The sequence below is a fragment of the Lacinutrix sp. MEBiC02404 genome, from assembly GCF_053601575.1.
On record NZ_JBSHNV010000146.1, the window covers coordinates 1 to 57,671 of the forward strand.

The 57,671-nt window shown below is 32.1% G+C and carries 54 protein-coding genes, 1 tRNA gene and 1 pseudogene (1 of these 56 running past the window's edge); 17 read left to right on the plus strand and 39 right to left on the minus strand.

All coding sequences use genetic code 11. The annotated features are described in order from the left end of the window. A pseudogene (locus ACVCXO_RS05330) lies at positions 1-732 on the minus strand (hypothetical protein); the annotation flags it as partial. A gap of 177 nt (positions 733-909) precedes the next feature. Between ACVCXO_RS05330 and ACVCXO_RS05335 the strand changes: the two are divergent. Continuing rightward, positions 910-982: transfer RNA gene (locus ACVCXO_RS05335), tRNA-Gly, on the plus strand. Positions 983-1,240: 258 nt separating this feature from the next. Here the strand turns inward: ACVCXO_RS05335 and pepE are convergent. After that, positions 1,241-1,948: a dipeptidase PepE gene (gene pepE, locus ACVCXO_RS05340; protein ID WP_452228564.1), complete on the minus strand. Its 708-nt coding sequence runs from the start codon at positions 1,946-1,948 to the stop codon at positions 1,241-1,243. 146 nt (positions 1,949-2,094) lie between these two features. Between pepE and ACVCXO_RS05345 the strand changes: the two genes are divergently transcribed. The 8 genes from ACVCXO_RS05345 to ACVCXO_RS05380 all read left to right on the plus strand — a co-directional run bounded on the left by ACVCXO_RS05345 (position 2,095) and on the right by ACVCXO_RS05380 (position 12,285). Continuing rightward, positions 2,095-2,898: a hypothetical protein gene (locus ACVCXO_RS05345; protein ID WP_452228565.1), complete on the plus strand. Its 804-nt coding sequence runs from the start codon at positions 2,095-2,097 to the stop codon at positions 2,896-2,898. Between the two features lie 181 nt (positions 2,899-3,079). Beyond that, positions 3,080-3,880, plus strand: a complete 801-nt coding sequence (locus tag ACVCXO_RS05350; protein ID WP_452228566.1) for a carboxypeptidase-like regulatory domain-containing protein — start codon at positions 3,080-3,082, stop codon at positions 3,878-3,880. Then, positions 3,867-4,640 (plus strand): carboxypeptidase-like regulatory domain-containing protein, encoded by a 774-nt coding sequence (locus ACVCXO_RS05355; RefSeq protein WP_452228567.1) that lies wholly within the window; start codon positions 3,867-3,869, stop codon positions 4,638-4,640. Before ACVCXO_RS05350 ends, ACVCXO_RS05355 begins: the two co-directional genes overlap by 14 nt. A 96-nt stretch (positions 4,641-4,736) precedes the next feature. Beyond that, positions 4,737-5,240, plus strand: coding sequence for a DUF6702 family protein (locus tag ACVCXO_RS05360; RefSeq protein ID WP_452228568.1), 504 nt, complete (start codon positions 4,737-4,739; stop codon positions 5,238-5,240). Positions 5,241-5,304: 64 nt separating this feature from the next. Next, the gene (locus tag ACVCXO_RS05365) at positions 5,305-7,611 is read left to right on the plus strand and encodes a M1 family metallopeptidase (RefSeq protein WP_452228569.1); all 2,307 of its coding nucleotides are present in this window, start codon (positions 5,305-5,307) and stop codon (positions 7,609-7,611) included. A gap of 82 nt (positions 7,612-7,693) precedes the next feature. Continuing rightward, entirely contained in the window at positions 7,694-7,981 is a 288-nt protein-coding gene (locus ACVCXO_RS05370; protein WP_452228570.1) for a Sec-independent protein translocase subunit TatA/TatB, read from the plus strand. Between the two features lie 251 nt (positions 7,982-8,232). Continuing rightward, complete coding sequence (locus tag ACVCXO_RS05375; RefSeq protein ID WP_452228571.1) at positions 8,233-9,747, plus strand: S8 family peptidase; 1,515 nt, start codon at positions 8,233-8,235, stop codon at positions 9,745-9,747. Positions 9,748-10,026: 279 nt separating this feature from the next. Next, positions 10,027-12,285: a response regulator gene (locus tag ACVCXO_RS05380; RefSeq protein ID WP_452228572.1), complete on the plus strand. Its 2,259-nt coding sequence runs from the start codon at positions 10,027-10,029 to the stop codon at positions 12,283-12,285. A 3-nt stretch (positions 12,286-12,288) separates the two neighbouring features. Here the strand turns inward: ACVCXO_RS05380 and ACVCXO_RS05385 are convergent, their stop codons facing one another. From ACVCXO_RS05385 to kynU, 9 genes are all read right to left on the minus strand, one after another. Next, positions 12,289-12,930 carry an O-methyltransferase gene (locus tag ACVCXO_RS05385; RefSeq protein WP_452228573.1) on the minus strand — a complete coding sequence of 214 codons (642 nt, stop codon included), beginning with the start codon at positions 12,928-12,930 and terminating at the stop codon, positions 12,289-12,291. A gap of 36 nt (positions 12,931-12,966) precedes the next feature. Next, a complete protein-coding gene (locus ACVCXO_RS05390; protein ID WP_452228574.1) occupies positions 12,967-13,443 on the minus strand; it encodes a hypothetical protein in 477 nt (158 codons plus the stop codon). Between the two features lie 34 nt (positions 13,444-13,477). Beyond that, positions 13,478-14,563, minus strand: a complete 1,086-nt coding sequence (locus tag ACVCXO_RS05395; RefSeq protein ID WP_055442963.1) for an amidohydrolase family protein — start codon at positions 14,561-14,563, stop codon at positions 13,478-13,480. Between the two features lie 103 nt (positions 14,564-14,666). Then, positions 14,667-15,194, minus strand: a complete 528-nt coding sequence (locus tag ACVCXO_RS05400) for a 3-hydroxyanthranilate 3,4-dioxygenase (protein WP_452228575.1) — start codon at positions 15,192-15,194, stop codon at positions 14,667-14,669. Positions 15,195-15,441: 247 nt separating this feature from the next. Next, entirely contained in the window at positions 15,442-16,224 is a 783-nt protein-coding gene (locus ACVCXO_RS05405; protein ID WP_452228576.1) for an SDR family oxidoreductase, read from the minus strand. A 113-nt stretch (positions 16,225-16,337) separates the two neighbouring features. After that, a complete protein-coding gene (locus tag ACVCXO_RS05410; protein ID WP_452228577.1) occupies positions 16,338-17,774 on the minus strand; it encodes an aldehyde dehydrogenase in 1,437 nt (478 codons plus the stop codon). A 79-nt stretch (positions 17,775-17,853) separates the two neighbouring features. Next, positions 17,854-18,285, minus strand: a complete 432-nt coding sequence (locus ACVCXO_RS05415) for a RidA family protein (RefSeq protein WP_452228578.1) — start codon at positions 18,283-18,285, stop codon at positions 17,854-17,856. Between the two features lie 321 nt (positions 18,286-18,606). Beyond that, complete coding sequence (locus ACVCXO_RS05420) at positions 18,607-20,007, minus strand: FAD-dependent oxidoreductase (RefSeq protein ID WP_452228579.1); 1,401 nt, start codon at positions 20,005-20,007, stop codon at positions 18,607-18,609. A 77-nt stretch (positions 20,008-20,084) separates the two neighbouring features. After that, a complete protein-coding gene (kynU, locus tag ACVCXO_RS05425; protein ID WP_452228580.1) occupies positions 20,085-21,344 on the minus strand; it encodes a kynureninase in 1,260 nt (419 codons plus the stop codon). A gap of 171 nt (positions 21,345-21,515) precedes the next feature. Between kynU and ACVCXO_RS05430 the strand changes: the two genes are divergently transcribed. Then, positions 21,516-22,277, plus strand: a complete 762-nt coding sequence (locus tag ACVCXO_RS05430) for an IclR family transcriptional regulator (protein WP_452228581.1) — start codon at positions 21,516-21,518, stop codon at positions 22,275-22,277. Between the two features lie 169 nt (positions 22,278-22,446). Here the strand turns inward: ACVCXO_RS05430 and ACVCXO_RS05435 are convergent, their stop codons facing one another. Further along, on the minus strand, positions 22,447-23,112 hold the full coding sequence (locus tag ACVCXO_RS05435) for a hypothetical protein (RefSeq protein ID WP_452228582.1): 666 nt from the start codon (positions 23,110-23,112) through the stop codon (positions 22,447-22,449). 71 nt (positions 23,113-23,183) lie between these two features. On the opposite strand from ACVCXO_RS05435, the gene ACVCXO_RS05440 reads away from it, so the two are divergent. Continuing rightward, positions 23,184-23,984 (plus strand): class I SAM-dependent methyltransferase, encoded by an 801-nt coding sequence (locus ACVCXO_RS05440; RefSeq protein ID WP_452228583.1) that lies wholly within the window; start codon positions 23,184-23,186, stop codon positions 23,982-23,984. A 47-nt stretch (positions 23,985-24,031) separates the two neighbouring features. On the opposite strand, the gene msrA is transcribed toward ACVCXO_RS05440, so the two are convergent. The 3 genes from msrA to ACVCXO_RS05455 all read right to left on the minus strand — a co-directional run bounded on the left by msrA (position 24,032) and on the right by ACVCXO_RS05455 (position 26,684). Continuing rightward, entirely contained in the window at positions 24,032-24,697 is a 666-nt protein-coding gene (gene msrA / locus ACVCXO_RS05445) for a peptide-methionine (S)-S-oxide reductase MsrA (protein ID WP_452228584.1), read from the minus strand. 109 nt (positions 24,698-24,806) lie between these two features. Further along, a complete protein-coding gene (locus tag ACVCXO_RS05450; protein ID WP_452228585.1) occupies positions 24,807-25,586 on the minus strand; it encodes a zinc ribbon domain-containing protein in 780 nt (259 codons plus the stop codon). 3 nt (positions 25,587-25,589) lie between these two features. After that, positions 25,590-26,684 (minus strand): Nif3-like dinuclear metal center hexameric protein, encoded by a 1,095-nt coding sequence (locus ACVCXO_RS05455; protein ID WP_452228586.1) that lies wholly within the window; start codon positions 26,682-26,684, stop codon positions 25,590-25,592. A 152-nt stretch (positions 26,685-26,836) separates the two neighbouring features. On the opposite strand from ACVCXO_RS05455, the gene lpxK reads away from it, so the two are divergent. After that, positions 26,837-27,841 (plus strand): tetraacyldisaccharide 4'-kinase, encoded by a 1,005-nt coding sequence (lpxK, locus tag ACVCXO_RS05460; protein ID WP_452228587.1) that lies wholly within the window; start codon positions 26,837-26,839, stop codon positions 27,839-27,841. Here the strand turns inward: lpxK and ACVCXO_RS05465 are convergent. The 11 genes from ACVCXO_RS05465 to ACVCXO_RS05515 all read right to left on the minus strand — a co-directional run bounded on the left by ACVCXO_RS05465 (position 27,834) and on the right by ACVCXO_RS05515 (position 38,834). Next, complete coding sequence (locus ACVCXO_RS05465) at positions 27,834-30,068, minus strand: ATP-binding protein (RefSeq protein ID WP_452228588.1); 2,235 nt, start codon at positions 30,066-30,068, stop codon at positions 27,834-27,836. The two genes, lpxK and ACVCXO_RS05465, sit on opposite strands and share 8 nt — an antisense overlap. Before the next feature lie 48 nt (positions 30,069-30,116). Further along, positions 30,117-31,115: a type I glyceraldehyde-3-phosphate dehydrogenase gene (gene gap, locus ACVCXO_RS05470; RefSeq protein ID WP_452228589.1), complete on the minus strand. Its 999-nt coding sequence runs from the start codon at positions 31,113-31,115 to the stop codon at positions 30,117-30,119. Then, positions 31,115-31,993 (minus strand): lipoyl synthase, encoded by an 879-nt coding sequence (gene lipA, locus ACVCXO_RS05475; RefSeq protein ID WP_452228590.1) that lies wholly within the window; start codon positions 31,991-31,993, stop codon positions 31,115-31,117. Before lipA ends, gap begins: the two co-directional genes overlap by 1 nt. Before the next feature lie 53 nt (positions 31,994-32,046). Further along, positions 32,047-33,261, minus strand: coding sequence for an Nramp family divalent metal transporter (locus ACVCXO_RS05480; RefSeq protein WP_452228591.1), 1,215 nt, complete (start codon positions 33,259-33,261; stop codon positions 32,047-32,049). Continuing rightward, complete coding sequence (locus ACVCXO_RS05485) at positions 33,261-33,809, minus strand: RNA polymerase sigma factor (RefSeq protein ID WP_452228592.1); 549 nt, start codon at positions 33,807-33,809, stop codon at positions 33,261-33,263. The genes ACVCXO_RS05480 and ACVCXO_RS05485 overlap by 1 nt, the downstream gene beginning before the upstream one ends. Then, positions 33,800-34,912 (minus strand): glycosyltransferase, encoded by a 1,113-nt coding sequence (locus ACVCXO_RS05490; RefSeq protein ID WP_452228593.1) that lies wholly within the window; start codon positions 34,910-34,912, stop codon positions 33,800-33,802. The genes ACVCXO_RS05485 and ACVCXO_RS05490 overlap by 10 nt, the downstream gene beginning before the upstream one ends. 6 nt (positions 34,913-34,918) lie before the next feature. Further along, positions 34,919-35,122: a membrane or secreted protein gene (locus ACVCXO_RS05495; RefSeq protein ID WP_452228594.1), complete on the minus strand. Its 204-nt coding sequence runs from the start codon at positions 35,120-35,122 to the stop codon at positions 34,919-34,921. 111 nt (positions 35,123-35,233) lie between these two features. Then, a complete protein-coding gene (locus tag ACVCXO_RS05500; RefSeq protein ID WP_452228595.1) occupies positions 35,234-36,025 on the minus strand; it encodes an anti-sigma factor in 792 nt (263 codons plus the stop codon). Then, complete coding sequence (locus tag ACVCXO_RS05505) at positions 36,018-36,566, minus strand: RNA polymerase sigma factor (RefSeq protein WP_452228596.1); 549 nt, start codon at positions 36,564-36,566, stop codon at positions 36,018-36,020. The genes ACVCXO_RS05500 and ACVCXO_RS05505 overlap by 8 nt, the downstream gene beginning before the upstream one ends. 64 nt (positions 36,567-36,630) lie before the next feature. Beyond that, positions 36,631-37,644, minus strand: coding sequence for a UDP-N-acetylmuramate dehydrogenase (murB, locus tag ACVCXO_RS05510; protein WP_452228597.1), 1,014 nt, complete (start codon positions 37,642-37,644; stop codon positions 36,631-36,633). After that, complete coding sequence (locus ACVCXO_RS05515) at positions 37,644-38,834, minus strand: pyridoxal phosphate-dependent aminotransferase (RefSeq protein WP_452228598.1); 1,191 nt, start codon at positions 38,832-38,834, stop codon at positions 37,644-37,646. Before ACVCXO_RS05515 ends, murB begins: the two co-directional genes overlap by 1 nt. A gap of 122 nt (positions 38,835-38,956) precedes the next feature. Between ACVCXO_RS05515 and ACVCXO_RS05520 the strand changes: the two genes are divergently transcribed. After that, positions 38,957-40,297, plus strand: coding sequence for an aspartyl protease family protein (locus ACVCXO_RS05520; RefSeq protein WP_452228599.1), 1,341 nt, complete (start codon positions 38,957-38,959; stop codon positions 40,295-40,297). 61 nt (positions 40,298-40,358) lie between these two features. Here the strand turns inward: ACVCXO_RS05520 and ACVCXO_RS05525 are convergent, their stop codons facing one another. After that, positions 40,359-40,784, minus strand: coding sequence for a DUF1573 domain-containing protein (locus ACVCXO_RS05525; RefSeq protein ID WP_452228757.1), 426 nt, complete (start codon positions 40,782-40,784; stop codon positions 40,359-40,361). A 248-nt stretch (positions 40,785-41,032) separates the two neighbouring features. Here ACVCXO_RS05525 and ACVCXO_RS05530 point away from each other — a divergent pair, with 248 nt between their 5' ends. Further along, positions 41,033-43,669, plus strand: coding sequence for a valine--tRNA ligase (locus tag ACVCXO_RS05530; protein WP_452228600.1), 2,637 nt, complete (start codon positions 41,033-41,035; stop codon positions 43,667-43,669). 211 nt (positions 43,670-43,880) lie between these two features. Here the strand turns inward: ACVCXO_RS05530 and ACVCXO_RS05535 are convergent, their stop codons facing one another. The 12 genes from ACVCXO_RS05535 to ACVCXO_RS05590 all read right to left on the minus strand — a co-directional run bounded on the left by ACVCXO_RS05535 (position 43,881) and on the right by ACVCXO_RS05590 (position 55,987). After that, positions 43,881-44,018 (minus strand): hypothetical protein, encoded by a 138-nt coding sequence (locus ACVCXO_RS05535; RefSeq protein ID WP_452228601.1) that lies wholly within the window; start codon positions 44,016-44,018, stop codon positions 43,881-43,883. Positions 44,019-44,165: 147 nt separating this feature from the next. After that, positions 44,166-45,629, minus strand: a complete 1,464-nt coding sequence (locus ACVCXO_RS05540) for a TlpA family protein disulfide reductase (protein WP_452228602.1) — start codon at positions 45,627-45,629, stop codon at positions 44,166-44,168. A gap of 112 nt (positions 45,630-45,741) precedes the next feature. After that, complete coding sequence (locus tag ACVCXO_RS05545) at positions 45,742-45,948, minus strand: hypothetical protein (protein WP_452228603.1); 207 nt, start codon at positions 45,946-45,948, stop codon at positions 45,742-45,744. An 83-nt stretch (positions 45,949-46,031) separates the two neighbouring features. Beyond that, positions 46,032-47,321 carry an HlyD family secretion protein gene (locus ACVCXO_RS05550; RefSeq protein WP_452228604.1) on the minus strand — a complete coding sequence of 430 codons (1,290 nt, stop codon included), beginning with the start codon at positions 47,319-47,321 and terminating at the stop codon, positions 46,032-46,034. 70 nt (positions 47,322-47,391) lie between these two features. Then, the gene (locus ACVCXO_RS05555) at positions 47,392-47,568 is read right to left on the minus strand and encodes a hypothetical protein (protein ID WP_452228605.1); all 177 of its coding nucleotides are present in this window, start codon (positions 47,566-47,568) and stop codon (positions 47,392-47,394) included. A gap of 139 nt (positions 47,569-47,707) precedes the next feature. Continuing rightward, positions 47,708-49,900 carry a peptidase domain-containing ABC transporter gene (locus ACVCXO_RS05560; RefSeq protein ID WP_452228606.1) on the minus strand — a complete coding sequence of 731 codons (2,193 nt, stop codon included), beginning with the start codon at positions 49,898-49,900 and terminating at the stop codon, positions 47,708-47,710. A gap of 109 nt (positions 49,901-50,009) precedes the next feature. Next, positions 50,010-50,213 (minus strand): hypothetical protein, encoded by a 204-nt coding sequence (locus ACVCXO_RS05565; RefSeq protein ID WP_452228607.1) that lies wholly within the window; start codon positions 50,211-50,213, stop codon positions 50,010-50,012. A 107-nt stretch (positions 50,214-50,320) separates the two neighbouring features. After that, a complete protein-coding gene (locus ACVCXO_RS05570; RefSeq protein WP_452228608.1) occupies positions 50,321-50,524 on the minus strand; it encodes a hypothetical protein in 204 nt (67 codons plus the stop codon). 311 nt (positions 50,525-50,835) lie between these two features. After that, the gene (locus tag ACVCXO_RS05575) at positions 50,836-51,018 is read right to left on the minus strand and encodes a hypothetical protein (protein WP_452228609.1); all 183 of its coding nucleotides are present in this window, start codon (positions 51,016-51,018) and stop codon (positions 50,836-50,838) included. A gap of 123 nt (positions 51,019-51,141) precedes the next feature. Beyond that, a complete protein-coding gene (locus tag ACVCXO_RS05580) occupies positions 51,142-52,752 on the minus strand; it encodes a vitamin K epoxide reductase family protein (protein WP_452228610.1) in 1,611 nt (536 codons plus the stop codon). Between the two features lie 41 nt (positions 52,753-52,793). Next, entirely contained in the window at positions 52,794-55,430 is a 2,637-nt protein-coding gene (locus tag ACVCXO_RS05585; protein WP_452228611.1) for a CHAT domain-containing protein, read from the minus strand. 20 nt (positions 55,431-55,450) lie between these two features. After that, positions 55,451-55,987: a hypothetical protein gene (locus ACVCXO_RS05590; RefSeq protein WP_452228612.1), complete on the minus strand. Its 537-nt coding sequence runs from the start codon at positions 55,985-55,987 to the stop codon at positions 55,451-55,453. Between the two features lie 83 nt (positions 55,988-56,070). Here ACVCXO_RS05590 and ACVCXO_RS05595 point away from each other — a divergent pair, with 83 nt between their 5' ends. From ACVCXO_RS05595 to ACVCXO_RS05605, 3 genes are all read left to right on the plus strand, one after another. Beyond that, complete coding sequence (locus ACVCXO_RS05595; RefSeq protein ID WP_452228613.1) at positions 56,071-56,634, plus strand: RNA polymerase sigma factor; 564 nt, start codon at positions 56,071-56,073, stop codon at positions 56,632-56,634. Next, the gene (locus ACVCXO_RS05600) at positions 56,631-57,431 is read left to right on the plus strand and encodes a tetratricopeptide repeat protein (protein ID WP_452228614.1); all 801 of its coding nucleotides are present in this window, start codon (positions 56,631-56,633) and stop codon (positions 57,429-57,431) included. Before ACVCXO_RS05595 ends, ACVCXO_RS05600 begins: the two co-directional genes overlap by 4 nt. Before the next feature lie 200 nt (positions 57,432-57,631). Next, positions 57,632-57,671 carry the start of a T9SS type A sorting domain-containing protein gene (locus ACVCXO_RS05605; RefSeq protein ID WP_452228615.1) on the plus strand. Its footprint extends 2,945 nt past the window's final position, so only the first 40 of its 2,985 coding nucleotides appear in the window; it begins with the start codon at positions 57,632-57,634; the stop codon falls past the right edge of the window.

Here is a 57,671-nt window from a genome sequence, read left to right on the forward strand (position 1 = left end):
GTTAGCAACATCTAAAATAGTTGGGTTTCCATCTTCATCGGTGTAAGTTAATGTTCCGTCATTATTATCCACCAATGTTGTTAAAGCTTCCAGGTTTGCTATGATTGCAGATAAATCTAATTGTGTAGTAACGCCATCTTCGTCTGTATAATTGATATTGGTGTTGTCGGCGTTTAATAATATTGTAGTTAATGTTTCGGCGCTATTTGTATCAATGGTTGTTACTGTCCCGTTTTCAGAAGTATAAGTGAAAGTCCCATCTGCATTATCTAAAAGGGAAGTAATCGTTTCCAATGTAGAGACGTCTAATGTTAGTGGTGCACCATTTCCATTATCAAATGTAAAAGTTCCATCTCCATTGTCTATAAATGCCGATTTAATAATTGTTGTAATGGTTCCTTCTTCGTTTGTATAACTTATAGAGCCATCATTATTGTCTATCAATGCAGTTATTGTCTCATTTGCCATTACATCAACGCACAAGCTTGTCCAAGAAGAATTATTGTATTGGTATAAGCAATCTTCTTCTGTATTATAAATGATTGCTCCATTTATAGGAGTAATTGCATTCATTTGCGCACTCGTTATTCTGGTAACCACGAAGACTTTTTCTGTGCTTTCTAATTCTAAAATAGAATTATTGTCTATCGCGCTAGGATTGTCTCCAATTTTAACTTGGGAAAACATACTAGAAGAAAGTAGGAAAGCAAATAGTAATAGGACATTTTTCATTTTATGGACTTTTTTATTCAGATAACAAAAGTACTTTATAAATGCCTATTTACATGATTCACAGGCTTAAAACAATATTACACCGACGAAAGGTTATTTATTCCCGATAAAAAACATAATATTTTTTTTGAAAAAGCTTTGTTATATGATAAAAATAGTTAATTTTGCCATCCGAATGCGAGAGTAGCTCAGTTGGTAGAGCGTCAGCCTTCCAAGCTGAATGTCGCCAGTTCGAACCTGGTCTCTCGCTCACAAAGCTTCATCTAACGATGGAGCTTTTTTGTTTTATAGAGTTGAAAGTATGGAAGATTTAAGGTGAGAAGTTTATGCAGTGCGTAGCCGAAGTAAACCTGGTCTCTCGCTCACAAAGCCTTATCTTAACTTATAAGGCTTTTTTGTTTTATAAAATTGGTGGTATGGAAGATTTAAGGTGAGAAGTTTATGTAGCGCGTAGCCGAAGTAAGCTTGGTCTCTCGCTCACAAAGCCTTATTTTATTGGATATTTTTTTTATTTTAAAAGACTAAGATCTGTATTTGTTTCCACCTCATAAGGGGTTTGGTTGTGTTCAAAAATTCTTGCAGATAATTTTCCTTTTAATGTAATCGTATTTCCTATTACTTCTAACCAACTTCCTTCTCTTAAGCCAACAACTGGTTGTGAGTTATACGCATGAAACTCTTTAATTCTAGTTTCTCGGGTTTCTCCTTTATGTGTAGAGTTTGGGTCTGGATCTAAATAATGCGGATTGATATTAAAAGGTACTAAACCAATAGTTTTAAAACTTGGAGGTTGCATTATTGGCATATCGTTGGTGGTATGCATCGTTAAACCACAAATATTACTTCCTGCACTTGTTCCTAAATATGGTGTACCTTTTTCTACAGCTTCTTTAATAACTGTAAGTAGCTTATTTCTGTATAGTTGACTAACTAATACAAAAGTGTTTCCACCACCAACAAAAATAGCTTCCGCATTTTCTATAGCTTCGGTTGGGTTTTCAAAAGTGTGAATTCCAATGACCTGTTTGTTGATTTTAGAAAAGGCTTCGCTTACTTTTTTAGTATACTCGTCATGCGAAATCCCACTTGGTCTTGCATAAGGAATAAATAAGATAGTAGATGCGTTTCTAAAAAAGACTGCTAGTTCTTCTAAAAGATATTCTAAATAATCACTTTCATGTATGGTAGAAGTACTGGCTATAATTATGTTTTTCATGTTTACTTTATATAGTTGAAAATCTCTTTTTAATGTAATTAATTTGTTGTAAATTTAAGTAATAAAGACTTTGAACAAAAATTAAATCGACTTTTGCTTCCTCTATAAGGTTGTAGTCGTTTTCTTAATCTAAAAAACCCAATATTATGAAACACCTATTACTATGCTTCACTTTTTTATTTTCTATTTCTTACGCATTTGGCCAAACCTCAGAAAGAGTGTCCATCCAAGGGAAAGTTATTTTTGAAACGAATGAGGTAGAAAATTTAGTGATTTATAATAAAACAGCAAATGATCGTACATTAACGGATGTTAATGGAGGATTTATAATAGATGTTGCTTTAGAGGATCATTTAGAAATTTCTGGTTTACGATTTAAAACCTTTCTAGTAACGATTACTCCAGATATTATGGCTTCTAAAGAGCTTACCGCTTTTTTAGTGGAGCGTGTAAATGATTTGGACGAAGTTGTTATTTTGCCATTCGGACTTTCAGGGAACTTAACTTCAGATTTAACCAAACTAAGAACTTTTGATTTAGATTTAGATGCCATTTATACCAATGTAGAAAATGAAGAGCAATTTAAATATACAGAGCCTCAATATCTCGAAGTGGAAAATATGATACTTAAAAAAGATCAGTTTTATAATGGTGTCGATTTTGTTAAAATCACAAATTGGTTAATTAAACCAAGATTAAAAACGCAACGTAATCTTAAAAAAGATCCAGCAACGTTTTCAAATTTTGATGATTTAAGGATGAAGCATAGACAAGATTTTATAAATGCAAATTTTGGTATTCCAAAAGATAGAGTAGAATCTTTTATTGTTTTTGCTGAAAATAATAATTCAGACATAACGCTTTTAGATGCAGGTAAAGACGTGGAACTTATAGAATATTTAGTGCAACAAAGTAAGTTGTTTTTAGCGTCCGAAGAAATCAAAAACTAAGCATATTCCTCTTAATTTGTTTTTTAAAACCTGCTAATTTTCCTAGTAGTAATTTTGAACGGCATAGTATTAAAGAGATAAAACCTTCTTCTTCCCGATTGCTTTTAACAAAAGTTTATATAGTCTTTTCATTTTCTTTAAGATTTGAAATACGTTCTTTAAGCTATTAAAAACTAACAACTTGAAAACTACATATTTTTTATTGCTAGTGATAAGTCTTTTTTGTGTGCAATTCTCTTGGTCACAAAGTATAGAAATCCAGGGTAAAATAGTTTCGGAAGCATCTGATTTAGAAAACATTACTATTTATAATAGTACTTCAAAAAAAGGAACCATTACAGATATAAATGGAACCTTTACTATGGAAGTAAAGCTAAAAGATGTTCTAAAAATTTCGGCACTGACTTTTAAAAAAGTAACCGTAATTATTAATGACGAAATAATTAAAAGTAGAGCGCTTACCATTTTGGTAAATGAAGAAGTAAATACGTTAGATGAGGTCGTAATTCTTACGCATAATTTAACTGGCGAATTATTAGTAGATGTTGAAAATGCCGAATATTTTAAACCAATTCCTATAGATATTGGAAACATGGATAAATTAGAATTTGAGGATATTAGAATGAATAAAGTAGATAATGTCTTAGTGAAAAAAGGACAGCTTTATAATGGTTTTGATCCGGTAGAAATGCTGAAGTTATTTGGCGTGACATTTAAAAAGAAAAAGAAACTTACCTATCAGGAACTTAAAGAAAGAGATAAAGATACGAAGGAAGTTTTGGATTTGGCCGATATCTATTCCGCAGCCTTTATTAGTGAGAATTTCAATATACCTATAAATCAAACCGAAGCTTTTCACGCTTTTGTGGAAGCAAGTCCGTTAGATTATACCTTACTTAAAAAAGAAAATGAAGTAGTATTACTTGAATTTTTACTTACACAAAGTAAGTTGTTTCTAAAAAAAATAAATGGGGAAGATTAAGGGTATAATTTTCTTGCTGATTTGCTTGGCTTGTTTTCAAATATCTTGGACACAAACCGTAGATATTCTAGGAGAAGTAAAAAGTGGGGATGATGTGGAAAACATTCATGTCATTAATAAAACTTCGCAAAAGTTCACCATTACAAATGCCAAAGGAAAATTTGTTATTCCGGCAAAACTAAACGATACTTTGGTGGTTTCTTCTATTCAAAATAAATTAGAAACTTTGATTGTTAGTATAGAACATATTTTGTCTAAAAAAATAACCATAACATTAGAAGAGCAGGTCAACGAACTAGACGAAGTGGTAATAGGTAAAATGTTAACAGGAGATTTAATGACAGATCTAAATGCTGTGGAAGGAAAACCAATTACTTCCTTAAGTATTGGTATTCCAAGTTATCAAGGGCCACTAAAAACCCATAACGAAAGATTACTGAATGAAGCAACCTCAGGAGGTGGTTTTATTGCGTTAAATCCCATTTTAAATGCCATAAGTGGTAGAACAAAAAAACTGAAAAATAGAGTAAGATTAGATGAAATTGAAGTCTTTATGTATCGCGTGAAAACTAAATTTTCTAAAGATTTATTTGAAGAAAACCCATTACACGAAGATAAAATCATGGATTACTTTTATTTTGTTTCCGATGACCCCGATTTTACTAAAATATGCAAAAACAAAAGCGATTTAGAAATATTGGTTTTTTTGAAAGATAAATTAATAGCATATAAAGCAATTTTAAATAACAAAGAAGATTAAGTTGCTTTGGAATGCTTTTTGAAATGCAATTCATCTAAAAAATAATTACTTTTACGTTTAATAAAAAAAAACAATTCCGGTTAACGGAAAATAAATATGAAGCACTTAAAATTTGCCTTACTACTTTTAATTATACCAGCACTTGCATTTACAACGGTACATAAGTACTATGTAAGTGTTACAAAAGTAGAATACGTAAAAGAAAAAGAATCGGTACAAATAATTTCTAGAATTTTTATTGACGATTTTGAAAGACTACTTCGGGAACGTTACGATTCAGAAATCACATTAGATATAGAAAATGAATTGTCTACCATAGATATGTATATCGAGCGATATCTAAAGGAAAAAATACAAATAGAAATTAATGGAGAACTTATACCTTTTCATTATTTAGGTAAGGAATATGAAGATGAAATTATTTTTGTTTACCTTGAAATAGAAGGTGTTAAAGAGATTAAGAGTTTTGAAATAACCAATAAAGTTTTAATGGATTTATTTGAAGAACAAGAGAATATAATTCGAACAAATATTAATGGTAAAAATAAAAGCTTACTATTAAGAAAAGGAAAAGATACAGACGTGTTAAACTTTAATTAAAAAAAGGTTAATATTTTTAAAGTTTCACTAATTTACGCATCATTTTCTAACCAAATTTTATCCAATGAATAAATTAAAGTATGTATTCCTTTCCGTTATATTTCTAACAGCTGGTGCGTTTGCACAAGAAGGAGAAACAACAGAAAGAGAACAAGGACACACCAATAGCAATAAGTTTAAGCAACTCTATGATGAATTTGCTACTCCAAATATGTATCGAACAGCCTCTGGAGCTCCAGGTGCAGCGTATTACCAACAACAAGCAGATTATAAAATGGATTTGGTATTAGATGATACTAATGCTAAGCTTTCTGGTTTCGAAACTATAACGTATACTAACAATTCGCCAGATACTTTAAAATATCTTTGGGTACAGTTAGACCAAAATATGAGAGCTAAAGACTCTAAAACACCTTTAATTAGTGATGATGCTTCACAGCCAGCTGAAACACCAGGAGCCTTTGCTAGCAAGTATTTATCCGAAGGTTTTGATGGAGGTTTTAATATTCAAGAAGTAAAAGATACAAATGGTCGTGCTTTACAACACATGATAAATCGTACCATGATGCGTGTTGAATTACCAACGCCATTAGCAACGGGACAAAAATTCTCATTCGCTATAAAATGGTGGTATAATATTAATGATCACGTAAACGGAAGAGGAAGATCTGGTTATGAGTATTTTTCAGAAGATGATAATAGAGCATATGTAATGGCGCAATTCTATCCAAGAATGGCAGTTTACAATGATGTAGAAGGATGGCAAAACTCACAGTTCTGGGGAAGAGATGAATTTGCTTTACCTTTCGGAAACTTCGAAGTAAACATTACCGTTCCTGCAGATCATATTTTAGATGGTACAGGAAAACTTACCAATAGAAAAGAAGTATATTCTAAAGAAATGATGAAGCGTTATGACCAAGCAAAGAAGTCGTATGACGAACCTGTTGTAATCGTTACGCAAGACGAAGTAATTGAAAAATTAAAAACAAAATCATCCAAAACAAATACCTGGAAACTGTACGCAGAAAATGTACGTGACTTTGGTTTTGCAACGTCTAGAAGATATATCTGGGACATGATGAGTGTTAAGATTGGAAACAGAGATGTTATGGCTGTTTCTATGTATGGAAAAGAAGGAAACCCTTTATGGGAAGATTGGTCTACCAAAGCTGTTGCAAGTACATTAAAGTCGTATTCTCGTATGACTTTCGATTACCCGTACCACAAAGCAATATCTGTTCATGCAAAACAACAAGGTATGGAATACCCAATGATTTGCTGGAACTATGGTCGTCCAGATGCAGAAGGTAACTATAGCGATAGAACAAAATTTGGAATGATGAGCGTAATCATTCATGAAGTTGGTCATAACTTCTTTCCAATGATTGTAAATAGTGATGAAAGACAATGGACATGGATGGACGAAGGTTTAAACACTTTTGTACAATACGTAGCAGAACAAGATTTTGGTAAATGGTATCCTGCAGCATTGTCAGAAGGACAAACAGCATATCCTTCGCGTCGTGGTCCAGCAGCTAAAATTGTAAACTATATGGGAGGAGATCAAGATTTTATTGCTCCAATCATGACCAAAGGATTAAACACGTACCAATTTGGTAATAACGCTTATGGTAAACCAGGAACTGCTCTTAATATATTAAGAGAAACAGTAATGGGGCCTGAGTTATTTGATTATGCATTTAGAGAATATGCAAACCGTTGGATGTTTAAACACCCAACACCAGAAGATTTCTTTAGAACCATGGAAGATGCTTCTGCATTCGATTTAGATTGGTACTGGAGAGGATGGTTTTACACAACAGATTATGTAGATATCGGAGTGAAAGAAGTGAAGAAATACTATGTGTCTAATGAGCCAAATGCAGAAATTAAGAAAATTGCAGAACAACGTGGTATGAAATTAAGTGATTTACCACCTTTAGTATTCTTTGTAGAAGAAGGAAGTGAAGATTTTAATGAGACTTTAAAAGGAAAGTCAGCTTTAGAGAACTCCACAACATTAAGTGAATATGTAATGGATAATTTTACGCCGGAAGAAAGAGCTAAAATAAAAGAACCAAAATTCTTTTATAAAGTAACTTTCGATAAGCCAGGCGGACTAGTAATGCCTATTATTGCTGAGTACACGTATGCAGATGGGACATCAGAAACCATTACATATCCAGCGCAAATTTGGAGATTAAATGATAAAGAAGTTAGCAAAGCTATAGCTTCAGAAAAAGAAATTGTATCTATTAAAGTAGATCCAAATTTAGAAACTGCAGATGTAGATACTTCTAATAATTCTTGGCCAAGAGAGGTGTCAGAAAGCAAGTTTGATAGCTTTAAAAAAGAAGTTAAAAACTAATTTAAAAAAATATTATTAACAAAGCCGACTTTTATTAGTCGGCTTTTTTTATTTGTATTAAACAACTCACTATATTTGTACTGTGATTTTAAAAACAACATTTTTATTTATAAGCAGCCCAGAAATAGTCTTAATACTATTTGTGGTGGTTATGGTATTTGGTGCAGACAAAATACCCGAGATAGCTAGAGGTTTAGGTAAAGGAATGCGCACACTTAAAGACGCAACCAATGACATTAAACATGAGATTACCAAAAGTGCAGATAAACACGGTATAGACACTTCTATCACTAAAGATGTAGATGACGAACTTAAAAAAGTAAAAGACGATCTTGAGGATTTTACGGGTTCTGTGCGTCGTAAATTATAGATTCATTATTTGGGCGTTACCACAAGGGTCGCGTCATTCATTGTATCTTTTTTTGCCATATATAGCAGCAAAAAAAGGATGCCATTTCTACCGCTAACGCAATTCAGAACGATTATTAAACTTCCGTATTACAAGTTTAAATATGTAAATTTAATATAAATAATGCGGTTTATTTGTTAATTCATTATTCGTGTTCGGGTTTTTTTAAGAATAATTCATATATTTAAGAACTAACCTTAAACCATATAAAAATGAAAAAACCATTACTTAAGCTATCCATACTTTTGGTAGCCTTTACTCTTTTTAATACTTGTCAAAACGAAGATTATTTAGAGAATCCAGAAGAAAGTATAAGTGTTGAAGAACAAAAAGAACCATTAACTATTTCAGAATTAAATGCAATAATTAATGAAAGCTTAACCGCTACAGGAACTTTTGATTGGAAAGATGTAGATGCGCACACGCTTTGGAGTGCAGTAGTTCGAGGAGATAATATTTTAACTATTGGGTATGGAGAAGAAGGCGAAAGTTTTGCAGAAGTGAAAACAGAGGGTTTAAAGTCCGCTTTAGCTAATGTTTTACAAACAGTAGAAGATTACGAAGGGTATTCTAAAAGCAGAGAAACGGTTATAGAACATGATATCATCAATGTGGTAGATGTAAAAGTAGAAAGCTTAGAAACCATCCAACAACTTTTTAAAAGTGAAGGTGTTCGGTATCTAGAGCCAAATGGCTATAATCACTACGAGATTGTAAATAACGCACGTTCCAGTTCTGGCTGTGATAAAAATGGCGATTATATTAATCCAGCACATTACACAACAATAAGCCCAAATAATGCGCAAGTTTCATGGCATTTTCAAAAACATAATATTCCACAAGCTTGGAATTATAGTACAGGATCAGGTGTTACTATAGGTTTAATAGATACCGGTGTTTCTGCATCACAACCACTATTAAACTCGTCAGGAATTAATGATGGATATTCTAACGGACGTTTTGTGCAAAAATATGGAACCTTTATCGACTCTAATTGGTGGTGGTCCAGTAACTATGATGGGCCTCATGATAAATGTGGACATGGTACAGCGATGGCGTCTACCATGGCAGCACCTCGTAATGATAACGGCATGCCTGTTGGTGTCGCTTACAATGCTAATTTAGTAGCGTATAGAGCGACAGAAGATGTGCTATTAAATGATTATCACGAACGTAAAGGGGTTTCTGCAGCATTAACAGCATTAGGAAATAGAAGTGATGTAAAAATAATCTCGATGTCTATTGGTTATTTATGGTCTATTGGTAATATTAAAGATGCGGTAAGGTATGCAAATAGCAAAGGGAAATTAATCTTTGCAGCAGGAGGGACTTCAACCAGTTTTACAAATGGTTATGGCGTTATTTTTCCAGCAACTATGAGTGAAACAGTTGCGGTAACAGGAGTAGATGATGGATCCAATTATGATAGATGCGAAGTGTGCCATAGTGGAAGTAAGATTGATTTTACGATCATTATGGAAGGCGATAATAATACCAGTAAAGCGCCTCCAGTTTTAGGCTTTTATAATGGAGATAGACGGTATACAGGCGGATCATCTGTGGCAACAGCAACTACTGCAGGTATTGCAGCTTTAGTTTGGGCAAAACACCCAACTTGGTCTAAAACCCAAGTGCTAAATAAATTAAAACAATCGGCTGAGTTTTATCCTAACAAAAACAGTAGTTTCGGTTATGGTAATATTGATGCGTTACAAGCGGTGCAGTAAAATGTAGACGGTCGCATGGTGCATAAAAAATGGTCCTCCTATTATAGCAGGACCATTTTTTATACTATTATTTTTCAAACACATTTAACTATATATGTAGTTCAGTAATAGTGTTTGTAAAGCAGTTAAGCGTATCAAAAATAAAATGAAATTATATGGCAACATATAGTGTAAGTCGTTATTTTGTGCAGATAATCTGATTTTAGTGTTATTTTACCGATATTTTCTTTGGCGTTTGCTATTCGTTTATATATATTTGATAACCGAAATTAACTATAATTGAAAAGTCACCTACATCTATTTTTCTTCTTTTTAGTGCTAAGCAATTTGTTCAGCCAGAATGAAAGAGCAATTATTACTAAAATAGATAGCTTAAATACTATTGGTGTTGACTTGTACGATAATCACAAAATCATGCAATCCATTGACTATTTTAATGCCGCAATAAAACTATCAAATTCTATTGATGATAATTATGGAAAAGCAGTTGCAAATATTACTTTAGGTAATATTTATAAAGATTTGAATGAAAATATAGATGCAGAGAAATCGTATTTAAAAGCATTAGATGCAGCATCAAATATTAATGAAAAATACTTATTAGCAAGTGCATATTTAAATATTGGAGAGGTTTATTCCCTAGGCTATCTTAAAAAGGATGAAGCCATGCTTTACTTTCGAAAAGCACTAAATGCTGCTGAAGAAATAGATGTTATTGTCAAAGAAAATAGAAAAGAAAAATTACATATAATTTCAAATACGCTATTAAGTATTAGTGCTATACATTTAGATTATAAACAACCTGATAAAGCTTTTACTCTAATGTTAAGGGCTAAAAAAATTCAAGACTCCATAGATATTTCGCCAATAAAGAGAAGTCAAATGGCATTCATGTTTGGTAAGTATTATACACAAAAAGAAGCGCTATATAACGCGATTGTGAATTTTGATAATGCTTTAATTATTTTAAAAAAATTAGACGAAACCAATAACGAAAGAAATTTATTAATTTCAAATATTTATAAAGAATATGCTACCTCTTTAGCAAGCTTAAATAAAAACGAAAGAGCCTATGCAGCACTATTAAAACACAATACGTATAGAGAGAAAGTTATCAATGAAGAAAAAATTAAGCAATCTAAACTAGCAAAAACAAAGTTTAATGTAGAAGATTATAAACGTAATGCAAATGAAGCTAATAAAGAAAAAGATGTACTAGTTAAAGAAACGGAGAAAACCCAAAAAGCAAATACCATTTTTGTTGTCGCCCTAGCGTTTTTAGTAATTAGTTTAGTAGCATTGTTTATAAATTACTTATCCAAAAGAAAATTAAGTACTACGCTTCAAATAAGAAATAAGGAATTAGAAATCGCGAAAAACGCCGCAGAAAAAATATCGATATTAAAGTCTGGTTTTATTTCTAATGTAAGCCATGAATTACGAACACCTTTATATGGTGTTGTTGGTTTAACCTCTTTATTATTAAAAGATAACAACTTAAATAACCAAGATCAAAAATATTTAAAATCGTTAAAATACTCTGGTGATTATCTTTTAAATCTAATTAACGATGTACTTCAGGTAGGTAAAATTGAATCTAAGAAAATAGAACTACAAAACAATTCTTTAAACCTAAAGAAAATGGTTATTAATATAACCGATTCTTTCGAATATCAATTAGAAGAAACAGCGAACAAGTTATATCTAGAATACGATAATAAAATACCACAATATATTTTTGCAGATAATATACGTCTAAGCCAAGTTATTCTTAATCTATTAGGAAACAGTCTAAAGTTTACAAACAAAGGAAATGTATGGCTTAAACTAGTCCTATTGAAGAAAAATAAAGACTTAGTTAACATACGATTTGAAATTATTGATGATGGTCCAGGGATTCCAAAGGAGCAACAAAAAATAATTTTTGATAATTTTTCTCAATTAGAAAGAAATCATAATGAAAATTATCAAGGAACAGGTTTAGGGCTATCTATTGCGAAAAACTTAGTAGATTTATTTGGAAGTGAAATAGAGTTAATAAGTGATGAAGGACTAGGTTCTAAATTTGCTTTTAATATTACGTTTAAAATAGATAAAGAAGCCAAAGCAAAAGAAGATAAAAAATCGTTTAAAGAAAGATTATTAGAAAATAAAGGAAGAAGAATTTTAATTGTTGAAGACAATAAGATTAATCAAATAGTAACGCAAAACATTCTTAAAAAAGAGAACTTTATTAGTGATGTGGTAGAAAACGGACTTTTAGCATTAGAAGCCGTTAAAGAAAAAGATTATGACTTAATTCTTATGGATTTAAATATGCCTGTAATGGATGGATTTCAAGCTACCAAGGCTATTAGGCAGTTTGATAAAGAAATACCAATAGTTGCGCTTACAGCATCTAATATTGAAGAAGTTAAAGAACAAGTATTCTCCAATGGGTTTAATGATATTATTATAAAACCGTATGATGACTATGAATTCTTTCAAACTATTATAAAAAACATTAGCCAAAGAGTTCCTGTAAACGATTTACAATAATGCTTATTTTTTTCTGCTAATCGTTAATCCATCACGTATTGGTAGCAATACCGTTTCAATTCTATCATCGTTTCTAAGAAGTGTATTAAAGTCTAAAACAGCTTTGGTGGAAACATCTTTTTCATTTAGAGGTTCAATCACTTTTCCGTGCCATAATACGTTATCAGAGAGTATGATTCCTCCCGGATTTAACTTGTCAATGATTAAGTGAAAGTAGTTGCTGTAATTTGGTTTGTCGGCATCAATAAAAACTAAATCATAGGTTTTGTCTAAGGTTGGAAGTATGTCTATAGCACTTCCTAAATGTTGCTGTATTTGTGAACCATAACCAGACTTATCAAAGTATTTTCGTTGAAAATCTAACAACTCTTCATTGACATCAATCGTGTCAATCTCTCCTTCTTGTTGTAAACCTTCCGCTAAACATAAAGTAGCGTAACCGGTAAAAGTACCGAGTTCTAAAATAGATTTCGGACGAATTAGTTTAGAGAGCATACTCAATACGCGCCCTTGATACGGACCACTAAGCATAATAGGTTGTAATATTTTTTGATACGTTTCGCGTGTAAGTTGTTGCAGTAATTCGGGCTCTTCTTGTGAATGTGCAACTACGTAATCGTCTAATTTTTCTGGTAAAAAGTGCATTGATGTTTCGTTGTGTGTTGTAGCGTTGTTTGCTGCCTAGTCCTGCGTAGTCGAGTCCTGTTTTTTAACTGGAAAATTGAATTTATGAATCAAATCCTCCTCGTTTTTAATTTTTTCCGTTATTTCAATTTCTATAAATCCAGATTCTAAATTTTCTTCTGTTGCTGTTAGTGATAAATTTGCATCATGCATATGTACCTTGAAATCCTCCATTAAATCTATTTTAACATGCTTAACAACCACTTTATTTAAAGCTTTATATAACATCTTTCTTTTAAAATATATAACTGTGGGTTTTCCAACGATTATAAATTCTGCATTATTTTCAAGAAATACTTCAATTTCACGATTTTCACTGGATTCAACTAGCAACAGTTGGTTTTTATCTTCACCTTTTGATTCTATTTCTGTTGCTGTCGAATTATTCGTTTTTGCTTCAGATTTATTGCCACAACTTATTAAAATTATATAGATTAATCCATAAATTAAATGAATCAAAATTTTATATTTCATGTAATGATTTAGCTTTTCTAGTTAATATTTCAAATTACCCTAAAATACGTTTTACTAATTTATCTTTAGCATCTTGATCATCACCACATAGCCATTGTATCACATTATTTTCCCAAATATCGTCACGCTCGGTTTCTGTAATAATGTTTCTCTCGATAGCTAAATCTAAAATTTTACCCGGATAAGAACTTTGTTTTTCACTTTCCATTTCTCCTAAAGGATACGGATCATCTAATCCCATGATTACCTGTTTAGATCCTTGGTTTTTTAATAATAAATCTAATCCTCCAGTATCATGAACCAAAGTGTCAAAAAAGATATTTTTATGTCCAACCGCTTTTCTTGGGTGACTTTTACCTTCAAATAAATCAGGTCTTCCATCAAAACCTTGAATACGTCGTCCTAAATTTATTTGCGCTAATTGTCCGCCATGTGCAAAACAAGTACGCATATTTGGATACTTATCTTGATAGCCATTTAAGGTTAAAAAATGATATGCATCTGCACATTGTGCAAGCATCCATATCAAGTGAAAACGCCAAGAAGTGTTTTCTAGTTTTATAAATTTTTCTCCATCATAAGGGTGAATTTCTACCGCTAAATTATACTTGTTTGCCAATTCAAAAATAGGCTCGTTTTCTTCATCAAAAATACAACGCCAAGTACCAATAGTATCCATATAATGCGTTGGTAAACATAATAAACGTAAACCTAATTCTTCTACACAACGTTCAATTTCCCAACAGGCACCACGAACAAAACCAGGGTGTACCACAAAACCACAAGTAAATTTACTAGGGTTTTCACGCTGTACTTTGGCATTAAAATCATTCTGAAATTTTAACGCTTGCTTCATTTCTTCCACACGCAATCCATTTCCATATAATTGCGATAAGTTTAAAACAACCGCATGGTCAATTTTAAAACGCTCCATCCAAGCTAGCTTTTCATCTAAAAAGAAACTAGAATCCGTAATTGGACGATTCCAATCTTTTTGAAGCATGAATTTTCGATCTTTATCTACCCAAAAAATCTCTTTGTCTTGCATAAACTGAGGGATTTCTTCAGGATATGGAAGTAAGTGTGAGTGACCGTTAATTCTAAGTTTACGTTTTTCCATTTTGTCTTTCCTGCGAAGGCAGGAATCTTATTAATGTCTTCTGTCTTATTAAACAGATTGCCAAGCCAAAAGGCTTGCAATGACTGGTTGGTTTTTGTTTAATCTATTTTATTTTACTCGGTGGTTGCATTACTGTACTACATTTTTTACAGGTACGTTTTTCTTCATTACTGTAAAATTTATCAAAAATTATTGGCATATCTGTTTCAATATTGTCCAGTTTAAATTTTTTCTTATATAGTTTTTCATTACAATTTTCGCAATACCATATTAGTGCATCCTTCATTTTTTTAGAACGTGGATATTCAATTACCAAACCAACAGTATTGGCACCTCTTTGCGGAGAATGCGGTACTTTTGGGGGTAACAAGTAGATGTCACCTTCATTAATATGTACGTCTTTTGGCGTGTCTCCATCCATTATTTTTAAAACCATATCGCCTTCCAATTGGTAGAAAAACTCAGGGGTTTCGTTATAATGATAATCCTTTCTATTATTTGGTCCACCAACAACCATCACGATAAAATCGCCATCTTTCCACACACATTTATTGCCAACTGGTGGTTTTAAAAGATGTCTGTTTTCTTCTATCCAAGCTTTAAAATTTAAAGGCGAAACTAATTTACTCATAGTATTATATTTTTGCTATTCCTACGAAGGCAGAAATCTATATTGTCTTGTTTTTTTATTTGGGCGTTACTTTTGCGCATACCTATCAGGTTTTAGATACCAAAATAAGATTGGTACTTCGCCTTGCAGGATCACAAAAGTCAGGCTTTCAAGGCTCGCTCTCTGCGAGGAGCTCAAACAAACCTTTCTATCCTTAACGCAGATTCAGCCATGCAATAAAATTAGTGATAAAAAACGAAATAAAGAATTATAACGACTTCGTTCTTCCGCCATCTACTGGAAGATTAATTCCGTTAATATATGCAGCACGTGCACTTGCTAAAAAAGTAATCGCATCGGCTAATTCTTCAGGCTTTGCAAAACGTTTTGCGGGTACAGCACTTTTCATCGCATTTGCAGATTCTTCTTCTGTGTTGCCAGATTTAGCAGATTTGTTTTTAATAATTTCTGCCAAACGATCGGTTCCTGTTGCGCCTGGTAATACATTGTTTACCGTAATTCCAAACTGTCCAAGCTCATTCGCTAAGGTTTTACTCCAATTAGCAACTGCTCCACGAATGGTATTACTTACACCAAGTCCGTCTAAAGGTTGTTTTACCGAAGTAGAAATGACATTTATAATTCTGCCATAACCTTCACTTTTCATAAACGGAACCACCGCTTGCGCCAACACATGATTGCATTTTAAATGCTGTGTAAAAGCACTTTCAAATTCTTCTAAGTCTGCTGAAAATACAGGTCCGCCTTTTGGACCGCCTGTATTATTTACCAATACATGAAAACCATGATTTTCATTTATATAGGCTGTTACTTTTTCTTTTAGTTCCTTCGGGTTAGAAAAATCGGCTACAATGTAATCGTGATTTCTATGTTGCGGTAATTCGGCTAGCGTTGCTTTTAACTTCTCTTCGTTTCTAGCAATAAGGGTTACTTGTACGCCTTCTTCTGCTAAAGCCATTGCTGTTGCTTTTCCTATTCCTGCTGTGCTTCCGCAAACTAATGCGTATTTGTTGTTTAAGTCTAGATTCATAATAACTTCCTGCGAAGGCAGGAATCTGTTTAATGTGATTCTGAAATAAACTCAGAATTACGTATTATTAATAATTTCGTTTCAATTTATGAGATTCCTGCATGCGCAGGAATTTAATATTTTATACAAACATTCTTAGCTTCAGTGAAAAAGCGTAAAGCTTCAAAACCGCCTTCACGACCAACGCCAGATGCTTTTACACCACCAAAAGGGGTTCGTAAATCACGCATCATCCATGTGTTAACCCAAACTATTCCGGCTTGTAATTGGTTACTCATTTTCATGGTGCGTTTTAAGTTGTTCGTCCAAAGTGTAGCAGATAGTCCATACTTCACTTTATTTGCCATGATTAATACTTCATCTTCGGTATGAAATGGCATAATGGTAACTACAGGTCCAAAAATTTCTTCTTGATTCACGCGGCATTCATCGGTTGGGACTTCAATAACGGTTGGTTCTAAGTAGTAGCCGTTTTCATAACCTTTTACAGTCACTTCTTTTCCGCCACAAAGCACTTTTCCATTTTCTGTTTTTGCAATTTCTATGTATTCTTTTACTTTTTCTAAATGGGCTTTCGAAACTAAAGCTCCGATATTTGTTTCTGCTTCCGATGGATGACCGACTTTTAAAGCCTTTATTTTTTTGACAAAATCTTTTTTGAATTTCTCATAAATAGAAGCTTCTACAAAGATTCTACTTCCGCATAAACAAATTTGACCTTGATTTGCAAAAGACGAACGCACGGTTGTATCTAGCATATCTTCATAATTACAATCTGCAAAAATGATATTTGGGTTTTTTCCGCCAAGCTCTAATGATAATTTTTTAAACATTGGAGCTGCTATTTTTGCAATATGTGCTCCTGTTGCGGTTCCTCCTGTAAAGCTAATTGCTTTTATGTCTTCGTGTTCTATAATGGCTTGTCCTGTAGAACCGCCAAGTCCGTGAACAATATTTAAAACGCCTTTTGGGAGACCAGCTTCGTTGCAAATTTCGCCTAGTAAATACGCGGTCATTGGCGTGACTTCACTTGGTTTGGCAACTACGCAATTTCCTGCTGCAATTGCTGGAGCTATTTTCCATGTAAATAAATAGAGAGGTAGGTTCCATGGGGAAATACAACCGACAACCCCAATTGGTTGACGAAGTGTGTAATTTATTGCTTGTCCGATGCTTTCATGACTTTCACTTGCGAATTGTGTAATTGCATTTCCGAAGAATCTAAAATTACTTGCTGCTCTTGGTATATCTACGGCTTTTGCTAAGGTGATAGGTTTTCCGTTGTCTTTACTTTCTGCTTCTGCAAAACGCTGTAAGTTCGCTTCTAGTAATTCTGAAATCTTTATTAATATTCTGCTACGTGCTTCTATAGAAGTTTGTGACCAACTAGGAAAAGCTGATTTTGCTGCGATATATGCGTTCTCTACATCTTCTTTGGAAGAGTTTGGTATTTGTCCGTACACTTCTCCATTACTAGGATTATAGTTGTCTATCCAATGATCTTGTATTGGATTGTGGAAGTTTCCGTTTATGTAGTTTTTGATGTTCATGTTTTTGTCTGGTCGAGCGCAGTCGAGACCTATTTAAGTAACCTCTCGACTGCGCTCGAGGAGACAATAGATTTATAAATTAATTTCCAACATACGCCATCACCTTAATCTCTACCACCAAATCTGGATGCGGTAATTGATGCACAGCAACGGTTGTTCTGGTTGGTCCTGTTTCTTTTTCGAAAAACTCTGCGTAGGCTTTATTATAACCAGCAAAATCATTCATATTTACTAAAAAAGAAGTCACGTCAACTACGTCTTTTAAACTTGCTCCAACTTTTTTTAAGTTAGTATCTATGTTTTTTAAAACTTCGCGTGTTTGTACTTCAGCGTTTAATCGTTTGGTTCCCATTTCGTCAATAATATCTACTCCTGCAATGCTATTGTCTGCTCTACGCGAACTGGTTCCGGAAACGAAAATGAAATCGCCTACTTGTTTAACGTGCGGATATGCGCCTCTTGGTGTTACCTTCGTTCCTGCGGAAGCAGGAATCTCATCTTTTTTACTCATAATATTTTTGTCATTCCTGTTAAGGCAGGAATCTTTTTAAAGTTAGTTTTATTTTTCTTACGTTCATTTTGCCTGGATGCAAAACGAACCAAAAAATCACAGTCAAGCCAAGGAATTTTCAGTTTTTCAAACTGAAACCGATTTGAAAACTCCGCGTCGTCCAGCCTAAAAAGGCTGCACTCCTGTTTTCGGAGCTTTTCTACATCTATTCTTCGCCTTGACGCTCAATTCTGTGAATGGTTTTGGGACTTTTACTTTTCTTATGTTCTTGTTCGGCCCAAGTTTTTTCATTCTTGCTAACTGCTAACTGCTAACTGCTAACTATTTCAATCCAGCAATTCTATCATCTTTCAGAATAGCATCAGTTTCTTGTTGTACTTTTTTAAAGATAGTCTTTAAATCTTCGTTGGTATTTATTTCTTTATTGACCAATAAGTTTAGAATTGCTTTGTCTTGTGCTCTTCCTTTGGTCATAGCGGTGTGATACGCAATATCTTCTTTAAAAGTTACCATAGAATATTTTGAAAAATAATCGTTTGGAAATTCTTTTTCTAAAGCCATTTCAATCGCTCGTTTTTCCTTAAAAATAGGATTGGCAACGTGGTCGCGCATTTCGTAATAATTATCGATAGCTAAATCTGCAATGGCATCCGTATCTGCTTTTCTAGTTTTTTCGTACACTTTAAAAATGGTTTCCCAATCGCCTTCATGTTGTTCTAAAATAGCATCAAAAACGGTTACATCTTCAAAGGACGCGTTCATTCCTTGTCCGTAAAAAGGAACAATAGCATGTGCTGCATCTCCTAATAAAACGTTTTTATTTTGGTAATGCCACGGCGAACATTTTACGGTTCCTAAAGCGCCTGTTGGATTGTTAGAAAATTCTTCTGCTATATTCGGGATTAATGCTAATGCATCCGGAAATTGTGTAGTAAAGAATTCTTTTATGTTTTCTTCGGTAGTCAGATTATTGAAATTGTATGTTCCTTCTTCGTAACTTAAAAAGAGTGTTACGGTAAAGCTTCCGTCTAAATTAGGAAGTGCAATTAACATATAATCACCTCTTGGCCAAATGTGTAAATAATCTTTACTGATAAGATGTTTTCCTTCCGCGGAAGCTGGAATCTCTAACTCTTTATAACCATGCGTTAAGTAGTTTTGTGAGTAGCTAAACAAGAATTTGCGTTCTAAATAATAGCTTTTTCTTAATGAGGATCCTGCGCCGTCGGTACCAAAAATAACATCTCCTTTTACTTCTAATTCTGTTTTAGTTTCATAATCGTATAAACTGGCAGCGTTGTTTTCGATATCAATTGCATTGCATTTTTTGTTGAAATGAATGGTAAGGTTATCGTATAAATCGGCTTCGGTTAAAAGCAATCCGTTTAATTCGCCTCTAGAAATGGAGTTGATGTATTCGTTATCTCTTCCGGAGTAGTTTGATGGAAAGGTGTTTCCTTCTATGTCATGCACTAATCTTCCGTACATTGGAATGCAAAGTGGTTTTACTTTATCTTCCACTCCTGCTAATCGCATGGCTTTTAAACCACGATCGGAAAGTGCTAAATTTATAGAACGTCCTGCAGAAATATCTGTAGTACGTAAGTCGGGTCTGCTTTCGTAAACGTTTACAGTGTAGCCGCGTTGTGCTAAACGTAAAGCTAGGAGGGAACCACAAAGTCCAGCTCCAATAATTAGTATGTTTTCTTTTTTGCTATTCATAGTTTCTTTGTCTGGTTGCGCGCAGTCGAAACCTATTTGAGACCTCTCGACTGCGCTCGAGAAGACATTTAAATTTATTATAGGAAGTCTTTTAACTTGTCCACCATTCTATACACATCTTCAAAAGTATTATATAATGGGATTGGAGCACAACGTATTACATCTGGCTCACGCCAATCGGTGATAATATGTGCTTCGGTTAATTTTTTATGTAAAGTTTTATCTGCATCTTTTACTTGAATAGATAATTGACAACCACGCTCTTTAGGGTTGGTTGGTGTGATTATTTTAATCTTGTCGTTATTTAATTCATTAATTAAGTATTCGAAATAGCCGGTTAGCTTTTCAGACTTCAGCCGAAGGGCATCCATTCCTACTTCATTAAACATATCTAGAGACGCTTTAATGGCTGCCATAGATAAAATTGGAGGATTGCTAAGTTGCCAACCTTCGGCACCAGGAATCACGTCTAATGGTTGTCGCATATTAAAACGTGTTTTTTTATTATGACTCCACCAACCAGCAAATCGTTTTAAATCTTTGTTATGTGCGTGTTTTTCGTGGACAAACAATCCGCCTAAACTTCCTGGTCCAGAATTTAAATATTTGTATGTACACCAAGCGGCAAAGTCTACACCAGAATCATGTAACTCTGGTTGTATGTTTCCTGCGCCATGTGCTAAATCAATACCAACCATACAGTTTTTTGCATGACCCAATGCTGCTATTTTTTTAAGGTCTAAATATTGCCCGGTGTAATAATTTACGCCTCCAATAAGTAATAATGCGATTTCGTCTCCTTGTTCTTCTAGAATCGTTTCTAAATCTTTTATGTTAAGAAGTTCTTCCCCTTTTCTAGGTTTCCATTCTATAATCCCTTCATTAGGATCAAAACCATGAAAATCTAACTGTGTTTGCACCGCATAGCGATCACTAGGGAAAGCATCACTTTCGATTACAATTTTATATTTTGTTTTTGTGGGTTGGTAAAAACTTACCATTAACAAATGCAAGTTGGTAGTTAGGGTATTCATGATAACTACTTCAATTGGTTTTGCGCCAACCACTTTTGCCATGGATTCGGTTAAGAACTCATGATATGGCATCCAAGGATTTTTTGCTTCAAAATGTCCTTCTACTCCAAAATTAGCCCAATCATCTAGTTCTTGCTGGATGTATTCTTTTGTGGCTTTTGGTTGTAGTCCTAAAGAATTCCCTGTAAAATATAACCAATCGTTGCCATCCTTATCTTTAGGAATGTGAAATGCATCTCTATATTTTGAAATAGGATCGTTTTGGTCTTGTTGCTGTGCGTAACTTAAAGTGGTTTTATTCATTTTTTAAAGTAAAAAAAGTCTTTTCGGATTTGAAAAATAATCAAAACGTTTCATTATATGAAACACTGTTTCAAAAATAAACATTATTTTTGAATAATGAAATGAATTTCCTAAAAGATAATAAAGGAATTCGGTTACTTTTTTTAATAGAACTTAAATGGTTAGGAGTTTATGAATGAAGATGTTAAGGATCTCAATTTGTCTGTGGTAAAAGCTTTTACGTTGTTGGACGCTTTTACTATGGATAAGCAAGAATGGGGTGTTCGGGAACTAGCAATAAAAAAAGGCTATAACAAAAGCACCACGTATAGATTATTAAACACATTAGAATCCTTAGGTGTATTACAAAAGAATGATAACGATAAATATCTTTTAGGACTAAAGTTGTTTGAATTGGGGAATTTAGTAGCGATACATAAAACGTTACGAAAATATTCTAGAGCACCATTAGAAAACATTGCTAGAGAGATTAAGGAAACTGTGCATTTTGGGGTTTTGGATAAAAATAAGGTGCTTTATTTGAATAAAACCGAAAGTCCACAAGGACTTAAAGTGAGCACGCAAATAGGTTCTTATCAAAAGGCATATTGTACCGCAATTGGAAAAGTTCTTTTGGCTTTTTTACCGGAACAAAAAATAGTAGACTACTTACAAACCGTTTCTTTAGATGCATGTACTTCAAATACTATCACAGATCGGGAAACTTTACTTAAGGAGTTAAAGAAAGTAAGAGCGGAAGGATATGCCTTAGATATGGAGGAATTAGAATTAGGACTTATTTGTGTCGCCATACCTGTTTTTAATAAAAAGCGCCAGGTTATTGCTAGTATTAGCGTTTCTGGTCCATCTAGTAGGTTTAAGCTTGAGAATATAGAGAATTACATATCTATAATTAAAAAAGGGGCGGAAGCTATTGAAGCGAGTATGCACTAAAAAAAATAGTTGTTCATTTAGAAATGAAGCTCGAAATAAAACACAAAAAACGCCTTGTAAAAATTTTTACAAGGCGTTTTTCAATTTATATATATAGACGCAATACTAATATTGCGGAGGGTATGATATATACGTGTGGAAGATTTGTTTTAGATGTTTTATTTTAAAATTAATTTATATCTACTTGAATATTAGTGAAATTAAGGTTCCAATTTTCTCCTTTTTTAATATGATTTAAGGCAATCTTAATACCATTAAAATCTTTGTGATTTTCAAAAGAAGTAATCATGGAAGGCTCTTTAGTATTCCCTTTTCTATAAATCCATTCTTTAATAATATAATTGTCATCATAATAAAAATCATAAGCATCACCAGGAGTATAGCCACCTTCATTAGAATATACTAGTGTGATTTTATTTAAAAGTGTTTCGCTAATTGGTGCTTTTTCTTGCGTAGGTTTCGAAATGCTTGTGCCGCTATCCCAAACTAATTGAAAAGGTGCAAGCAGCCAGAATTTATCATTTATAAAACCTTGATCTGCTTTAATAGAAATGCTATCCACGTCTTTTCTGTTGTAATGAATAGTGTCAAGATTGCTAATCAAACGAACATCATTTGTTTTTGGCTTCCAGGTCCAAGATCTTTCAAAATGCGTACTGTCTTTATCTACATTAAAAGTGAAAGCTATTTCTGAAACGGTATCCCAGTTTTCAAATCCGTGTGCATTTGCAATTTTTTCTGCTACAGATAATTCTTTTATTACTTCTTTATTTTCTTCCTTTTTACAAGAAATGAAAATTATAAGTGCGCAGAGTATAAGGAATGTGTTTTTCATTTTTTCTAGTTTTTTACAAAGATATAGAAGATTGCATAAGAAGTTTTATCTTAGGCATTCAATTTAGTATTATGGATAAGAATCAAGATTATTTTAAGGCAAATAAAGTGACATGGAATGATAAAGTAAAAGTACATTCTAAAAGCGATATGTATAATATGCAAGCTTTTAAAGATGGTAAATCTTCTTTGATGTCCTATGAAACGAAAGCGCTTGGAGATGTTTCTAGTAAGTCTCTTTTGCATTTGCAGTGCCATTTCGGACAAGATACATTAAGTTGGTCTAGACTTGGTGCAACTTGTGTTGGTGTGGATTTAAGCGATGGCGGAATTGCTCTAGCACAAGAGTTAAATAAAGAACTACAGCTAGATGCTAAGTTTGTTTGCTGTAATGTTTTAGATACTTCTGAATATGTAAAGGAAACTTTTGATATTGTTTTTACAAGTTACGGCGTTATTGGTTGGTTGCCTGATTTAAAACCTTGGGGGAAAATGATTGCTGAAAAACTAAATAAAGGAGGAACGTTTTATATGGTAGAATTTCATCCCATTGTTTGGATGTTTGATTACTTAGAAGAGAAGCCTATTATGAAATATGGCTATATGCAAGACGAAGTTATTTATGAAGAATACGAAGGCACGTATGCGAATCAAGAGTCTAAAATGGTGACTAAAGAGTATGGATGGAATCATGGTTTAAGCGAAGTGATAAATGCTTTAACCGAAGCTGGATTGCAAATAGAATATTTAAAAGAACACGATGAAGCTCCTTATGATGTTTTGCCAGGTTTAGAAAAAACAAAATCTGGAATGTATGTTACAAAAGATAAATTATATCCTTTGATTTTTGAAATTAAAGCGACTAAATTATAAGAAGAGAAACCTTTCCAGTTCTAAAAACGGGAAAGGTTTGAAAAATATTAATGCTTGCTTTTTAAAACCTCTGGCATCTTAGCTTGAAATTTTCTTAGTCTTGGTATAGAAACACCTTGGATATATCTGTTTTCAGGATGTAATCTTTCGTAATTTTGATGGTAATCTTCGGCTATCCAAAACTTTTGAAAAGGATAAACTTCTGCAGCAATGGTTTTGCCTAAGGCTTTGGCTAATGCTTCTTTTTTATTTAAGATGATTTCTTTTTGCACCTCATTTTGATAAAAAATTATAGAACGATATTGACTTCCTTTATCTGGACCTTGACCATTTACTTGAGTTGGGTCTTGTGATGCAAAATACACATCTACTAAAGTGCTAAAAGATACTAATTCTGGGTCGTAAATGATTTCTACAGCTTCTGCATGACCTGTTCTTCCTGTGTTGCTTGCCTCGTAGGTTGGGTTTTTAGTATGTCCGCCAGCATATCCAGAAATAGATTCGTCTACACCTTTTACGCTCTCGAAAACAGCTTCAACACACCAAAAACAACCACTAGCGAAGTATGCTTTTGCTTTTCCGTTTTCTAATGCAACTTCCATAGGTGCTGCGTTTATTATTGCTTGTTGGTCTTTATTTATTTGTGCTGTGTTATTACAGCTATAAAAAGCGATAAGAAGAAAGGATAATAAAAAGGTTTTGTGCAATTTCATAATGTATTTGTTTTATGCTTAAGTCGTATATAAGTTCTATTCCTTAAAAAAAAGCATAAAAAAAACCTTTACAAAAAGTAAAGGCTTTTAAATATAATTTGAAAACGGATTATAGTTTTTTAAACATTTTCTCCATTTTTTCTTTTTGTTCTTCCGCTAAAGCAGCATCAACCAAAATACGTCCACTATGCTCATCTGTAATAATTTTTTTACGACCAGCAATTTCCACTTGTACTTGTGGTGGAATGGTAAAGTAAGAACCTCCAGCAGCACCTCTTTCGATTGGTACAACAGCTAAACCGTTCTTTACGTTTACTCTAATTCTAGTGTAAGCAGCAACTAAACGAGCTTCGATAGATTCTTTATAATCATCTGACTTTTTAATAAGTGCTTTTTCTTCTTTTTCCGTTTCTGCTAAAATGGCATTTAATTCACCTTGTTTGTGCTTTAAATGTGTTTGACGCGCTTTTAAACGATCCTTGTTTTCAGAAATTACTTCTTTCTTTTGCTCAATTTGCACTTTAAATTCTTTAATGTGCTTATCTGCTAATTGAATTTCTAATTCTTGAAATTCAACTTCTTTAGTTAGGGAGTTAAACTCTCTATTATTTCTAACATTTTTTTGTTGCTCTGCATATTTTTTAATTAAAGATTTTGCTTCTTCAATTAAATTCTTTTTAGAGGTAATGTCATTGTTGATAGTTTCTAAACTTAATTCAAGCTTTTCTAACCTTGTCTTTAAACCAGTAACTTCATCTTCTAAATCGCGAACTTCTAATGGAAGTTCTCCACGTACATTTCTTATTTCGTCTATACGAGAGTCTATGAGTTGTAAATCATACAACGCTCTTAAGCGATCTTCTACAGTTACTTCTTTCTTTTTTGCCATACTTTAAAAATATTGAACAGGATTGGTGTTTGTCTTCGATAAAACGACTGCAAAATTAGTAATTTTTTTTGTAAGATGCGCTACTAAACCGTTTTTTGTGTACTGTTCGCTCTCATAATGTCCAATATCGGCTAAAACAATGCTACTTTCTGCAGAAAAGAAGTCATGATATTTTAGATCCGAAGTCACTAAAACATCAGCTCCTGAGGCTTTTGCAGCAGGAATAGCAAAACTTCCCGAACCACCTAGAACGGCTACTTTTTTTATAGGTTTGTTAAGTAAATTAGAGTGTCTTATACAGGTAGCTTGCATTTTAGTTTTTAAATACTTTAGAAAATCTGCTTCTGTCATCGCATTTTCTAATTCGCCAACCATTCCTATTCCTATATGTTGGTTGTTATTTTCTAGCGTAACTATTTCATATGCTACCTCTTCGTATGGATGCGCTTTAAAAAGTGCCTTTAAAACTTCTGCTTGTAAGTGTTTAGCAAAAGTTACCGAAACTTGTGTTTCTTCTTCTTGATGTGTTTCCCCTTTTTTACCAATAGTTGGGTTGGAATTCTCATTGCCTTTATAGGTGCCAAATCCTTGGGTGTTAAAACTACAATTACTATAGTTACCAATATTTCCTGCTCCTCCACTAAACAGTGCTTTACGTACTTTTTCGGCCTGTTCTTTAGGAACAAAAGTGGTTAGCTTTTTTATGGTTTGCGATTGCGGAATTAAGACACTTCTATTCTTTAATTGTAATTGGTTGCAAATCATATTATTTACACCTTGCCATGCATTGTCTAAGGCTGTGTGCATAGAAAAAATAGCAATATCGTGTTTTATAGCCTTAATAACTACACGCTCTACATAGGTTTTTCCTGTGATTTTTTTTAAGCCTTTAAAAATGATAGGATGAAAGCTCACAATCAGATTACAGTTTTCACGAATTGCTTCGTCTACAACTTCTTCTAAAGTGTCTAGTGTTACTAGAACTCCTGTTAAGTTTGTGTTTTTGTTTCCTACTAGTAGACCAACATTATCAAAATCTTCAGCATAAGCGAGAGGCGAAAATTCTTCAAGGTAATTTATAACATCTTGAACAATCATATTTTTTAGTATTAGGTTTGTAACAAATATAAAATATTTACATTCATGTGTTGGTATTTATTCTTTTTAAAATGTTCATGTAATCCCTATTGGCGTAATAATTATTATCTTCGATTTTTAAAAATTAATCAACTATTTCCTATTTGTTTTATATGAAATTATTAAGATACATTTTATTCCCTATTGTACCTATATACTATTTAGTAACGTGGTTACGCAATGTGTTTTATGATATTGGTGTTTTTAAATCTAAGTCCTATAGTTTTCCTATAATTGCTGTTGGTAATTTAAGTGTTGGCGGCACTGGTAAAACACCGATGATAGAATATTTAATTGCTTTACTGAAAGATAAAAAACAAGTTGCCACGTTAAGTAGAGGGTATAAAAGAAGTAGTGAAGGATTTTATTTGGCTGATAAATACGCTAATGCAAAGACTTTAGGTGACGAGCCTTTTCAGTTTTATAGAAAATTTAATGAATCTATTCAAGTTGCAGTGGATGCGGATAGGCAAAACGGAATAGCTAATTTAATGCAGCAAAAAACTGCTCCAGAAGTTATTTTATTAGACGATGCTTACCAACACCGAAAAGTACAAGCAGGATTTTATATTTTATTAACTACGTATGCTAATTTATATACCAACGATTGGGTTTTGCCAACAGGAAATTTACGAGAACCAAGGGCAGGAGCTAAGCGCGCAAATTGTATTATAGTTACTAAATGTCCAGAAAAACTAAAGGATGTTGATAAAGAAAATATTATAAAGAGAATTAGACCTAAAGCAAATCAAAGTGTGTTTTTTAGTTCTATTTTTTATGCAGATGCTGTTTTTTCCGAAGAAAAGAAACTTAGTCTGAATGCGGTAAAAGATTTTACTTTGGTTACTGGAATTGCAAATGCAGCGCCTTTAGTACATCATTTAGAAAAGGAAGGTTTGCATTTTGATCATTTAGAATATAAGGATCACCATGATTTTACAGCAGAAGATATTGCCCTTTTTAAAAGTAAGTCGCTTATTGTTACTACAGAAAAAGATTATGTAAGATTATTACAGTTCGAAGCTTTAAAAAATAAAGTGTTTTATTTACCTATAGAAGTACATCTAGATAAGCCCGAAGTTTTTAATACGCAAATTTTAGAGTTTGTAACTACTTAACTATTGCAATTTCTTCTTCTATTAGCGCTTGGTAAAGTTTCTTTTCAAAGTCTTCTTGCTTAAATGGTTTTGATATAATGTCATCAAATCCTGCTTCTTCAAACTCATGCATTTTATCTTCAAGAGTTACCGCTGTTAAAGCAAATATGGTAAGGTCTTTTTTAAATCCTCTAATTATTTTTGTAGCTTCTAATCCGCTAATTCCAGGCATGTGTATATCCATTAAAACCACGTCGTAATTTGTGTTTCTAACTTGCTCTACAGCATCTTCTCCGTTCTCCACAATGTCACAATTAAGATTCATTTTATTAAGAATCTTTTTGGTAATCATTTGGTTGATTTTGTTGTCTTCGACTACTAAGATTTTTATTGTGCTCAATTCTATTTCGCTTATGTTTTTAAAATAATTCTTTTTATTTTCTTCTTCTTCAATGATCTGTTCTGTATAGTTTAATGGTATTTCAAAAATAAAAGTGGAGCCTTTGCCCAGTTCACTTTTAAGGTAAATCTTTCCTTTTAAAATATCTATTAATCCTTTTACAATCGATAGACCTAAACCAGTACCTCCATATTTTCTATTGATTTGAATAGAGCCTTGCGAAAAGCTTTCAAACATATGTTCTTGTTTTTCTTTGCTAATACCAATTCCATTATCTTCAATTTCAAATCTTATAGAATAACTTTTACCTGTTTTACTAAGCTTATATACTCTAACCCAGATATCACCATCTTTTGTAAATTTAATAGAATTACCAATAAGATTAATTAATATTTGAGAAATTTTAAGTTGATCTGCATTATAGTTTTCTGGTAAGTCTTTGTCGTATTCAAAATGAAGTTTTATGCTATTGTCTAATGCCGAATTGTTTAGTGCTGCAATAACATTAGCGACTTTCTTTTTTAAATTGAATACTTCCGGTTCTACTTCCACCTTATTCGCTTCAATTTTATTTATTTGAAGAATATCATTAATAAAAGTTAATAGGTAATCTCCTGAAAATTTTAAGGACTTTAAATGTTGTACTTGTTCTGGTTTCGGGTTTTCGTCCAAAAGCATATTACTTAAACCAGTTACTGCATATAAAGGAGTTCTTAATTCATGTGTTACCGTAGATAAAAAGTTAGCTTTTGTTTTTGAAGCTAATTCTGCTTTTTCTTTTGCTAGAATAAGTTCGCCATTCTTTTTATGCAACATATTGTTGGTTTTTAACCGTATTCTGTTGTTTTTGTATAGCGATAAAGTTAATAGCGATAAAATGGTAATTAGTGCGACACTTAAAATAGCTGTTAATTTACTAAGGTTTTTAGAGTCTTGGAGTTCTTCCAGATCTGCAGCTTGCTTTTCTTGGTATTCTGTCTGGCTTTTAATTAAATGTTCCAATCGTTTTTCTGGAGACATGTTTTGTCTTTTAACGCTTAAAAGTGAATCCGATAATTTGATATGTTTTTTTAAATAATCATTTGCAAGTTTGTAGTTATTGCTTTCTTGATTTAAATCGCTTAAAACAAAATACCCATGACTTAAAACATTGTCAAAACCATTGTTAATGGCTTCATTTACACCATTATTAGTAACCTCAATAGCTTTATCAATATTATTAAGTTTAGCATACGCGATACCTAGATTTATTTGTGCACTACTATGTATTTTTTTTAAATTGTATCTGCTAGCTAAAGCTATAGTGCTTTCAAAAAGCAGTTTGGCTTCTTTATAATCATTTAATGCTATATAGGTTAGTCCTTTATTTAGTTCAACCTCTGCCACAAAATCATTTAGTCCTTCTTGCTCAAAAAGATTTTTTGAGGATTTATAATAATCTAAAGCAGTGTTGTATTCTTTTTTTGCAACATAAACATTACCAAAAGTTTTGTAGGATTCTGCTAGGTTAATTTTATCATTTGAAATACGCTGTGTGGCAACAGCTTTTGTTAGATGCTTTATTGCTGCATCCGGTTCTTCAAGGATGTATTCAATTTTTCCAAGTTTAGAATGTACTAAGCCTATACTCTTGTGGTCTCTAATAGTGGTAGCATGCACAAGCGCATTTTCAAGGGCATTCTGAGCCTTGAAATAATTAGAATTGTCTATGTCTTTTTGTGCTAATCTTATGAGGTTATTTACATTTTGTTGTATAGTGTCTTTCTCTTGAGTAGTGATTTCTTGAGAGAAAACACTGCAACTCAACAACATGATAATAGCACATATATAGTAGTTGATTCGGAACATTTTTTTTAACTATGATATAAACAAATATAGATATTTATTCGATAAAAGTTAACTTTTTACCGATAAATCGCTAATTAAGTCGATTAATCTGCTAGAATAACCTGTCTCATTATCATACCAACCTATAATTTTCACCATATTTCCTATGGTCGAAGTCATTTGTGCGTCAAATATACAAGAATGTGTATTACCTACTATATCAATAGAAACTATAGGGTCTTCGGTATACTCTAATATACCTTTGTATTTATTTTGTGAAGCTTTTTTAAAGGCATTATTGATCTCCTCGATGGTTACATTTCTCTCTACATTTAAAGTGATGTCTGTAAGTGAGCCATTAGCTACAGGAACTCTTATGCCACAACCACCAATTACATTGGCTAAATCTGGAAATATTTTGGTGAGAGCCTTTGCCGCTCCAGTAGTTGTTGGTACAATAGATTGACCAGCAGCTCTTGCACGACGTAAATCTCTATGTGGTTGATCGTGTAAACTTTGGTCTGTAGTGTACGAGTGTACTGTTGTAATATATGCCTGCTTAATACCGCAAAGTTCTTGCATTATGGCAAGCATTGGTGCGGCATTGTTGGTTGTGCAAGATGCGTTAGATATTATTTTTTCGGTACCATCTAGAATAGATTCATTTACACCTAAAACGATTAGCTTGATGGCATCATCAATAGGAGGAACAGTTAATATAACGCGTTTTGCTCCATTTTTAATATGAAGGTTTAGGGATGCTTCGGTTTTAAATTTTCCTGTGGCTTCAATAACAAAATCGATATTAAAAGGTTTCCAATTAATATCTTCTAGTTTTTGCTTATTTAGTAAAGGAATGTTTTTATTGTTCACTATAATATGATCTTCGGTACAAGAAATATCTTCATGAAAAACACCATGAATGCTATCATACTTTAGTAGATGACTAAGTGTTCTTGCGTCTGCTAAATCATTTATAGCAACGACTTGAATGTTTGGGTTGTTTTGAAGTAATCTGAAAACACGTCTGCCAATTCTTCCAAATCCGTTTATTGCAACATGAATCATTAGTTAATATGTTTTTGTGCTTTGTAAGAGGAACGCACCAATGCGCTACTTTCTACATGGCGAAAACCAAGACCTAAACCAATTTCTTTATATTCTTCAAACTGATCTGGAGTAATAAATTGTTTTACTGGTAAATGTTTTTTGCTTGGTTGCAAATATTGGCCAATAGTAACTACATCTACATCATTAGCTCTTAAATCATGTAATGTTTCTATAACTTCTTCACGCATTTCACCAAGACCTAACATAATACCAGATTTTGTACGTCTTTGTCCTTGTTGCTTTAGGTATTTTAAAACGCCTAAACTTCTGTCATATTTTGCTTGAATACGCACTTCTCGAGTTAAGCGTCTAACAGTTTCAATATTATGGGAAACTACTTCTGGCGCAACATCTATTATTCTGTCTATATGTAATTCTATACCTTGAAAATCTGGAATAAGTGTTTCTATTGTCGTTTCCGGATTCATTCTGCGGACAGCTTTCACGGTTTCACTCCACATAATGCTTCCCATATCTTTTAGGTCATCACGATCTACACTTGTTAAAACGGCATGCTTGATATTCATTATTTTAATAGAGCGAGCTACTTTTTCTGGTTCATCCCAGTCTACCGTTTCCGGTCTTCCTGTTTTTACACCACAAAAACCACAAGATCGTGTGCAAACGTTACCAAGAATCATAAAGGTTGCTGTGCCTTCTCCCCAGCACTCTCCCATATTTGGGCAGCTTCCGGAAGCGCAAATAGTATTCAGTTTATATTTATCTACTAAACCACGAAGTTCTGTGTATTTCTTACCTGTTGGTAACTTTACACGAAGCCATTTAGGTTTTGCTATACGTTCTGGAATTATATTTGAAGCAGTATCTGTATTCATTTACTTTGTAATTTCTAAGTACAAAGATACAAAGTATTCTATTAAAAAAGCCTTTATAGAATGGTGAGATACCAAATACTAAAACCTATTAAAAACAAAATGCCCAATATGCTTAATGCGTGTAGTGTTTTTGTAGGTCGCCATTCTTTTGGAGTATGTTTTCCGCTAATAAGTATGTAATTTATTATGGCGTAAAAAGGAGCCGTTAAAAAAGATAATATGGTCGCTATTTTTATTAATAAACCCATTTCTGAAGCAAAATAAAAAAAGATTAAAATACTACCAATAACTAGAAAAAGGATCCAAAATAGATATCCTTTACTATGGGTTTTATTGGTTAATAGCTCCACCGTTTTAGACATTGCTCTTGGGGATGCATCTAATGTGGTTAGTGTAGTACTAAACATGGTGGTAAAGGCAGCAATGCCAATTAAAACATAAGACCAGCGACCAAGGTTTTTTGTGTACATTTCTATTAGCTGATTTGAAAAAACTGCGGCAGAAGCACTAAAGGTTTCTCCGCTATTATGCATTACTAAATAACCTAGTAATAAGAAACCAATACCTAAAAATATAGCAACAATGTAGCCAACGTTAAAATCTAATAATGCCGATTTTGGTGTATAATATTTAGTGCCTTTTTGTTTTTCAATAGTCCATAAAGATTGCCAAACAGCAATGTCTAACGGTGCGGGCATCCAGCCCATAAAAGCAATGAGGAAAGCTATTTCTATACTGTTTTTTGGAAGTATTTGGGTGAGTATTAAGCTGTCATTATGTTTAGAGAAAGCAAAGGAAACTGCGATAAGTGTACTTATGGTAAGTGTAATAATGATGATTTTCATTAACGTATCTAGTAACTTGTATTTTCCTAGAAATAGAATAATTAGGCAAACACCTAGGATTAGAATAGTCCATGTTTTAATATCAATAAAATCTCCAAAAAGTGTAGTCGCTAAACCCGCACTAACGATAGTTACGGCAGCTTGTATGGTAAACATAGTGGCTATATTGAGAATAAAATAAAAGATTAAAACACCTTTGCCGAGTTTTTTATAGCCATCTAAAAGACTTTCTCCTGTAGCCGATGCGTAACGAGGGCCAAATTGAAAAAAAGGGTATTTAATTAAATTTACCAGTAATAATGCCCAAAGTAAACCTAATCCAAAATCTGCTCCTGCTCTTGTAGATTGTACTAAATGTGAAACGCCAATGGCAGCTCCAGCAAATAATAGTCCAGGACCAAATTTTTTTAAAAGCTGTGTCATTATTTTTTCTGAATAATCTCTGCTAATAGTTTTTTGGCACGTAAGAGTTTTACCTTGACGTTGTTTATAGGTTCGTCTAGCTTGGTCGATATTTCTTTGTAGCTTAACTCTTGAAAATAGCGAAGGTTAATAACTTCTTGGTAATGTGGTTTTAGTTTTTTAATATCACGAAGTAGTTTGGCTAAATTTTGCTCTGTAATAAGTTTGTCTTCTACGGAAGGGGTTTCGTCTAAAATTTGAAAAATAGAATCTTCATCATCTTTAGATATTTCAGTAGAAATGGAACGTTTTTCTTTTCGTAATAAATCGATATGAATGTTTTTCGAAATGGTAATCAGCCAGGTTTTAAACTTGTATTCCGACTTATAGGTATCTATTTTATCGAAAGCTCTAGAAAAGGTTTGAATGGTAACATCTTCTGCATCGTTTTCATTTTGAATACGTTTTAACTGAAAACCATATACGTCATCCCAAAAAGTATTTAATAAAAAATTAAAGGCCTTCTGTTCGTTTTTTTTTGCTTGTAGTATAGCTTCTTCTATTTCCAATATTTCGGTTTTGCAATAAGATTGGTTATAAATATAGTTAATTGCATGCCAATTAAAAAAATCTCTAAAAAAGGAAGAAAAATAATAAGGTCTTTTTCGTCTAGTTTTTTTGAGGTTTTACCAAACACTATATAAAAAATAAGGAATCTTAAGATGAATAAAGGCAAAACTATTTGCCAAGAATACGTCGATATAAGTAATATAATGGCCAAAGCATAAAATGAAAATTGTGAAATATAAAAAATAGCAAGTAGCACTTTGTGTATTGGCTTATAATGTTTGGCAGTAGAAACATGTCTTCTTTTCTGTAAAATCCAATCTTTAAAAGTTGTTTTCGGATTAGAAATAGTAAAACTCTCTTTTGTAAAACAGATGCTTGTGTTTTTCTTTGTTGCCACTTGATTTATAAATAAATCATCATCACCAGAACGAATTTGCATGTGGTTTATAAAACCATTTGCTTTAAAAAATTCTTCCTTTTTATACGCTAAATTTCTACCAACTCCCATAAAAGGTATTCCAGATTGGGCATAAGAAAAATATTGTAAAGCGGTTAATAAAGTTTCAAATCGTATGAGTTTATTTAAAAAAGAACTTTTAATTTTAGCGTACGCTCCGTAACCTAAAACAATACTTTTTGTGTTGTTAAAGTGTGCGCTTATTTCTTGTAACCAGTATTTAGAATTTGGTTTACAATCTGCATCTGTAAAAAGCAAAAGTTCGTTTTTTGATGCTTTTATACCAAGTGTTAATGCGTATTTTTTATTGCCATAAAAAGCTTCGGTAGGTATTACATTTACAATTTTGATATTGTTGTGTTTTGCGGCAAAGGCTTCCATGATGTCTAGCGTATCATCGTGAGAGTTGTCGTTAATTAAAACAACTTCAAAATCTGGATAATCTTGATTTAATATATATGGAAGAAATTTCTTTAAATTATCGGCTTCATTTTTAGCACAAATAAGAATAGAAACCGCATTTTTTTTTTGTGGTTTTTTCTTCGGGTTTAAAAAAGCAAATTTTGAAAATAAGAAAAGATAATATATAATTTGAATAAATACTACAGCTATAAAAGCGTAGAAGGTAATATTCAGTAGAACCATGTACTTTTAAGAATGTTGAGGTTCGCTACAATCTTGGTATTGCTCAGGAGTTTTTCCGCAAAAGCCGCAAGATTCTCCGTCTTTATTTAACATAGGGTTTTGGCTAGCACAAGTACCGGCAAATTTCCCGTCTTTTTTTGCCCAAATTTTTATTGCTATTCCAGCGATTGCTAAACCTAAAAGTACTAATGTAATTGCTAGTAGTTTCATTTGTGTATTGTTGTTAATAATTTCTACAAAGATACTACTTTTTAGGAAATGGATATACTAAAAAAGCCTCGCTTTTTAAAACGAGGCTAGTGATTATTATATGGAAGTAATTTACTTTTTTAAGCTAATTTCTGCAACAGATTTTTCAACCGAAGCATTTTCATTTCCTCCTTTTGGTTCGATTGTTATATTTAAACCTAAAGCATTTTCTGTGTATGGTAAAGGTATAAGTTGACTATCTGTTTCGTTTAATATACCTAAACTAACCATTTTGTCTTGTACTTCGGCCCAAATTTGGTAGCATTGTTCTTCTGGCAATTGCGGTAAAGAAACCACATCTATCATCGATGTTTTATCTATAGGGTTTATATATGCAACCGTTTTCAAGTTTTTAGCTCTTGCGTTTCCTTTTATAATATACTTTTGTGTTTCCGGATTGTTAAGCTGTTTAAATTGTAGCATAATATCACTTAGCATTAGATTGTTTTGGTCTATGTCGCTACGTAGATCAAAAATCTCATCTGCTATAACTTGATTTTCGCGTAATAGTTCTTGATTATTCATGTAAAACATGAAGGTAGAACCTGCAAAAATTAAGGCAGTTATACTTGCGGCTACACTAAACTTATACCAGGTTTTTTGTTTTGGCGCAGTTGGTAGTGCAATAACTGGTTTTTCGTCAAGCGCAGAAAGTATATTGTCTAATATATGTTCTGGCGCTTCCATGGCATTACTTTTAGCAACAATCTCAAGGTTGTGCTGTAAAGTGTTGTAGGCATTCTTAACTTCAGGGTATTTGGCAATATAAGCTTCTACCATTTCAGATTCCTCTGTACTGGCGTTGCCTACTAAATATTTGTCTAATAGATCTGAATTTAAAAATGTAATTATTTTATCATTCATTACTTTTTGGTTCTGGATCGTAAATCTTTTTTAATTCACGTAATCCAATTTTTAATCTTGATTTTACGGTACCAAGTGGAATATTCAATTCATCACTTGCTTCTTGTTGTGTCATGCCTTCAAAAAACAGGGCATTAATTACTATTTGATATTTTCCATCTATTGTTTTTAGATGTGTTTTAATATCAATAACGTCTTGATTCAAGCTGTTGCTTGTTAGTTTATATACGTTAGAATTTTCAATTTGGACTTCTTTACTTTGTTTATTTGATACCGATCTTATTTTATCAATTGCTGTATTGTACGCAATTCGGTATAGCCAAGTAAAAAGTTTTGCTTTTTTAGCATCGTAAGTTTGGGCTTTTTTCCAAACTTTTATAAAGGTTTCTTGCAATGCATCTTGCGCTAAATCTTGGTCTGCGATGACTTTAGAAATCACACCAAGTAGCGTGTCTGAGTAATTTTGGTACAACAAAGTAATGGCTTTTTTGTCGCCTTGTTCTAGTAAACTAACTATTTGTTGCTCTATTGGTGTACTCAAAAGATATTTTTGTTTAGTGTTGAACTAACTTATAGGAAATCAAAGTTATAGATTTATTTTAGATTTAAATAATATTTACTTCGGCTTCTATTGATATATTAAATATACGCTTTATTGTTTCTTGTATTACTTGAGATAGTTTTAATATTTCAATTCCTTTAGCATTATTATAATTCACCAAAACTAATGCTTGCTTTTCATGTACACCATAATTGCCAAAACGTTTTCCTTTAAAGCCCGCTTTTTCTATAAGCCAACCTGCAGGTATTTTAACAGATGTGTTGGTAACAGGATAGTTTGGTATTTCAGGGAAATTTTGTTTTAAACTTTCAAAATCCTTTAATGAAATCACGGGGTTTTTAAAAAAACTTCCGCTATTCCCAATTTCTTTGGGATTTGGTAACTTGCTTTCGCGAATTGCAATAACCGCTTTAGAAACATCTTGAATGGTTGGTTTCTCTACGTTCATTATTTCTAGTTGCGTAGAAATTGCTCCGTAATTGGTGCGAAGGGTATGGCTGTTTTTGGTTAATTTAAAAAGAACACTTGTAATGATATATTTTCCTTTTAATTCTTGTTTAAAAACGGAATTTCTATAGTCAAAATGACATTCGGATTTTGTGAAAATTTTGGTTTTTCGTGTTCCTATTTCCAAGGCTTCGCAAGAAATAAATGCATCTTTTAACTCGACACCGTAAGCACCAATGTTTTGAATTGGAGCAGTACCCACATTACCAGGAATTAAGGAAAGATTTTCTATACCTCCAAAATTATTTTGCAAACACCAAAGTACAAACGCATGCCAATTTTCACCAGCTTGTGCTTTTACTAGGACAGAGGTGTCCTCCTGCGAAACAATTTCTATTCCTTTTAAGTTAATATGCATTACTAATGCCTGCACGTCTTGAGTAAGTAGCATATTGCTTCCACCACCAAGAATAAACCTTTCAGGATATTCTGGCAGTTGAAGCACGCTTTTTAAACTTTCTATAGAATTTATAGATACAAAATGTTTTGCTTTTGCATCTATGCCAAAAGTGTTGTGTTCTTTTAAAGATATGTTATGTTGTATTTGCACTAGTCTTTATAAACTTTAAGAGCTTCTTTAAGAATATGTACCGCTTTCACAAGGCTTTCTTTATTAAGCACATAAGCAATACGTATTTGGTTTAAGCCAACTCCAGGAGTAGAATAAAATCCGCCAGCAGGAGCTACCATAACGGTTTCTCCATTTAAGTCAAAATCTTCTAAAAGCCATTGCGCAAAAGCATCACTATTTTTAATAGGTAATTGTGCAATACAATAAAAGGCACCTTTCGGTTTTGCTACTTGAACCCCTTCTATTTTTTGTAATTCGGTAATAAGTACGTTACGTCTTTCTACATATTCTTCAATAACATCATCAAAATAACTTTGAGGCGTATCTAAAGCAGCCTCACTTGCAATTTGCGCTAGTGTTGGCGGACTTAGTCTTGCTTGTGCGAATTTTAGTGCCGTTTGTATTACTTCTTTGTTTTTAGAAACCAAACAACCAATTCTTGCACCACACATACTATATCTTTTAGATACAGAATCAATCATGATTGCATTTTCTTCTAATCCTTCTTCTTGCATGATAGAGTAATGGGTATTACCATCATAGGCAAACTCTCTATATACTTCATCCGCGATTAAAAACAAATCGTGCTTTTTTACTATAGCAGCAAGTTTTTTAATTTCTTCTTTAGAATATAAATACCCTGTAGGATTTCCTGGGTTACAAATTAAGATTGCTTTGGTTCTTGGAGTAATAAGTTTTTCGAACTCTTCAATTGGAGGTAAAGCAAAGTTATCTTCAATTTTAGATATAACAGGAACCACTTTTACTCCAGAAGAAGTGGAGAAACCATTATAATTTGCGTAAAATGGTTCTGGAATAATAATTTCATCATCCACATCCATAATGCTTCCAAAGGCAAAAAGCAACGCTTCACTTCCTCCTGTAGTTACAATAATATCATCATGTTTTACATGAATATCATTTTTAGCATAGTAGTTCGCTATTTTGTTTCGGTATTGTTCAGAGCCTTCCGATCTGGAGTACGCTAATACTTCTAAAGAAATCGATTTTACAGCATCTAATGCTATTTTCGGAGTCTTAATATCTGGTTGGCCAATGTTTAAATAATATATAGATTTTCCATTTTTTGTAGCTTCTTCAGCAAATGGGACTAGTTTTCTAATAGGTGATTGTGGCATTAATTGCCCTTTTTTTGAAATTGCTGGCATTTTATAAATATTTGAGATACAAAGTTGCGAAAATTATATCGAATTTTTTTTAAAAAGTAGTACTAAATACAGATTTAAGAAGAAAGATTTGTAAATTGATGGAGAAGTATTTTTTTGATCTTATGAAAAAAATAGCCTTTACTTTTCTATTTCTATTTAGTTTCTCCTTTTTGGGTTTTTCTCAAGGCACTTTCGTAATTCAAAATAAAAAGAAAAGAGATAAAATAAAGTTTAAATTAATTAATAATTTAATTGTAATTCCTGTAAAAATTAATGGGGTAACGCTTTCTTTTATATTGGATACAGGAGTGAGTAAGCCTATTCTTTTTAATATTTATAATATAAATGAAACCTTAAAAATTAATAATGCCGAAAAAATAGTAATTCGAGGTTTAGGGGAAGGAGAATCGGTAGAAGCATTACGATCTAGAAATAATTTAATAGAAATTGGGGAGGCAATTAATATAGACCAAGACCTGTATGTGGTTTATAATTCTAAATTAGATTTTGCGCCAAAATTAGGAATCCCTATTCATGGTATTATAGGATATGATTTTTTTAAAGATCTAGTTGTGAAAATAAACTACGCGTCAAAAATCATTAAGATTCATGAAAATGAAACGTATAGGTCTAAAAAATGTAAAAAGTGTGAGTATCTGCCTTTGTATTTTTATAATAAAAAACCGTATATAAACGCACAAGTTACTATCGAAGATGTGAAAATCCCGGTTAAATTATTAATAGATTCTGGCGGAAGTGATTCTCTTTGGTTATTTGAAGATGCTTCCTTAGGTATAAACGCACATGATAATAGTTTTATAGATTTTTTGGGACACGGATTAAGCGGAAGCGTATATGGAAAACGTGCTAAAATAGAAGCTTTTGCTATTAATAGATTTATTCTAAAAAATGCAAATGTTGCTTTTCCGGAAGCTACTTCAATTTCGTTTGCAAAAAACCATAAAGATAGAAATGGTAGTATTGCTGGTGATGTTTTAAAAAGATTCCATATTATTTTTAATTATAAAAAAGCTTCTATGCAGCTAAAAAAAAATAAATATTTTAAAGAAGCTTTTAGTTATAATAAAAGCGGCATTGAGTTAGAGCAAAGTGGTATTCGATTAGTACGAGAAAAAGATTTTTCTAATATCATTAAAAACCAAGAAAACACTAGTAGTTTAGATAATGGTCAAGGTACTAGAATTGTTTTTGATACGAATTATAAACTTTCCGTTAAACCTGCATTTACAATCGTAGAGTTGCGTAAAGACTCGCCAGCAGAAAAAGCAGGACTACAAGTTGGTGATATCATTTTTAGAATAAATGGAAAGGAAACCTATAATTTTACACTACAACAAATGACGCAATATTTTTATGATAAAGATGGTAAGCATATAAAACTGAAGGTGGATAGGTTTGGCGCGGAATTAGACTTTCAGTTTAAATTAGAAAGTTTGTTTTAACAAAAAAGGCTGTTTACTAATGCGTAAACAACCTTTTGAAATTATAATTATTGTAAGAAAATTAATTTTCTATTACACTTTTCTGTCTTTTTTCAAGAACACTTGTTTTGCTAGGATCAATAACTTCTCCTTTAATTTTTAGCGCTACAGTTGGTGTTTCTGCATTAGAAAGAACGGTAATTGTTTTTCTAATAGGCATAACACGTTTTGTGTCATACTTTACTTGTATTTCTCCAGTAGCTCCAGGCATAATTGGGTCTTTAGGGCTAGATGGTACTGTACAACCACAACTAGAAGATACTTTAGAGATAATAAGTGGCGCGTTTCCAGTATTAGTAAACTCAAAAGTTCTAACGCCATCCGCACCTTTTTCTATCGTACCATAATCTACTGTCGTTGCTTTAAATTCAATTTTCGCCATTTTTTCTTGGGCAGTCATTGAAAAACTAAATATTCCGATAAATAAAATTGTAAGTATTTGTTTCATCATTTTTTAATTTAAATTATTTTTATTTTAAAACACATTTAGTTGATTGCTAATCACTTGTGTTATTTTTGTCTTTAATTCTATTGTAAATCTACTTACTTTTCAGTCATTCTACAAAAATAATGGATGTAATGCACAAATCTTAACATAAACTTTATTGTTAAAGGTACATTAAACAGCATTAATATTTTTCAAAATATAAATTATAAGTACTTTTGCATAATATTATTCAAAAACTATTCCAAAGTATGAACATTCCATCAAAATATGATGCAAATAGTGTAGAAAGTAAGTGGTACAGCTACTGGACAGAACATAAATACTTTCATTCCACACCAGACGACAGAGAACCATATACCATTGTAATTCCGCCACCAAACGTAACTGGAGTTTTACACATGGGACACATGCTTAACAATACTATTCAAGATGTTCTTATACGTCGCGCACGTTTGTTGGGTAAAAATGCATGTTGGGTTCCTGGAACAGATCATGCATCTATTGCTACAGAAGCAAAGGTGGTTGCTAAATTAAAGGAACAAGGAATAGATAAAAACGATTTAACAAGAGAAGAGTTTTTAGCGCATGCTTGGGAATGGACCGAAGAATACGGAGGTGTAATCTTAGAACAACTTAAAAAATTAGGGTGTTCTTGTGATTGGGACAGAACGAAGTTTACCATGGACGACGATATGTCTGAAGCAGTAATTAAAGTTTTTGTGGATTTACACGAAAAAGGATTGATTTATAGAGGTTACCGAATGGTTAACTGGGATCCAGAAGCAAAAACAACACTTTCAGACGAAGAAGTAATTCATGAAGAACGTCAAGGGAATCTTTATTATATCAACTACAAAATTGAAGGAAGCGACGATACATTAACTATCGCAACTACACGTCCGGAAACTATTTTTGGAGATACTGCAATTTGTATCCATCCAGAAGACGAACGCTTTGCACACTTACGTGGGAAAAAAGCGATTGTGCCAATTTGTAATCGTGTCATCCCAATTATTGAAGATGCCTATGTAGATATTGAATTTGGAACAGGTTGCTTAAAAGTAACTCCGGCACATGATGAAAATGATAAAAACCTTGGAGATAAGCACAAACTGGAAGTTATCGATATCTTTCATGAAGATGCGACTTTAAATAGTTTCGGATTGCAATTTGAAGGTCAAGATCGTTTTGTCGCTAGAAAATCAGTAACCAAAGAATTAGAAAAAATAGGTGCTTTAGTGAAGACTGAAACACATATGAATAAAGTAGGAACTTCAGAAAGAACAAAAGCAGTTATTGAACCAAGATTAAGTGATCAATGGTTCTTAAAAATGGAAGAGTTGGCAAAGCCAGCTATTGAAGCTGTTTTAGGAGAAGATGCCGAGATTAAATTATTTCCAAAGAAATTTGAAAATACATATCGTCACTGGATGGAGAATATTCGCGATTGGAATATCTCTCGTCAGTTACTTTGGGGACAACAAATTCCTGCGTATTTTTATGGTGACGGAAAAGAAGATTTTGTAGTTGCAGAAACTATCGAATTAGCGTTAGAGAAAGCAAAACTAGTAACCAAAAACCAGCAACTAATAACTAGTGACTTACGTCAAGATACCGATGCTCTAGATACATGGTTTAGTTCATGGCTATGGCCAATGTCTGTTTTTGACGGAATTAGAAATCCGGAAAACGAAGACATAAAATATTACTATCCAACTAACGATTTAGTAACTGGACCAGATATTTTATTCTTTTGGGTAGCACGTATGATTATTGCGGGTTACGAGTATAAAGATGAAAAACCGTTTCAAAACGTGTACTTAACAGGATTGGTTCGTGATAAACAACGTCGTAAAATGAGTAAATCTTTAGGGAACTCACCAGACGCTTTAAAACTAATTGAAGAATATAGCGCAGATGGCGTTCGTGTTGGAATGCTATTTAGTAGTGCTGCAGGAAACGATTTGATGTTTGATGAAGCACTTTGCCAACAAGGAAAAGGATTTGGAAATAAAATCTGGAATGCATTTAACCTTACCAATATTTGGGAGGTTAGTGAAACTATTGCGCAACCAAACTCGAGTAAAATTGCTTTAGATTGGTACGAAGCAAAGTTTCAAACGGCCTTAGTAGAAATTGAAGATCACTTTAGTAAATACCGTTTAAGCGATGCTTTAATGTCTATTTATAAGTTGATTTATGATGATTTCTGCGGATGGTTATTAGAGATTGTTAAACCAGCATACCAACAACCAATTGATGCAGTAACGTATAAACAAGTAATGGCTGCTTTTGAGGATAACTTAAAAATATTACATCCATTTATGCCTTTCTTAACGGAAGATATCTGGCAATATATTGCAGAAAGAACTCCAGAAGAAGCCTTAATCATTGCAAAATGGCCAGAAGCGAAACCAATAAACAAGGAGATTATTACGCAGTTTGAATTTGCTTCGGAAGTAATTTCGGGAATACGAACCGTTAGAAAAGAAAAGAATATTGCATTTAAAGATGCCATTGGTTTTTCGGTAATTAATAATGAAAATTCAGATACTACATTTGATGAAGTTATTGCAAAACTAGGAAACTTAGAAGCTATAGCATATGTAAATGAACCTGTAGAAGGAGCGCTTACGTTTCGAGTAAAATCTAACGAGTATTTTATACCAATGGATGGTGCCATTGATGTGGAGGCTGAGATTATAAAGTTAACAAAAGAATTGGAGTATACCGAGGGTTCTTTAAAAATAGCACAGAAGAAATTATCTAATGAGCGTTTTGTTGCTGGTGCGCCAGAACAGGTTATTGCTTCCGAGAGAAAAAAGGAAGCAGATGCTTTGGCTAAGATTGAAACTTTAAAATCTAGTTTAGCTAGTTTGAAGTAAGATTATAGAATTATATAATAAAAAAGCCTTTCCGTTTGGAAAGGCTTTTTTTGGTTATTCTAACCATTGATTTATAGGTAGTTAAAAAAATGATGCTTGAGTTAAGATAGAGACCTCAAACGCTACTTCTAATGATGTCTATTATTCAGAAAAAAGAGCCAATTGTTAATTGACTCTTTTTAGTATATTTTGATACCTTGTTAGGTAAGATCTATACCCAGTATAAACCCCATCTTAAACAAACAGTGTGATTAAGATTCCATTCGATACATTCAATACCTCTTCCTCCATTAACTTCTTTTTGTTCTGCTTTAGTTAAAGCCTTTCCTAAGTTTTTTAAATTTTTCATAATAAAAATATTTATAAATTAGATTTGCCTAGATCATTTAAAGACACTCCAGGTTTGCGTCTATTTCTCGCGAGAGAATATTTTAAACAGTTGATGCTAACTTTATTGTGTTTAACTATTTTAACGCAATTCTTCAATAAAATAAATTCATTGTATAATATTCAATGAATCAATCTTTTTTATAATAGCATTAAGTTCTAAAGTATCACTTGGAGAAGGAGAGTTTATTAGAAACACATTGTTTTTATTATCTAGAATTGCATAATGTGGAATAGTGTTAAAATTAAAAAAAGTTTTTATAGCTGCATTATTTTTGTCCGTAATTAGGTATTGATCTTTGTTCATTCCAAACCTTTTTAATTCACTTACTTTTTTTCTCCAATTATCTTGTTTTTCATCTATTGAAAAATAAAGAAATTCTACATTTTTTTCTTTAATTAACCTTTGTCTGTATAAGTAACTTTCTTTAATGTCCTTTATACATGGTGCGCACCAACTTGCCCAAAAATCAATAATTTTAATTCTGTCTCCTTGTTTATTTAAAACATCTTTAAAAGTAATATTGTTTCCATCTATGTCCAATACAATTGAATTAAAGATTTCATCACTTAAGGAGTTGTTAATTTTATTTATTTGGTTAAAAATTCTATTTATTACAACTCTATAATCTTCTACATTTATTTGGGGTAAATAGAACTTTATTTTATCTTTTAGATAGTTTATATCTTTAATATTTAAATGATTATTAAATTCAAAAATCATTTTTGTAATAGCATATTCTTTAGTTTTACCTTTTAAATTTTGATTAATTAAGTCTAATTGATATTCTAATGCTTCTTTTGAATTATTATTATTATTATTATTTTCTGTTATAATTTTAAGATAGTTGGTTAAAGCTAACTGAAAATACAAATTATCATCTTGATCATTTCTTTTAAACAGTTCAATAGTTATATCTTCAAGGTATTCTGTATAATTAGTTATTGTTCCTTTAGGGAATATGTTTGTATTCATTATCCCACTTAGATATTGAAATCTTAAAACTTCTTTTATTTTTTTATAAAAAGAAATAGAAGTTTGTTTATTATTTACATATTGCTCTAAAAAATCTAATTTTTTTTGATATTCTTTTTTTTTGATTTTCTTAAAATCTAAAACACCTAATTTCTCATCATATTTAATATACTCAAACTTTAAATCATAAAGTTCTTTAAAAAAATTATAGTGTGCTGCATTAGTACCTTTAAAAACAATTACTTGTTTTTCTAATCTATAACTAAGTGTGTCTCCTGGTGTAACATAAATTATGAATGGATTGGACATAGGTTCAAAACTATAAAACCTAAATAGCCTTGGGGTTTTTAGATTGAAACTTAAGTTTAAATTTTCTTTTTTAGATTTTAGTAAAAATGGTTTATTGGTATACTCAACATTAGTTTCATCTAGTAGTACCGATTTTAATATAGTGTCACTAGTTTGTTCCGGAAATAAAAAAACTGATTTTGCTATGCTTTCTTTTTTTGATATTTCTGTTTTTTGCTTACAATTTAAAAATCCAACAAGAATTGTAATCAGTAATAAAAAAAATGTTGATTTTTCGTTTTTTTTCATAGTAATTAATAGTGTTTTTATTTAAAATAAACCAATGTTATTTAAAATAAAGCCACCTCAATAAATAAGATGGCTAAATTTAAAATATAAGTATTAGCTACTACTAGAGAATTTAACCTAAAGGTCCAGCGTGACCACAACTACAACTTTTCGCACCACCAGAATCTTCACCACACCCTTGTACAGAACAACTTGCTACTGTTACAATACTACCATCATTACAGGTTGCTTTACATACAGTTGCAGGGTATGTACCTCCTAAAATAGATTTCTGTGCCTCTTTTGTTAAAGGCTTACCTAAATTTAATAAATTTTTCATAATATAAAGATTATAAATTAATTTTGCGTCGATCATTTAAAGACACTCAAGGTTTGTGTCTATTCCTCGCGATAGAGTATGTTTTATTTAAATATGTCTTTTATTTGGTAGAAAAACCGGTCCATTAAACGCAAGTCTTCTGTTATGATTTCTGCAGTACCTGACATTTCTTGTTTGAAGTCTATTGGTTTTTTATACGAGGTTATTAAATTTTCTGGCAACTCGGCTAATACTAAATAGAAACCATCTTTATCAGGGACTAGTGAGATGCGATTTACTTTGGCTTGTAAGGTTCCAAACTCCGCTTCCGGATAGTTCTCTAATTTAATATGGACGCTTTGTCCTACTTTTAGTTTTCCTGAGTTGGTCGCTGGTGTTTTTAGCTTAGCAATAAATGTGGAGCTTTCTGTTGGGATAATAGTAAATATTAGATCATTTTGATTTACGGTTTGGTTCGTTCTCCAGTAATTAGAAAATGCTACTTTTCCATTAGTATTCGATTTTAATACATATTGTGTTTCCCAGTCTTTAACAGCTTTTTTAAGTTGCTTGAAAGATTGAATGACACTTTTTAGTAACATCATCTCTTCTTTGGTTCTATTTATTTCTGTGCCTTTAGAAGATTTGTTTCCATTACTAATAGATTCTCGGATTTGAGAAATGGAAGATTCAAAGCTTTTTATGTTACCAACTGCTTGATGATATTCTATTTGTTTTTGATCTAAATCTAATTTGGAGATTACGCCTTTATTAAATAATGTTTTGTTGCGTTCTAAGTCTATTTTTTTTAGACTTAATTCCGAACGATGTAAAGCTAATTGTTGGTTCGCATTTTGAAGTCTTCTGTGTAATTCGGAAATAGAATTTTTATTAGCCAATGCCTCATTAGAGAAAGGTTTTAAATCTTTATTTAATGTATATTGAAGGTAGCTGTTTTCAAATAAAGCATATTGTGTATCGATATCTCCTAAAAATAAAACAGGTAATTCATCTACAGGAAAAGTAAAGGATTTGGTATTCACTTTTATAGTATCCATAATGGCTTTTAACCTGTAAACATCTTCAAAGTTTGAGGTGTTTTCTATAATAGCTAAAGGGTTATTGGTAAGAACCAAGTCGTTGTCTTCTATTAAAATGGTTTCTAGTTTGCCTGTACTTTGTGCAATTAGCTTTTCTGGTGGTATTTTGGTAGTTAATAATGCTTCGGTAGCAATTACATCTGGATATTTTATAAGCCAACTTAAACTAAAGAATAAAAGGATTAAACCTAAAAATAGGAGGTTGCCATAACGTATCATCCAATGTGGCACATAAGATAATATGTCTTGTACTTGTTCGCTACGTAATTCTATTTCTTCTAGTTTTTTTGACATTTTAAAACATTGCTTTGTTAGTATCAATTACTGCACTAATTAATAGTGCAGTAATTTCAATCATAGATTATTAGTCCATAATAAGAGTAGGAGAACAATATCCACTATGACCATTTGCAGAGATGCATGTCTGGCCTTGCGGACATGTGCAATGTGTACTACCAATTACACAGTAGGTTCTTCCTCCGTTAATAGTTTGTTGTTCTGCTTTAGTTAAAGCTTTTCCTAAATTTTTTAAATTTTTCATAATAAAAATATTTATAAATTAAGTTTGCCTCGATCATTTAAAGACACTCCAGGTTTATGTCTATTCCTCGCGAGAGAATGTTTTTGTTCCTTTCTAAATCCTTCCCAAAGAGAAAGGACTTATTAAAGGTCGGTATTGTTTAGTTTCCTAATTCCAATTGGTTTTTAACTAGGTTATAATAGTTTCCTTTTTTTGCTACGAGCTCTTTATGGTTTCCTATTTCTACTATTTTCCCATTATCTAAAACTACAATTTGGTGTGCATTTTTAACTGTACTTAATCTGTGCGCAATCACGACTACGGTTTTGTCTTGAAAAAAAGTATCCAAGTTTTCCATAATTACTTTTTCATTATTCGCGTCTAAAGCAGAAGTTGCTTCGTCAAAAAACAAGTAATCCGGATTTTTATAAACCGCTCTAGCAATAAATAAACGTTGTTTTTGTCCGGTACTTAAACCTGTTCCTTCTGCTCCAATTTTTGTGTTATAAGAAAGAGGTAAGGACTCTATATATTCTCTAATGTTAGCAACGTCTATAGCGTGTGCTAATCTTTTTTTGTCTACAGTATCCTCTCCAATGGCAATGTTATTTGCAATGGTATCATTAAAAATGTAGCCTTCTTGCATCACCACGCCATAATGATCTCTCCATGATTTTTGAGAAATGTTTTGCAGTGAAAATTGGTTGATTAAAATATCACCTTCATTAGGTTTGTAATAGCCTAAAAGTAATTTCATTAAGGTCGTTTTACCGCTTCCGCTGGTACCCACAATAGCGGTAGTTTTGTTTGCAGGAATATTCAAGTTTAAATCTTTTAAAACTTCAATATCTGTTCCTGTGTAAGAAAAGGTTACTTCTTTAATAGAAATAGAACCACTTTTTGGGACATCATGAATTTTATTTTGCGGATCGATTTCTTCATTATCCATATTATGGATTTCACTTAAACGGTCTAATGAAATCTTAGCATCTTGTAGTTCTCTTACAAAATTGATAAGTTGCTGCACCGGAGAATTTAATTGTCCGACGATGTATGAAATAGCAAGCATCATCCCTAAAGTTATTTCGCCATCTATTACTAGTTTGGCAGATAAAATAGTGATAAAAATATTTTTTAATTCGTTGATAAAAGAAGAACCAACACTTTGGGTTTGCTCTAATGCTAAACTTTTTATGGATACTTTAAATAGTCTTGCTTGTGTATGTTCCCAAGCCCAGCGTTTTTGTTTTTCGGCATTATGCAGTTTAATATCTTGCATACCGTTTATAAGCTCGATAACCGTACTTTGTTCCTGACTCATTGCAGAAAAACGTTTGTAGTCTAGAGTCGCACGTTTTTTTAGGAAGATTTTAATCCATAGAAAATAAAGAAAACTACCAACAACAAAAATGGTAAATATTTGTAAACTATAATAGCACAGTACAAAACTGAATACGATAAAGTTTACCATAGAAAAAAGTACATTTAACGATGAGGTAGTTAGTATTTGTTCAATACGTTTATGGTCGTTAATGCGTTGTAATAAATCTCCTGTCATTTTTACATCGAAATAGGAGATAGGAAGTAGCATTAATTTGATAAAGAAATCGGAGATTAAGGAGATGTTTATTCTGGTGCTTACATGCAGTAAAATCCAGCTTCTAACAATCTCTATTCCTGTTCTACCAATAAATAAAGCAATTTGGGCAAATAAAATAAGATAGATAAAGTTGAGGTCTCCGTTTTCTATACCAACATCTACAACGCTTTGGGTTAAAAACGGTACTACTAACTGCAATAAACTTGCCGCTAGTAAACCAATACATAGCTGGATAATGAAGCTTTTATACTTGTATAGGTATTTGGATAGATAGGTGAAGTTGAATTTTTGTTCTTCATCTTCATCAAAATCATTGGTATAAAACTTTGGAGTAGGATCTAATAGTAAAGCAATACCATCTTGTGTAATTTCTGTTGCATTGTTACCAATCCAAAATTTTAAAAATTCTTCTTTGGTGTAACTTATTAAACCATGACCAGGATCTGAAATATAGAAGGTGTCTTTTTTTATTTTATAAAGCACTACATAATGATCCTTGTTCCAATGTAGAATACAAGGTAGAGGTGCTTTTTTTAATTCTTCTAAAGTTAATTTAACTCCCAAACTTCTAAAACCAACAGTTTCTGCAGCATCACTTAAATTAAGTAAACTGCTACCTTCTCGGGTGGTTTCGCTAATATCTCTAAGCTGATTTACAGATAGTGTTTTACCATAATGCTTCGCTATTATTTTTAAGCATGTTGGTCCACAATCTTTCGATTCTGCCTGTTTGTATGTTGGGAATTTTTTCAATTAGTTATATGATTAAGAGTAATATTCAGAGTATAATCCTATTCAGAAAGAAATAAATAGTATTAATAAAGGATAGGTTGTCTCTTAAAACAGCCTATCCTTTATGGTTTTAACAGTTAGAACCTGCACAAATTGAAGCAGTAGCTCCACCTTGATTATGACAAGCCCAAGCCGCTGTTTCAGCACTACCATCTGGAGCATTTTCAATTAGTGCACCACTTGCACATCTTACTGCCCAATCTCCTTTTCCTCCAGTAATAAATTGTTGTTCTGCTTTAGATAAAGCCTTTCCTAAGTTTTTTAAATTTTTCATAATAAAAATATTTGACTAATTATATTTACTGTGAACATTAAAGACACTCACAGTTTGTGTCTGTAAAGTATTATAGCAACTAGTTTTTGATTCTAGTTAATTTTAACTTAGTTACAATTATTGTAATAAGTATCTTCTGGATTTTGGTTATTCCAACAGCAAGCTAATGCAGAACATCTTCCAAAATTATTCATACATGTTCCAAAACCACAACCATTATATTGATCTAGAAAATGTTGTAATTTTCCACCGGTAATGGTTTTTTGTTCCGCTTTAGTTAAAGCTTTTCCTAAGTTTTTTAAATTTTTCATAATTAAAATTTTTAATAAATTATATATACTGTGAACATTAAAGACACTCATAGTTTGTGTCTGTTTTGCATTTGATTTTTTAAATGAAAGAGCGAAGGAATTCTTAAACTCCCTCTATCTGATCCTTCCAAACGGATTTACAGAAAGTGTTTTACCAATGCTTAGCTATTATTTTCAACCATATTAGTCCACAATCTTTCGATTCGACTTGTTTGTAAGTTGGGAATTTTGACATTAACTAATAGGTCGTTTCTAATTCCTATAAAAAGGAACAGATTTTATATCTGCTCCTTTGATTTAGAATTTATGTATTAAGCTGGTACGCAATATCCTTTTTCGCATCTAGCTAATGTCATTGTTCCATCTGGATTTAATATAGCTGGACATTGTGAAGTTTTTCTGCATTCAAATCCCCAATCTCCTGGAATTCCTCCATTAATTGTTTTTTGTTCCGCTTTAGTTAAAGCTTTTCCTAAGTTTTTTAAATTTTTCATAATAAAAATATTTAATAAATTATATTTGCCGTGAACATTAAAGACACTCACAGTTTGTGTCTATTCTTCGCGAGAGAATATTGTTCAAAACGCGAAACCCTTTTTATTAAGGGTTTTGCTGTTTTATAGTGTTTCTTGTAATTGATTTGTGTTTATAGTGCAAGACTCGTTTAGGTCTTCTATAAAATATATTAAATCACTTCTGTCATACGCTTTTGGAAATGACTTGCCATTAATTAATATTTCTGGTGTAAAATTGATGTTGTTCTCTAAACACCAATTATTTTCTGTTTCCAGGATGTCTCTATAAATATCTGCATTGGCAGGTTTCTTCCATGTTGTTAACCAGGGTGTTGCATCTGCATTATTGTAAATGTCATGCATGGCCTCTAAACATTTTAGTTCTCCTTCGGTATGAAATAATTCTAATAACCTGCTAGAAACTAATACACCATTACTTTCTAAATTACTTGTGTTTATGTTGAATCGAACCGTAATGTTCACTTCATTGTGATGTGATCTTAAAATCGTTTCTGCTAAATTATGCACGTTTTTACAATGTCCGCAAAAAGGGTTTGTGATTATCGTAATGTTTAAAGGAGCATTCTTGTTTCCTAAAATTATTTCAGAAGTATTCTCAATTACTGGATTTAAAGTTGCCGATTGTTGTAGCAGCGTATTAAATAAATCAAAATTTCTTTTAAATTTATTAGCGGTTATTCTTAATTTTTTAAAGGCTTGTTCTTGCTTTAATTTGGAATTAATAAACAACCAGACAGATGCAATTATAATAAAGGAGAACCCTATTAATAAAGCGGTTTCCATACGGAATGCATTAAAATTAGATGGTGTAAAAAAGAAAACGGAAGCTTGCAAGGCCAAAACGGAAGCGATAGCTAGGCAAAGTACACACCAATTTTTAGCTGTTTTTATTTGATAGTAAACGGAGTATATAATTATTGGAGTAGCAGCTAAACTTATAATATATAATGCATTTAAAGTGGTGTTTGTTATGCTTAGTAAAAGAGAAGAAATACTAATAGCCACAAAATAAATAAGGCTGATATCGCTTAATTTTATGTCTTTATAAAGTGTTGCTCCTTTAGAGTTTAAAACCGCATTACAATTTGTTGTTTTACTTTCCTGGGAGCAAATGCTCTCTATTATTTTAGAGCTCAATCCCAAGTCATGCTGAACGATTAATAGGCTAACTCCAATTCCTATTAAGGATAAAATAAAATATAGGGATGCACTTAAGCTTGGATTTGAAATGAAAAATAGGATGCCAAATAATACTAAGGAAATAGCAAATAATAGCTTTTGAATATTGGCAGTACTTTCTTGACTTGTAGTTTTTGTTTCGTCTTTTTCTATAGCGACTATAATGCCTGTAAACTGCTCTAAAAAAGGGATTTCAGAAATGGTTTCGTTTTCTTTATTACTAGATATGGTTTTGTATTTCTTACCTTTTTTTACAACTAACGCAAAATCGGTAACCTCATTACGTTTTATTTGTGCGATAAAACTATTCGGTAATTGTTCTAGAGTTTCTTTATCTGTAGGAACTCTAATAGCAATATTTTCAATATCAAAATGGCTTAACACACCGGTTATGGCATGTAGACTAGGATACGAAGGATGGCTTTGTATTTGGAAATCTAATTCGTCTCCATCTATTTTAATTTTATTTTTTTGAAGAAGCGATTGTACTAAAAAGGATAAAGTGTCTTTCAAAATAATTAAGAATTAGTTGTTTTCTTAATTGTTCCAGAACTCTAGGACTTGTTACCCACGATTTTTAATTTTTTTAGAATAAAAAATAAGAATATGAATAGAAAAACACTTAAAATAATGTAATACAGTGTGTTATTGCCGGAATAAATTGCGGAATTATCACCAATTAAAATTAATGTAGACCAATAATAAGGGGAAGTTTCACTTAAAGAATGGGAATGTAAATAATCTAATTTAGCTTGCCTTAACGAAGCGCTTTTTGTTTTGCCATCTTTAACATATTTATAAAAGCTAGTCGTTATTGCTGCATTAGATTTATCGTTTACATTCCAAAGCGAAGAGATTACGCTATTGGCACCAGAATAAAAGAAACCACGTGCTAGACTAAAGACGCCTTCGCCAGATTTTATTTCTCCTAAAGAGCTATTACATGCATTTAGAACGACTAATTCGGCTTGGTTTTTTGTGGTGTATAATTCGTTTAGATATAGTTTGTTATTTTTAAATGCAATCCATGGGGAAATGGAATCATTAGCGTTAGCGTGTGTTGCTAAATGAATGATTTTATATTTATTAATTTCTTTAAAGAAATTGGTTTTATTCGCAGAAGTGTCTACGAATACTTTTCCGTTTAATAGTTGGCTTATGGTTTTTGCTTCATCCTCACTTCTTGGTAAGGTTTTAAGGTTGTCATAAGTAAAAGATTTTGGAGCAAAAGCTATAAGCTCTTGTTTTGCATCTCGATTCAGTTTTTTATTTTTTTCTAAAAACGATAAGGAATAGGTATAGGATATTTCAAAGTCTTCAATCAAGTATCTATTGTCTTTTTTTAGACTTTCAAAAGGTAGATTCTGCAGGGTGTAATCGGAGACTATTATTAATTTGTTTTTTAAGATGTCCTTGTCTTTAAAAGGGAATAAATAACTACAAAGTTGCTGCGATAATTTTTTATAATTTTTAAGTTCTTCTGAAGTATTTAGTGGTTTTTGTAAGAGTTTTAGATATTTGTTAATTTCTGTTTCTAGGCTTTCTGTATCGTTTAATTTAAAAAGTCTGACACTGTTTTTAGTGATGGTTAAAAGGAAGCCTTCCTCTTTGTTTACTATATATTCTAGTATGGTAGTATTTCCATCTAAACTATTTTTAATAACATCTATAGTGGTAACTGCAATAGTTTGTTTAGAAGAATAATATTCTGGATAGGTAGAAACTAAAGATTCTTTAAAGCTATTGTATTCAATTTTTAAACTATGATATTCATCTTTTAATGCCTTGTTGAAATTTTTATTTAATTCATTTTCTATGGCGAAAATATCTTTCTTAAAATCTTGTTCTTTTTGTAAGATTTCTGAAGGAATTTTAGAACTCAATCGAAGTCTGTTTTGTTTAATGTTTTCAAGTAATAATAAGGCTTTGTTTTTTTCTATAAAATAAAATGCTTCTTCCGGTTTGTTGAGTTTAAAGCAAGCTTTTACACCTAGCATAAAAGTTTCTGAAGCTTCTTCTTGCCAAAGTAATTTGGATTGACTTTCATTACTTTCCATTCTAATTACATCTATAAGTTTATCTGCTAGAGATATGGTCTCATAAGCAACCTGAAGCATTTTTTTATCTTTAGATAGTGCTGTGTTTTCTAGGATATATTTAGACTTTTCTTTTAGAATTAATAAGGAGAGTGTTTTGTTTTTAGAAGAAGCAAGAGCTTTAAAGTTTGGAGAAAAAATAATTGCGCTATCTATCTTGGTTGGTACTGTTAACTGTAATGCTTGTTGTAATATTTTTAAAGCATCCTTTGTTTTTCCTATGTTAAAATAATACTCGGCTTTATTAATATAGAGCCTTGATATGTCTGTGTCTTTTTTTGCGTATTCGATTCCTTTATTGATGTAGAATAAAGCACTATCTTTTTTTTCTTTATTGTATAAAACGCCAAGATTATTATAGGATGATGCAATCGTTTCTTGGTTCTCGTTTTCTAAATCTTTTTTTAAATTTTTTAAATAATAGTACCTGCTTTTGTTAAAGTTATAGTTGAAATCACTTTTGTAAAATATACCGTATTCGTTATTTAATGAATACAGGTTAGTCGCACTTAAAGTGGTTATGGTACTTAACGAATCTACTATTTTAAGAAGTCTTTTGTTTTCAGCTATACTTTTAGTATTAGTTATTTTATGATTAAGTTCTATGTAGTTTAAGTAGATTCCTGGTAAACGTTTGGTAGTAAGCTTTTCGGGAATTTCTAAGCCTTTTTTAAAATAATTTACTGCTTGAAAATAATCACCTAATTCAATATGATTTCTAGCATTTTCACAGTATGCTCGATATGTTTTTTCGTCAATACTAAAGCTGTCTATTACTTTATTATATGCTTCAATAGATTTTCCATAATTTTTAGTTTTAAAAAAAAACAGTCCTAAATTAAATAGGCTGTTTTTTTGTCTTTCTAAGGAGAGATGTTTTTTGAATTTTACTTCTAGTAACCCATATTTAAGGGCTTTATTAAAGTCTCCTTTTTTGTTATATGTTAGTGAAATATCATGCGCTAGCTCTGCATATTTTGTTAACTTATTTTGTTTTTTGTATGCCGTTAGTAAGCTATCCTCTTTATTTTCTGTTTGTTGTGCAAATAATTCACAAAAAGAGAGTATGAAAAATAAAAAGACTAACTTTTTCAATATTATTCGGTTTCAGTAAATTATTCTATGCAAGGGTTGGAAGTTATACTAACTGCTACTCTATCGATATCAGGATCGTTTCCAACATGAATATCTTTTTCTGGTTCCGTGTTGCTTTGAGAGCATGCATAACAATTATAAGGAGGTGCCGGAATGGTATCGTCATTATAAGTTGCTGTGTCTAAAGTCCAAATTTCTTTATCTGGATTTGTGTTACAAATCGTTATATCCATAATACCTAGATAGGGTCTATATCTAGCTCTAGCATCTTGCTTTTTGGTTATAGTAAGGCCAGGTGTGAATTCTATTATATATAACATGGTTCCATCTGGTTGTCCGAGATCTACAGGATCCATTTCTCTACCAGGAGGAGTCCAACCTTGTGGTCTATTATTGATAGTAGTGGATGTGTTTGTATTTGTTTTTGTTATAGAAGAAGCTTCAGCCTTTTGGAATACAGTTTCTGCTTCATTTTCATTCACAAATGTTTCTTCAGTAGAGCATCCAATAAATAATACAAAGCTCAACGTTAATACTAAAATTAATCTTGTTTTCATTTTGTTCGTTTTTAAATTATAACTACTCGTTCCTAAATATATATATTTGTTACCCAATAATTAATTTTTTTTCAGATAATTAAATGAAAGACCCTAATTACTTTATCACTGGACTTAAAAAGAAGAATGAAAAGGTAATATTAGAAATCTACCAAGAAGTTTTTCCAAACGTAAAACATTTTGTGTTGGAGAATAAAGGGCAGCATGCGGATGCAGAGGATGTTTTTCAAAAAGCATTGCTGCAAATTATGGCACGTGTTCAAGTTAAATTCTTTGAAATCAACTCCTCTTTTGAAGCATATCTCTTTGTTGCATGTAAAAATTTATGGCGCCGTGAATTAAATAAACGAAAAAGGTTGGTAACAATTGATGCTATTAAGGAACAAGGAAGTGAAGAACGTGAATTAGCAAGAAGTATTTTAGAACAAGAACGTTGGGAATTCTTTCAAGAAAAATTAGAAGAGATCTCTGGGAATTGTAAAGAAATTTTAAAACGATTTTTTAATAAAATGCCGTATAAGCAAATTGCTGAAGAGTTAGACTATAATAGTGAATCTGTAGTGAGACAACGCGTTTTTAAGTGTAAAAACAAATTAACCGAAACGATTAAAAAAGACGTTAGATTTAAAGAATTAAAAGAACTATGAGCCTGTCTGAAAACCTACAAAACCAAGCAGATGATTATCTAAAGGATACCTTATCTATTCCTGCTAAAAAAGCCTTTGAACTGCTTTTACAAGAAAATGAAGAATTAGCAGACTATATTTCTATTAATAAAGAAATGCAGGCGCATTATAATGAAGAAGATTGGTCTTTTGTCGATCCGGATGAAGAAACTGTAGAATTGGAGTCTTATTTAAAAAGTAACGAAGCAAAAGCACTCCAAGCTTCTGTTAAAAAAGTAAATGATAGCTTTGTAAAGGAAAGACCTTTCAATAAAAAAAACTACTTCTCTTATTTAGCAATTGCAGCTAGTATAATTGTATTTGTAGGTTATTTTGTGTTTAGTGATTCGCCTACAAATCTAGAGGTCTATTCCGATTATAACGACTGGAGCAATTTGCCATCATTAACTTCTCGAGGAGATTCGGATAACATATTATTGGTTAATGGCGAAAAGGCATTTTTAAATAAAGAATATCAGGAAGCAGTAGTTTATTTTGAAGACTTTTTAACGACTACCAATACGAACGCAACGGCATTATTATATTATGGTATTTCTAATATAGAGCTCGGTAATTACGAAAAGGCTCTCGATGCTTTTAATCAATTAATTTCTAGTGAAACATTAGATAGATCTAAAGGGTATTGGTATAAAATGCTAACGTATTTAAAAATGGAAGACAAAGCAAATAGTATCAAACAACTAGAACTTATTGTTCAAGATTCTGGAAACTATAAATTTGAGGAAGCACAAGAATTATTAGAAAAACTTCGAGACTAAATGAACTATTTTAAAAAAAGCCTTTCTAATTTAGAAAGGCTTTTTTTTAAAATTAAGGCCTATTGCACATGTAAAAAGGGTGTATAGGTTCCAATCATCGGCTATACGTATCCTCTTAGCGAATAAGGTCTAAGAGTAATGTTAAATGATTTTTAATAGGGTTTTTGTGACTTACCTTCGCGCTCCCTAAGATTAATAGCATGTTTAAAACAACCTTATTACCAATAATGCTTCTTGCTT

What these genes read in the sequence shown, in the direction of transcription:
- ACVCXO_RS05395 (WP_055442963.1), bottom strand. Translation starts at nt 14,563, where the DNA reads ATGGAAAAACGTAAACTTAGAATTAACGGTCACTCACACTTACTTCCA.
- ACVCXO_RS05515 (WP_452228598.1), bottom strand. Translation starts at nt 38,834, where the DNA reads ATGCCAGCAATTTCAAAAAAAGGGCAATTAATGCCACAATCACCTATT.
- ACVCXO_RS05345 (WP_452228565.1), top strand. Translation starts at nt 2,095, where the DNA reads ATGAAACACCTATTACTATGCTTCACTTTTTTATTTTCTATTTCTTAC.
- ACVCXO_RS05535 (WP_452228601.1), bottom strand. Translation starts at nt 44,018, where the DNA reads ATGAAAAATTTAAAAAACTTAGGAAAGGCTTTAACTAAAGCAGAACAA.
- kynU (WP_452228580.1), bottom strand. Translation starts at nt 21,344, where the DNA reads ATGAATAAAACCACTTTAAGTTACGCACAGCAACAAGACCAAAACGAT.
- ACVCXO_RS05365 (WP_452228569.1), top strand. Translation starts at nt 5,305, where the DNA reads ATGAATAAATTAAAGTATGTATTCCTTTCCGTTATATTTCTAACAGCT.
- ACVCXO_RS05435 (WP_452228582.1), bottom strand. Translation starts at nt 23,112, where the DNA reads ATGAAAAACACATTCCTTATACTCTGCGCACTTATAATTTTCATTTCT.
- ACVCXO_RS05555 (WP_452228605.1), bottom strand. Translation starts at nt 47,568, where the DNA reads ATGAAAAATTTAAAAAATTTAGGAAAAGCTTTAACTAAAGCAGAACAA.
- ACVCXO_RS05495 (WP_452228594.1), bottom strand. Translation starts at nt 35,122, where the DNA reads ATGAAACTACTAGCAATTACATTAGTACTTTTAGGTTTAGCAATCGCT.
- ACVCXO_RS05420 (WP_452228579.1), bottom strand. Translation starts at nt 20,007, where the DNA reads ATGAATAGCAAAAAAGAAAACATACTAATTATTGGAGCTGGACTTTGT.
- ACVCXO_RS05415 (WP_452228578.1), bottom strand. Translation starts at nt 18,285, where the DNA reads ATGAGTAAAAAAGATGAGATTCCTGCTTCCGCAGGAACGAAGGTAACA.
- ACVCXO_RS05540 (WP_452228602.1), bottom strand. Translation starts at nt 45,629, where the DNA reads ATGAAAAAAAACGAAAAATCAACATTTTTTTTATTACTGATTACAATT.
- ACVCXO_RS05490 (WP_452228593.1), bottom strand. Translation starts at nt 34,912, where the DNA reads ATGGTTCTACTGAATATTACCTTCTACGCTTTTATAGCTGTAGTATTT.
- ACVCXO_RS05355 (WP_452228567.1), top strand. Translation starts at nt 3,867, where the DNA reads ATGGGGAAGATTAAGGGTATAATTTTCTTGCTGATTTGCTTGGCTTGT.
- ACVCXO_RS05390 (WP_452228574.1), bottom strand. Translation starts at nt 13,443, where the DNA reads ATGAAATATAAAATTTTGATTCATTTAATTTATGGATTAATCTATATA.
- pepE (WP_452228564.1), bottom strand. Translation starts at nt 1,948, where the DNA reads ATGAAAAACATAATTATAGCCAGTACTTCTACCATACATGAAAGTGAT.
- ACVCXO_RS05455 (WP_452228586.1), bottom strand. Translation starts at nt 26,684, where the DNA reads ATGATTGTTCAAGATGTTATAAATTACCTTGAAGAATTTTCGCCTCTC.
- ACVCXO_RS05360 (WP_452228568.1), top strand. Translation starts at nt 4,737, where the DNA reads ATGAAGCACTTAAAATTTGCCTTACTACTTTTAATTATACCAGCACTT.
- ACVCXO_RS05565 (WP_452228607.1), bottom strand. Translation starts at nt 50,213, where the DNA reads ATGAAAAATTTAAAAAACTTAGGAAAGGCTTTATCTAAAGCAGAACAA.
- ACVCXO_RS05525 (WP_452228757.1), bottom strand. Translation starts at nt 40,784, where the DNA reads ATGAAACAAATACTTACAATTTTATTTATCGGAATATTTAGTTTTTCA.
- ACVCXO_RS05440 (WP_452228583.1), top strand. Translation starts at nt 23,184, where the DNA reads ATGGATAAGAATCAAGATTATTTTAAGGCAAATAAAGTGACATGGAAT.
- ACVCXO_RS05530 (WP_452228600.1), top strand. Translation starts at nt 41,033, where the DNA reads ATGAACATTCCATCAAAATATGATGCAAATAGTGTAGAAAGTAAGTGG.
- ACVCXO_RS05405 (WP_452228576.1), bottom strand. Translation starts at nt 16,224, where the DNA reads ATGAATCTAGACTTAAACAACAAATACGCATTAGTTTGCGGAAGCACA.
- ACVCXO_RS05465 (WP_452228588.1), bottom strand. Translation starts at nt 30,068, where the DNA reads ATGTTCCGAATCAACTACTATATATGTGCTATTATCATGTTGTTGAGT.
- ACVCXO_RS05450 (WP_452228585.1), bottom strand. Translation starts at nt 25,586, where the DNA reads ATGGCAAAAAAGAAAGAAGTAACTGTAGAAGATCGCTTAAGAGCGTTG.
- ACVCXO_RS05575 (WP_452228609.1), bottom strand. Translation starts at nt 51,018, where the DNA reads ATGAAAAATTTAAAAAACTTAGGAAAAGCTTTAACTAAAGCGGAACAA.
- ACVCXO_RS05375 (WP_452228571.1), top strand. Translation starts at nt 8,233, where the DNA reads ATGAAAAAACCATTACTTAAGCTATCCATACTTTTGGTAGCCTTTACT.
- ACVCXO_RS05410 (WP_452228577.1), bottom strand. Translation starts at nt 17,774, where the DNA reads ATGAACATCAAAAACTACATAAACGGAAACTTCCACAATCCAATACAA.
- ACVCXO_RS05595 (WP_452228613.1), top strand. Translation starts at nt 56,071, where the DNA reads ATGAAAGACCCTAATTACTTTATCACTGGACTTAAAAAGAAGAATGAA.
- ACVCXO_RS05385 (WP_452228573.1), bottom strand. Translation starts at nt 12,930, where the DNA reads ATGCACTTTTTACCAGAAAAATTAGACGATTACGTAGTTGCACATTCA.
- ACVCXO_RS05480 (WP_452228591.1), bottom strand. Translation starts at nt 33,261, where the DNA reads ATGACACAGCTTTTAAAAAAATTTGGTCCTGGACTATTATTTGCTGGA.
- ACVCXO_RS05600 (WP_452228614.1), top strand. Translation starts at nt 56,631, where the DNA reads ATGAGCCTGTCTGAAAACCTACAAAACCAAGCAGATGATTATCTAAAG.
- ACVCXO_RS05550 (WP_452228604.1), bottom strand. Translation starts at nt 47,321, where the DNA reads ATGTCAAAAAAACTAGAAGAAATAGAATTACGTAGCGAACAAGTACAA.
- lpxK (WP_452228587.1), top strand. Translation starts at nt 26,837, where the DNA reads ATGAAATTATTAAGATACATTTTATTCCCTATTGTACCTATATACTAT.
- ACVCXO_RS05400 (WP_452228575.1), bottom strand. Translation starts at nt 15,194, where the DNA reads ATGAGTAAATTAGTTTCGCCTTTAAATTTTAAAGCTTGGATAGAAGAA.
- msrA (WP_452228584.1), bottom strand. Translation starts at nt 24,697, where the DNA reads ATGAAATTGCACAAAACCTTTTTATTATCCTTTCTTCTTATCGCTTTT.
- ACVCXO_RS05545 (WP_452228603.1), bottom strand. Translation starts at nt 45,948, where the DNA reads ATGAAAAATTTATTAAATTTAGGTAAGCCTTTAACAAAAGAGGCACAG.
- ACVCXO_RS05570 (WP_452228608.1), bottom strand. Translation starts at nt 50,524, where the DNA reads ATGAAAAATTTAAAAAACTTAGGAAAAGCTTTAACTAAAGCGGAACAA.
- lipA (WP_452228590.1), bottom strand. Translation starts at nt 31,993, where the DNA reads ATGAATACAGATACTGCTTCAAATATAATTCCAGAACGTATAGCAAAA.
- gap (WP_452228589.1), bottom strand. Translation starts at nt 31,115, where the DNA reads ATGATTCATGTTGCAATAAACGGATTTGGAAGAATTGGCAGACGTGTT.
- ACVCXO_RS05430 (WP_452228581.1), top strand. Translation starts at nt 21,516, where the DNA reads ATGAATGAAGATGTTAAGGATCTCAATTTGTCTGTGGTAAAAGCTTTT.
- ACVCXO_RS05500 (WP_452228595.1), bottom strand. Translation starts at nt 36,025, where the DNA reads ATGAATGATAAAATAATTACATTTTTAAATTCAGATCTATTAGACAAA.
- ACVCXO_RS05520 (WP_452228599.1), top strand. Translation starts at nt 38,957, where the DNA reads ATGAAAAAAATAGCCTTTACTTTTCTATTTCTATTTAGTTTCTCCTTT.
- ACVCXO_RS05590 (WP_452228612.1), bottom strand. Translation starts at nt 55,987, where the DNA reads ATGAAAACAAGATTAATTTTAGTATTAACGTTGAGCTTTGTATTATTT.